Source organism: Acidobacteriota bacterium (genome assembly GCA_018001935.1).
Classification (GTDB): Bacteria; Acidobacteriota; JAAYUB01; order JAAYUB01; family JAAYUB01; genus JAGNHB01.
This window is the reverse complement of record JAGNHB010000002.1, coordinates 115,344-173,014: the sequence shown is the minus strand read 5'-3', so window position 1 is coordinate 173,014 and position 57,671 is coordinate 115,344. Positions and strand designations below refer to the sequence as shown.

At 68.4% G+C, this 57,671-nt stretch carries 46 protein-coding genes (2 of these 46 cut by a window edge); 16 read left to right on the top strand and 30 right to left on the bottom strand.

The features are described from left to right. Positions 1 to 1,443, top strand: partial view of a CHAT domain-containing protein gene (locus KA419_01670; GenBank protein MBP7864631.1) — the 3' portion only. It extends 2,421 nt beyond the left edge of the window; the window shows 1,443 of its 3,864 coding nt (coding positions 2,422–3,864); its start codon lies beyond the left edge, outside the window; its stop codon occupies positions 1,441 to 1,443. Positions 1,444 to 1,470: 27 nt separating this feature from the next. Here KA419_01670 and KA419_01665 read toward each other — a convergent pair whose 3' ends face one another. The 3 genes from KA419_01665 to KA419_01655 form a co-directional block, all read right to left on the bottom strand. Beyond that, a complete protein-coding gene (locus KA419_01665; protein MBP7864630.1) occupies positions 1,471 to 3,177 on the bottom strand; it encodes a serine hydrolase in 1,707 nt (568 codons plus the stop codon). Between the two features lie 130 nt (positions 3,178 to 3,307). Continuing rightward, positions 3,308 to 4,183: an alpha/beta hydrolase gene (locus KA419_01660; GenBank protein ID MBP7864629.1), complete on the bottom strand. Its 876-nt coding sequence runs from the start codon at positions 4,181 to 4,183 to the stop codon at positions 3,308 to 3,310. A 13-nt stretch (positions 4,184 to 4,196) separates the two neighbouring features. Further along, complete coding sequence (locus KA419_01655; protein MBP7864628.1) at positions 4,197 to 5,129, bottom strand: creatininase family protein; 933 nt, start codon at positions 5,127 to 5,129, stop codon at positions 4,197 to 4,199. An 82-nt stretch (positions 5,130 to 5,211) separates the two neighbouring features. On the opposite strand from KA419_01655, the gene KA419_01650 reads away from it, so the two are divergent. Continuing rightward, positions 5,212 to 5,820 (top strand): flavodoxin family protein, encoded by a 609-nt coding sequence (locus KA419_01650; protein ID MBP7864627.1) that lies wholly within the window; start codon positions 5,212 to 5,214, stop codon positions 5,818 to 5,820. 75 nt (positions 5,821 to 5,895) lie between these two features. Here KA419_01650 and KA419_01645 read toward each other — a convergent pair whose 3' ends face one another. The 5 genes from KA419_01645 to KA419_01625 all read right to left on the bottom strand — a co-directional run bounded on the left by KA419_01645 (position 5,896) and on the right by KA419_01625 (position 12,144). Then, positions 5,896 to 7,071 (bottom strand): glycosyltransferase, encoded by a 1,176-nt coding sequence (locus KA419_01645; GenBank protein ID MBP7864626.1) that lies wholly within the window; start codon positions 7,069 to 7,071, stop codon positions 5,896 to 5,898. Between the two features lie 52 nt (positions 7,072 to 7,123). Further along, positions 7,124 to 7,867, bottom strand: coding sequence for a tetratricopeptide repeat protein (locus KA419_01640; GenBank protein ID MBP7864625.1), 744 nt, complete (start codon positions 7,865 to 7,867; stop codon positions 7,124 to 7,126). 391 nt (positions 7,868 to 8,258) lie between these two features. Then, entirely contained in the window at positions 8,259 to 9,404 is a 1,146-nt protein-coding gene (locus tag KA419_01635; GenBank protein ID MBP7864624.1) for a linear amide C-N hydrolase, read from the bottom strand. A gap of 600 nt (positions 9,405 to 10,004) precedes the next feature. Continuing rightward, positions 10,005 to 11,120 carry a LytTR family transcriptional regulator gene (locus KA419_01630; protein MBP7864623.1) on the bottom strand — a complete coding sequence of 372 codons (1,116 nt, stop codon included), beginning with the start codon at positions 11,118 to 11,120 and terminating at the stop codon, positions 10,005 to 10,007. Between the two features lie 106 nt (positions 11,121 to 11,226). Next, a complete protein-coding gene (locus KA419_01625; GenBank protein ID MBP7864622.1) occupies positions 11,227 to 12,144 on the bottom strand; it encodes a hypothetical protein in 918 nt (305 codons plus the stop codon). A gap of 125 nt (positions 12,145 to 12,269) precedes the next feature. Between KA419_01625 and KA419_01620 the strand changes: the two genes are divergently transcribed. After that, positions 12,270 to 12,452 (top strand): hypothetical protein, encoded by a 183-nt coding sequence (locus KA419_01620; GenBank protein MBP7864621.1) that lies wholly within the window; start codon positions 12,270 to 12,272, stop codon positions 12,450 to 12,452. Positions 12,453 to 12,496: 44 nt separating this feature from the next. Further along, a complete protein-coding gene (locus KA419_01615; GenBank protein MBP7864620.1) occupies positions 12,497 to 12,778 on the top strand; it encodes a hypothetical protein in 282 nt (93 codons plus the stop codon). A 267-nt stretch (positions 12,779 to 13,045) separates the two neighbouring features. Here KA419_01615 and KA419_01610 read toward each other — a convergent pair whose 3' ends face one another. Genes KA419_01610 through KA419_01600 form a run of 3 tightly spaced genes read right to left on the bottom strand, consistent with a single transcriptional unit; the run spans position 13,046 to position 15,511 of the window. Next, positions 13,046 to 14,086 (bottom strand): dienelactone hydrolase family protein, encoded by a 1,041-nt coding sequence (locus tag KA419_01610; GenBank protein ID MBP7864619.1) that lies wholly within the window; start codon positions 14,084 to 14,086, stop codon positions 13,046 to 13,048. Beyond that, positions 14,083 to 15,021, bottom strand: a complete 939-nt coding sequence (locus tag KA419_01605; GenBank protein ID MBP7864618.1) for a paraslipin — start codon at positions 15,019 to 15,021, stop codon at positions 14,083 to 14,085. Before KA419_01605 ends, KA419_01610 begins: the two co-directional genes overlap by 4 nt. Positions 15,022 to 15,076: 55 nt before the next feature. Then, positions 15,077 to 15,511, bottom strand: coding sequence for an NfeD family protein (locus tag KA419_01600; GenBank protein ID MBP7864617.1), 435 nt, complete (start codon positions 15,509 to 15,511; stop codon positions 15,077 to 15,079). A gap of 352 nt (positions 15,512 to 15,863) precedes the next feature. Here KA419_01600 and KA419_01595 point away from each other — a divergent pair, with 352 nt between their 5' ends. Further along, the gene (locus KA419_01595; GenBank protein MBP7864616.1) at positions 15,864 to 18,182 is read left to right on the top strand and encodes a formylglycine-generating enzyme family protein; all 2,319 of its coding nucleotides are present in this window, start codon (positions 15,864 to 15,866) and stop codon (positions 18,180 to 18,182) included. Between the two features lie 283 nt (positions 18,183 to 18,465). Here KA419_01595 and KA419_01590 read toward each other — a convergent pair whose 3' ends face one another. From KA419_01590 to KA419_01575, 4 genes are all read right to left on the bottom strand, one after another. After that, positions 18,466 to 19,128: a transposase gene (locus KA419_01590; protein MBP7864615.1), complete on the bottom strand. Its 663-nt coding sequence runs from the start codon at positions 19,126 to 19,128 to the stop codon at positions 18,466 to 18,468. Positions 19,129 to 19,292: 164 nt separating this feature from the next. Then, positions 19,293 to 21,083, bottom strand: a complete 1,791-nt coding sequence (locus KA419_01585; protein MBP7864614.1) for an aldehyde ferredoxin oxidoreductase family protein — start codon at positions 21,081 to 21,083, stop codon at positions 19,293 to 19,295. A 10-nt stretch (positions 21,084 to 21,093) separates the two neighbouring features. Then, positions 21,094 to 22,116 carry a homoserine dehydrogenase gene (locus KA419_01580; GenBank protein ID MBP7864613.1) on the bottom strand — a complete coding sequence of 341 codons (1,023 nt, stop codon included), beginning with the start codon at positions 22,114 to 22,116 and terminating at the stop codon, positions 21,094 to 21,096. Positions 22,117 to 22,331: 215 nt separating this feature from the next. Continuing rightward, positions 22,332 to 23,759, bottom strand: a complete 1,428-nt coding sequence (locus tag KA419_01575) for an O-acetylhomoserine aminocarboxypropyltransferase/cysteine synthase (protein MBP7864612.1) — start codon at positions 23,757 to 23,759, stop codon at positions 22,332 to 22,334. A 477-nt stretch (positions 23,760 to 24,236) separates the two neighbouring features. Here KA419_01575 and KA419_01570 point away from each other — a divergent pair, with 477 nt between their 5' ends. Together KA419_01570 and KA419_01565 are read left to right on the top strand one after the other, a co-directional pair. Further along, entirely contained in the window at positions 24,237 to 24,560 is a 324-nt protein-coding gene (locus KA419_01570; protein MBP7864611.1) for a PilZ domain-containing protein, read from the top strand. Beyond that, positions 24,557 to 25,924: an FAD-binding oxidoreductase gene (locus KA419_01565; protein ID MBP7864610.1), complete on the top strand. Its 1,368-nt coding sequence runs from the start codon at positions 24,557 to 24,559 to the stop codon at positions 25,922 to 25,924. The genes KA419_01570 and KA419_01565 overlap by 4 nt, the downstream gene beginning before the upstream one ends. 4 nt (positions 25,925 to 25,928) lie before the next feature. Here KA419_01565 and KA419_01560 read toward each other — a convergent pair whose 3' ends face one another. Both KA419_01560 and KA419_01555 read right to left on the bottom strand, forming a co-directional pair. Then, positions 25,929 to 29,039, bottom strand: a complete 3,111-nt coding sequence (locus KA419_01560) for an O-antigen ligase family protein (GenBank protein MBP7864609.1) — start codon at positions 29,037 to 29,039, stop codon at positions 25,929 to 25,931. Positions 29,040 to 29,095: 56 nt separating this feature from the next. Then, positions 29,096 to 29,662, bottom strand: coding sequence for a YbhB/YbcL family Raf kinase inhibitor-like protein (locus KA419_01555; GenBank protein ID MBP7864608.1), 567 nt, complete (start codon positions 29,660 to 29,662; stop codon positions 29,096 to 29,098). A gap of 140 nt (positions 29,663 to 29,802) precedes the next feature. On the opposite strand from KA419_01555, the gene KA419_01550 reads away from it, so the two are divergent. Continuing rightward, the gene (locus KA419_01550) at positions 29,803 to 31,047 is read left to right on the top strand and encodes an aminotransferase class I/II-fold pyridoxal phosphate-dependent enzyme (protein MBP7864607.1); all 1,245 of its coding nucleotides are present in this window, start codon (positions 29,803 to 29,805) and stop codon (positions 31,045 to 31,047) included. 220 nt (positions 31,048 to 31,267) lie between these two features. On the opposite strand, the gene KA419_01545 is transcribed toward KA419_01550, so the two are convergent. The 9 genes from KA419_01545 to KA419_01505 all read right to left on the bottom strand — a co-directional run bounded on the left by KA419_01545 (position 31,268) and on the right by KA419_01505 (position 42,805). Continuing rightward, positions 31,268 to 32,587 (bottom strand): (Fe-S)-binding protein, encoded by a 1,320-nt coding sequence (locus KA419_01545; GenBank protein MBP7864606.1) that lies wholly within the window; start codon positions 32,585 to 32,587, stop codon positions 31,268 to 31,270. Then, positions 32,584 to 33,240 carry a hypothetical protein gene (locus KA419_01540; protein MBP7864605.1) on the bottom strand — a complete coding sequence of 219 codons (657 nt, stop codon included), beginning with the start codon at positions 33,238 to 33,240 and terminating at the stop codon, positions 32,584 to 32,586. Before KA419_01540 ends, KA419_01545 begins: the two co-directional genes overlap by 4 nt. A gap of 6 nt (positions 33,241 to 33,246) precedes the next feature. After that, positions 33,247 to 33,567 (bottom strand): TusE/DsrC/DsvC family sulfur relay protein, encoded by a 321-nt coding sequence (locus KA419_01535; GenBank protein MBP7864604.1) that lies wholly within the window; start codon positions 33,565 to 33,567, stop codon positions 33,247 to 33,249. Between the two features lie 478 nt (positions 33,568 to 34,045). Then, positions 34,046 to 34,336, bottom strand: a complete 291-nt coding sequence (locus KA419_01530) for an STAS domain-containing protein (GenBank protein MBP7864603.1) — start codon at positions 34,334 to 34,336, stop codon at positions 34,046 to 34,048. Positions 34,337 to 34,348: 12 nt separating this feature from the next. Next, positions 34,349 to 35,770: an aldehyde dehydrogenase family protein gene (locus KA419_01525; GenBank protein MBP7864602.1), complete on the bottom strand. Its 1,422-nt coding sequence runs from the start codon at positions 35,768 to 35,770 to the stop codon at positions 34,349 to 34,351. 602 nt (positions 35,771 to 36,372) lie between these two features. Beyond that, positions 36,373 to 36,864 (bottom strand): phosphatidylglycerophosphatase A, encoded by a 492-nt coding sequence (locus KA419_01520; protein ID MBP7864601.1) that lies wholly within the window; start codon positions 36,862 to 36,864, stop codon positions 36,373 to 36,375. 59 nt (positions 36,865 to 36,923) lie between these two features. Further along, a complete protein-coding gene (locus KA419_01515) occupies positions 36,924 to 37,508 on the bottom strand; it encodes a LemA family protein (GenBank protein ID MBP7864600.1) in 585 nt (194 codons plus the stop codon). 214 nt (positions 37,509 to 37,722) lie between these two features. After that, positions 37,723 to 40,566, bottom strand: coding sequence for an isoleucine--tRNA ligase (gene ileS / locus KA419_01510; GenBank protein MBP7864599.1), 2,844 nt, complete (start codon positions 40,564 to 40,566; stop codon positions 37,723 to 37,725). A gap of 133 nt (positions 40,567 to 40,699) precedes the next feature. Further along, positions 40,700 to 42,805 carry an RDD family protein gene (locus KA419_01505; protein MBP7864598.1) on the bottom strand — a complete coding sequence of 702 codons (2,106 nt, stop codon included), beginning with the start codon at positions 42,803 to 42,805 and terminating at the stop codon, positions 40,700 to 40,702. Between the two features lie 191 nt (positions 42,806 to 42,996). Between KA419_01505 and rpsL the strand changes: the two genes are divergently transcribed. From rpsL to KA419_01465, 8 genes are all read left to right on the top strand, one after another. Next, positions 42,997 to 43,395, top strand: a complete 399-nt coding sequence (gene rpsL, locus KA419_01500; protein MBP7864597.1) for a 30S ribosomal protein S12 — start codon at positions 42,997 to 42,999, stop codon at positions 43,393 to 43,395. 18 nt (positions 43,396 to 43,413) lie between these two features. Then, a complete protein-coding gene (rpsG, locus tag KA419_01495; protein MBP7864596.1) occupies positions 43,414 to 43,884 on the top strand; it encodes a 30S ribosomal protein S7 in 471 nt (156 codons plus the stop codon). Between the two features lie 132 nt (positions 43,885 to 44,016). After that, the gene (gene fusA / locus KA419_01490) at positions 44,017 to 46,095 is read left to right on the top strand and encodes an elongation factor G (protein ID MBP7864595.1); all 2,079 of its coding nucleotides are present in this window, start codon (positions 44,017 to 44,019) and stop codon (positions 46,093 to 46,095) included. Between the two features lie 75 nt (positions 46,096 to 46,170). Continuing rightward, entirely contained in the window at positions 46,171 to 46,728 is a 558-nt protein-coding gene (locus tag KA419_01485; protein MBP7864594.1) for a YbaN family protein, read from the top strand. Between the two features lie 65 nt (positions 46,729 to 46,793). Further along, entirely contained in the window at positions 46,794 to 47,549 is a 756-nt protein-coding gene (gene fabG / locus KA419_01480) for a 3-oxoacyl-ACP reductase FabG (GenBank protein ID MBP7864593.1), read from the top strand. Next, a complete protein-coding gene (locus KA419_01475; GenBank protein MBP7864592.1) occupies positions 47,546 to 48,034 on the top strand; it encodes a beta-hydroxyacyl-ACP dehydratase in 489 nt (162 codons plus the stop codon). The genes fabG and KA419_01475 overlap by 4 nt, the downstream gene beginning before the upstream one ends. Next, the gene (locus KA419_01470; protein ID MBP7864591.1) at positions 48,031 to 49,317 is read left to right on the top strand and encodes a hypothetical protein; all 1,287 of its coding nucleotides are present in this window, start codon (positions 48,031 to 48,033) and stop codon (positions 49,315 to 49,317) included. Before KA419_01475 ends, KA419_01470 begins: the two co-directional genes overlap by 4 nt. Beyond that, on the top strand, positions 49,314 to 50,264 hold the full coding sequence (locus KA419_01465; protein MBP7864590.1) for a lysophospholipid acyltransferase family protein: 951 nt from the start codon (positions 49,314 to 49,316) through the stop codon (positions 50,262 to 50,264). Before KA419_01470 ends, KA419_01465 begins: the two co-directional genes overlap by 4 nt. Positions 50,265 to 50,272: 8 nt before the next feature. Here the strand turns inward: KA419_01465 and KA419_01460 are convergent, their stop codons facing one another. From KA419_01460 to KA419_01445, 4 genes are all read right to left on the bottom strand, one after another. After that, on the bottom strand, positions 50,273 to 50,554 hold the full coding sequence (locus tag KA419_01460; protein ID MBP7864589.1) for a hypothetical protein: 282 nt from the start codon (positions 50,552 to 50,554) through the stop codon (positions 50,273 to 50,275). Between the two features lie 106 nt (positions 50,555 to 50,660). Beyond that, positions 50,661 to 51,896: a hypothetical protein gene (locus KA419_01455; protein MBP7864588.1), complete on the bottom strand. Its 1,236-nt coding sequence runs from the start codon at positions 51,894 to 51,896 to the stop codon at positions 50,661 to 50,663. 310 nt (positions 51,897 to 52,206) lie between these two features. Then, complete coding sequence (locus tag KA419_01450) at positions 52,207 to 57,354, bottom strand: response regulator (protein MBP7864587.1); 5,148 nt, start codon at positions 57,352 to 57,354, stop codon at positions 52,207 to 52,209. Positions 57,355 to 57,409: 55 nt separating this feature from the next. Next, a protein-coding gene (locus KA419_01445) for a response regulator (protein MBP7864586.1) crosses the window boundary here: on the bottom strand, positions 57,410 to 57,671 show its end. It continues 380 nt past the right edge of the window; only the last 262 of its 642 coding nucleotides appear in the window; its start codon lies beyond the right edge, outside the window — the gene reads right to left on this strand; it ends in the stop codon at positions 57,410 to 57,412.

Sequence of the window (57,671 nt, the reverse complement as noted above, 5' to 3'; positions counted from 1 at the left end):
ATCCGGCTGAACCGGAAGGGGGAGGCCTTCCACACCCTGGAGCGGGCCCGCGCCCACGTGCTGCTGAAGATGCTGGCCGAGCGCGACATCGACTTCTCCCGGGAAGTTCCCGCGGAGACCCTCGGGGTGCACCGGCGCCTCGCGGCCGAGCAGGAGCGGGTTCGGGAAGAACTGGCCGGTCTCGATCCCGAACGGGAAGCGGACCGGGTGGAGGCGCTCCGAAAACGTCTGGATGACCTTCAGATGCGGAAACTGGAAGCCGAGGAGGCCATCCGCTCCGCCTCCCCCCGCCTGGCCTCTCTCCGCTACCCCCGGCCGCTGACCCTCCCCGAAGTGGAAGCCGCCCTCGAGCCGGGGACCCTTCTCCTGTCCTACAGCACCGGGGAGAAGAACACCTGGCTCTTCGCCCTTCTCGGCAGGGACTTGCGGGTTTACCCGGTCCCAGCCGGTGATGAGAACCTCCGGCGGCGGGTGGAGATGTTCCGGCGGCTGGTGACGAGTCGGGTGGACCCGGCCCGGTTGAAACGCCTCTCGACGGAACTCTTCAAGCTCCTCGTCGGCCCGGCCTCCCGCCCGCTTCACGCGTCGCAACGCCTGCTGATCTGCCCCGACGGCCCCCTGCACGCCCTGCCCTTCGCCGCCCTGACGACCCCCGGAGGCCGCTTCCTGGTGGAGGAACGCCCCCTTTCCACGGCGCTTTCGTGCACGGTCTACGATGAGTTGAAACGCACCGGCCCGCGGTCGGCCCACGTGTCCGTGACCGCCTTCGGGGACCCTGACTGCGGCGGCGGGGACGAGAGTTCCCCCCGGGCGAGGCTCGCCTTCCGCGAGATGCCCGGCGAGGGGCTGGGAGCGCTGCCGGCCAGCCGGGACGAGGTGACGGCCATCGGGGGTCTCTACCCCGGGAGCGCCCGGGTCTTCACGGGGGATGCCGCCACCGAGGAGAACGCCTTGTCGGCGAGCCCGGGTTCCCGGTACGTCCACTTCGCCTGTCACGGAGTCGTTGACCCCGGCTTCCCCCTGAACTCCTGCCTGGTGCTCAGCCCGCCGGCCCCGGGGGCGACCGCGGCCTCGGACGGGCTGCTGCATGCCTGGGAGATTTTCGAAGGCCTGAAGCTGGACGCGGACCTGGTGGTCCTCTCCGCCTGCCGGACGGCCCTCGGCCAGGAACGGGGGGGAGAGGGCCTCGTGGGTCTCACCCGGGCCTTCTTCCACGCCGGCGCCCCGGCCGTCGTCTCCTCGCTCTGGGGTGTTTCGGACGACTCCACGGCCCTCCTGATGAAGCGCTTCTACACCGGCCTGAAAGAGGGCCTCCGCAAGGACGAGGCCCTGCGGCGTGCCCAGGTGGCGCTTCTCCGGGGAAAGGAAACGCAGCCCGGCCGGGAATCCGCCGCCCACCCCTTCTCCTGGGCCGCCTTCGTGCTCAACGGCGACCCGCGGTGAGCGTTCGCCCACCCGCCGGGTGAACCCCTACCGGATTCGCTTCCCCGGAAGGTGCGCCCCGGCCTGGTGGAGGGTCAGCCCCGTAGCCTTGCCGCCCTCGCCCAGGGTGAACTCCACCTGGGCGTCGACCACCTTGAGGAAGAAGCGGGTCTCGGATTCGGGGAAGACCTCGAACTTGGGCTGCCCCGTGGCCTGGATCATCAGGCGCCCGTCCTCGGCGGTGAAGACCAGGGAAAAACCGGGCTGGAGTTCGTATTCGCCGACGTAACGCTCCAGCAGCTTCGGCTCCAGCGTGATTTCCTTGCGGGCGGCCGGCAGGGGCTTGTCCGTTTTCCGGTAGGTCTCGGCCATGCCGACCCGGGTCTCGAGGCGTACGCCATCGACTTTCCCCTGGTCGTCCTTGTGGAACAGGAGACGGGTGGGCGAGTCCGGGAAGCGGAACTCGGTGGGGGACAGGGCCGTCAGGGTGTATTTTTGGCTCCCCTTGCGCTGGGAGCAGAGTTTGTCCCCCTCCCGGGTGATGTAGCGCGTCTGCCCCGTGGGACCCTCGTACACCCCGACGAGCGCGTCCAGGTCCTTTTCGGGGACGGTGACGGCCTGGATGGCCTCCGGGGGGAGGTTCAGGGCCGCCTCGGCGACGCGCACCGCCCGGGACTCGGGATCGCGGCCCGGGCCCACGCCGTTGGTCAGGACCGCGACGTAGATCCCGTCGTCGGGAAGGCTCAGACCGTAGGACGAAAAGCCCATGATCCCCCCGCCGTGCTCGACGGTGCGGTGGCCCCGGAGGCTGCCGATCATCCAGCCGTACCCGTAGCCCGTGGACTCGCCCCCGGTGGTCTTGAAGGGTGTGATCGCCCTGCCCAGGGACTCCGCCTTGAGCACCTTCCCCGCGAAGACGGCCTCGTTCCAGAGGGCCAGGTCGTCCACGGTGGAGATGAGGGCGCCGGCGGCGTGGGGCTGGGTCATGCTGAGGTAAGGGGCGTTGATGAAACCGTCCTTGCCCTGGTGATACCCGGGGATGCGGTGCGGGATCACCCGCTCGGTGCTGTCGTAGGATGTGCGGTTCATGCCCAGCGGTTTGAAGATCTTCGCCTCGACGAAATCGCCGAAGGTCTGACCCGAGACCTTCTCGACGACGGCCCCCAGCATGACGTACCCGGTATTGCAGTAGTTCCAGCGCTCGCCCGGGGCGAACTCGAGGGGCTTGTCCTTCGTGAGGTCGAGGATCTCCTCGATGCTCATGTCCTGCCGCCAGAGCTTGGGCCACCCCTCCGCCTCGGTGTAGCTGGGCAAGCCGGAGGTGTGCGTCAGCAGGTGCTCGAGCGTGATCTTCTTCCCGCCGGTCTTCACCCCGGGAAGGTATTTCGTGACCTCGTCCTGGAGGGAGAGCTTCCCCTCTTCCGCCAGCAGCAGGATCGCCGCCGCGGTGAACTGCTTGGTCATGGACCCGATGCGGAAGATCATGTCGGGCTCCACCGCCACGCCCAGTTCGAGGTTGGCCATGCCGTAGCCCTTGCGAAAGAGGGTTTTGCCGTCGCGGACGACAATGACGGCGGCCCCCGGCTCGCCGGGCTTGAACATCTCGCCCATGACGGCGTCGATTTCCCGCGCGAGTTCAACGTCGAGCCCGGCGGTGGCCGGCGGGGCGGTGCCGGCGGACAGGGTCCAGAGCGCCCCGGCCACCAGGGCCAGGGTCAAGGCGCCCCGCAGGGAAACGGTTTTCGAAATCTTCATTCACTCCTCCTGTAAGTGGTGGCGCAAGCTTCAGCTTGCGCGGGAAAATCCCGGATGTGGAACAACTTCAGCCTGAACTCCGGATGCAGCCGAGCCGAACCCCGCACCCACCTTCCGCGCCCCTCCCGGCTCAGGGTTTCGTCAGCGCCTTGACGGCGTCGGCAACCAGTCGGTTGAACTCACCGGGCCTCTCCAGCATCGGGTAATGGCCCGTGTGCGGCATGATCACGGCCTCGAAGTCGGGCTTGACCTTCCGGTTGGCGGCCGTGTCCGTGGGGAAGAGGTCGCCGTTGATGACCCGCAGGGGCACGGTCAGTCGCCGGACCGCCGCCCCCATGTCGTAGCCGGCCATCCCCAGGAACAGGGCGTGAAGGGCGTCGGGCGAGGTTTTCGCCATCCTTCGCTCGGTCTCGGCCACGAGCGCGGGGTCGGCGTCGGGGGGGAACAGCATGCGGGTCATGGCCTTGACGCTTCCCGCGAAGTCCTTCTGGAAGGCCGACGCCCGCGCCTGGACCTCCTCGGCCGTGATCCGCTCGTCGACGCGGTGGAAGGTGTCGACCCCGACGACCCCGGTCACCACCCCGGGGAGGAGGAGGGCGGCCTCCACGGCGGCCGGCCCGCCCATCGAGTTGCCGAAGAGGATGGCCTTCTTCACCTTCTCCGCCCGGATCACCGCGCGCACGTCGCCGCCGAAGGCGGGGAGGCTCCAGTGCTTCCGGTCGGTCCCCGATTCGCCGTGGCCCGCCAGGTCCAGGGCGATCACCCGGTGCCGGGCCCCGAAGGCCTGCAATTGGGCGTCCCAGAAGCTGCGGTCGGCCAGCCCGCCGTGGATGAAGACCAGCGCCGGTTCGCCCTTCCCGCAGACGGAGTAGACCAGGGTGACGCCGTCGTCCGCCTTGCAGGTTTTCCGCTCGACCTTGACGGGGGCGGCCCCCCCGCCCGCGGCCGGGGCCGGGAGGGCCAGGAGCATGGACAGGGCCAGGGTTGGGATGAGAGGGGTGTTCATGATGCCGTCCTCCTCAGGGTTTGACTTTCCGCCACGCCTCGATGAAGCGGACCACGCCGTCGACCCGGTAGTCCACGGCGAGGCGACCGATCTCCTCGCTGGAGAGCTTCAGGTCCTCGCCGGTCACCACGCCGTTGTTGGAGAGTTCCCGGGTGGAACTGAGCTTCCCCGACCGGAGCGGTTGGTACAGGAGCGCGTTCAGCAGCGCCTCCTTCGCGAAACCGTCAGCCTTCTCCCGGATTTTCCGGGCGAGGGGCGGGTAAGTGAGCTTCGGGTTCTCCGCCTTGTCCATCCGGACCAGGCCCGGCGCCAGCAACAGCATCATGGAGGTCTCCTCGACGCCGGCGTGGGAGTCGTCCTTGAGGGCCGCGATCTTCGGGTCCGGAGCGGGAAACTCGACGTGCAGGAGGTCGATGGCCAGGGCCTCGGTGTCCCGGTTGATCTGGAAGGCCACGTTGGACACGGAGGTGTAGTTCCCGCCGTGCCCGGAGTAATAGATGATCCGCCGGAAACCGTGGGCGATGAGACACTGGGTGGTTTCGTAAAGCACCGCCTCGAAGGTGGCCGGCGACAGGCTGAGGGTCCCCGGGAAGGCCATGTGGTGCTCCGAGACCCCGGCGAGGACCGCCGGGGCCACCAGCACCCTGGCCTTCTGGCCGATCCTCAGGCAGATCTCCGTGGCCTGGACGATGTCCGAGCAGAGGGGCAGGTGCTTCCCGTGCTGCTCCATGGAACCGACGGGGACGATGACCATGTCGCAGTCCTCGAGGTAATCTTCCACCTCGTCCCAGGACATGTGGGGCATGTAGAAGGGGCGTCGGGCGCCGGTGGCGGTCTCGCCGGTGGTGGTGTCCGCCGCCGCCACGGGCAGTGCGACGGCAACGGCCAGGGCGAGAGCGGTGGACAGGATAACCCTGAGCCGGGGACGCGATTTTGCACGAACCATGAAGAACCTCCTGAAAATCCGGTCTTGCCTCGAAGCGCGGTAAAAGTTATTGTACGATGGAATACCGTTTGGAGTTATACCCATGAGAGTTTTAGCCGTCAACGGAAGCCCCCGGAAAGAAGGCAACACCTTTCTTCTGCTGAAGAAGGTCCTGGAACCCCTTGCGTCGGCGGGGTGGGAAACGGAGTTGGTCCAGTTCGCGGACTACCGGCTGGAAGGGTGCACTGGCTGCATGGGCTGCTTCGCCACGGGGGACGGGCGCTGTGTCGGCCGCCCCGACGACGACTTCGCCGCCCTGTTCGAGCGCATCCTCTCGGCCGACGCCCTGGTCCTGGGCTCACCTTGCTACTTTGCCAGCATTACCGCCGAACTGAAGGCCCTGATCGACCGGGCCGGCCTCGTGGCGATGGCGGGCGGGGGCCTGCTGCGGGGCAAGATCGGGGCCGCGGTGGTGGCGCAGCGCCGCGGCGGGGCCACCCACGCCTTCGACACCATCAACCACCTGTTCCAGATTTCCCAGATGATCGTGCCGGGGTCCACCTATTGGAATTTCGGCGTCGGCCTGGAAGCGGGAGACGTGTGCTCGGACGACGAGGGGAACGCCAACATGGCCCACCTGGGCGCCGTGATCGCCTGGCTGGGAAAGGCCATCGGGCCGCACCGTGACGCTTACCCGACGGCCGCACCCTGACCGCCGTCTTTTCCCGGCGGAATTCTCCGATCCTCCGTCTCCGGCTGGATCGGCATCGTCCTGGCCGTCTTCGTCTCAGATGATCAGTCGCTGTCCGCGCCGCAGCTCGCCAAGCGGGTAGAACGTCCCCCGCCAGTCGATGCCGCCCCGGAGAGTGCACCGGACCCCGGAGCGCAGCATCGCCACCGCCAGGACCGCGGTGCCGGCCGGGGAAAGCAGGGCGGGAAGGAGCGGCAGCCGGTGACGGGCTTTCAGGACCAGGGCGACGGCGATCAGCGACAGCGCCGCCGCCGCCCCGGCCGTCCAGAGGAAGGGGACGCCCCGGATCACCAGGGACGCCCCGGGAGCCAGGAGGAGCGCCGCAATTCCCGGGAGGCTGGCGAACAGCCGGAACAGGCTGTACCGGGCCCCGGCGAAGAGGTTTTTCTCCAGGCCCCGGACCAGGGCCCCCACGGTCGGGTACCACCGGACGTTCACCTCCCGGAAGGCCACGGCGAAACCGCCGCGGGCGCCGGCCCGGTGCAACATCAGACCGAGCCCCACGTCGTCCACCACCTCCATCCGGAGCCACTCGAAGCCCCCGGTCCGTTCCAGTGCCGCGCGCCGGACCAGGTTGAAGGCCCCCGCCCCGGCAAAGGCCCGGGAACGGGGCCGCCCGATGGAGGCCGGCCGGGTGAGGAGGAGAAACCCGCCCAGGAAGGCGCTCAGGACGACGTTCATCCAAAACGAGGCCTCCCGGAAGCCCGGCATCAGGACCAGGTGGTCCAGACCCCGGGACTCGACGTCGGACACGGCCTTTCGCAGCGTTCCCGGGGCGAAGTGCACGTCGGCGTCGGTGTAGAGGACCCACTCGCCGGAAGACGCGCGGGTCCCGGCGTCGAGGGCGTGGACCTTCCCCAGCCACCCCGCGGGAAGCTCCCGGACGTGGATCGCGCGCACGCGCCCGTCCTCCAGGGAAAGCGCGTCGACGAGGTCCCCGGTGCCGTCGGTGGAACGGTCGTCCACCACAACGATCTCGAGGTCGGGGTAGTCCTGCGCCAGCAGGGTCCGGATGGCGCCCGGGAGCGTCGCGGCCTCGTCGCGGGCGGCGATCACCACGGAGAGCCGCGGCCAACGCCCGGGCGGCGGTGGCGCTGCCGCCTCGAAGCGGCGGACCCGGAGAAGAGTCCGGAGGATGTGGAGGTGCGAGACCACCCAGAGCAGGCAGAAGAAAACGACGAGGATCGTTCCCGTCCATGCCGTGGCCGTCATGTCGCCCCTCCGTGCGGGAACAACCCCGTCGGCCGGAACCGGCGGAGGCCGGTCAGTGGGTTTTCAGCCGTTCGTCCTCGGGGTTGATCTTTTCGAGTTTCGCCCGGATGAGCTGGTACTGCTCGTCCTTCTCCCGGCCGTTGAGCTTGAGCAGGTCCAGGTGAAGCCACAGTTCCCGAACCGGGGCCACCTCGTCCTCCGGGTCCTCGGTATCTTTCCCCTTGAAGGAGAGTCCCTTTTCCAGGGCGGCCAGGGCCTCGGGGTACTTCTTCATGTCCCTGCGGACCTCCGCCAGCATGACGTAGGCGTCGTAGTGGGTCTCGCGGGTCTCGATGGCCTTGAGGAGGGCCTTCTCGGCGTCGTCGAGCCGGCCCGCCTTCCAGAGGGCCTCCCCCTTGTGCCGCCAGGGGCAGGACCACTGGGGGAAGGCGTCGTTCAACTGGGTGTAGAACCGGATCGCCTTGTCGTACTCCTTGAGCGCGAGCAGGAGGTTGGCGAACTGGAACTTCTGGGCGCGGCTCAGCGTGTCGGCCTGCTTCTCGAGGGTCTCCAGGGAGCTCTCGACCTGCATCAGGCCCAGGTTGGCCAGCATGAGCAAGGCGACGGGGTCCCCCGGCTTCTTCTCGAGAAGGCCGGTGAAATGGGCCACGGCCTTTTGGTAAGACGCCGGGTCCTTCTTCAGCAGGTACTCCTGCAGCGGGTTCGCGGCCGCCGGGGCTTTCTCCTCCGCCGCTGCGGTCCCTGACGTGCACAGGGAGAGGATGAAAAGGAGCAGGAACGGTATGGTTTTTCGCACGGGCAGTGCCTCCACCGGGGGAATCCGCGTCGTCCACGGGCGGGAACGGCGGTGCCCAGAAGATACCGGGAACGGGTCTTCTTGTCAAACGCTCTTCGTCCGTGAACGGCTTTTCCCGCCGGGACCCGTCCCCTGCCCCTGTCCCAACCCGGATAAGCCGGAAGAGGAACCACGAAATACGCGCAGTACACGAACAGGTTTCCGGAAACGAGGCATGCTGTTCACGCGGGCCATGATTCAGCAGTCGGACCTAAACCCCTTCAGTCTAAATCGCTAACTACCTCTCCAGAAACAAATTCGCAACATGCCTGGAAAGAAAGGGTTGCGAAACGAGGTTTCTGGTCGACTGGACGGCGACCCCGCCGCCCCCGCTACAAACAATTCACTTCTATTAGTGAAGATCAGTGTTATTAGTGGTTTTCCCCGGTTTCTCGGCGGAGGCGCAGGTGAGGGTCTGCGGGTAGGCCCCGAGGATGAAGGGGACGAAGTCCGGCAGGTCGCCGCAGTACCCCGCCTTCTTCATGGCGGCCATCGTTGCCCGCGTGTGCGCGGCGTTGACGGCGGCGTCGTAGTCGGTGAAGCCGCGGGCCGGCCCGCCGTCGGGCGGCGGGTCCAGGGCGAGCACCTTCGCCGGGGTGGTGCAGTCGAAGCCGAAGTCGGCCAGGCGAACCCGCTGTCGCGCCGGGGCCTGCCGCGTGACGAAGTGGATCTCCCCGCGGGCGGGCTCGTAGACGATGCTCCACTGGGTGGGGCTCTCTTCCCCGTCGTAACGGGATCGCCGCAGCAGGTCGAAGGCCCGGTCGAGGCCGCCCGCGCCGGCGCGGCCGGAAAGCTCGCGGAGCGCGCCGGCCATCCGGGCGAAGCGCACGTCGTTCTCCTGGACGGCGGCGGGAATCTCCCGCTCGCCCCCGAAGCCGCGGAACCCCTTCAGGGCCTCCAGGGAATCCCCGTAGACCGCATTGGCCAGGGCCCGGACCGGCAGGCCCGCCGGTCCGCGGGTGACGGTCTTCCCGCCGACGAACTCCACCACCGCCGCGGCGCCGCTGCGGTCGCAGACCAGGAAGTGGAGGCGCGTGGCGCTGGGGAGGATCCGAACCTTCCGGTCGGCGTCCAAAACGTCGGCCACCGTGGCGCAGGTGTCGAGGCAGTACTGGATCCACTGCAGCTCGGTCAGGGCCGCCCGGCCGTCGGGGGCCGGGTACTGCGTGGCGTTGAGCCAGAGGCACTCCACCACGAGGCCCTTCTCGTTCATGCCGCCCATGGGGAACTCCCGCCCCACCTGGTTGAAGGTCACGCTGCCGTAGTGGGACACCCACTTCGCCGGGACCTCGGGCGGGGGCACCAGGGCGGTCTTTTCCAGCGACCGGGGGTTGACCGTCACGAAACCGGTGCCGGTGAAGAAGTCGAAGTTGCGGCCGAAAAGAACGGGACCGCCGCCGTCCGTCACGAAGGCGGAACAGGCCTGCGCGGGCGCCGGGACCAGCAGTGTCGCGGCCACGAGGATCACGATGGACATCAGGATACGGTTGCTGAACATGGAAGACCTCCGTCGTCGATTCGGCGGGATTGCCCGCCGAACCGATCCTACGAAACGCCAAGGCCCGTTCCAAGGGCCCCGTGACGAACGTCAAGGCCTTTGTGACGACCGGCAAGACCGGGAATCCCGCGGGGGGTGAACCCGCCAAGGCAAGGGGCGAAGAGGGACAAAAGGCGAAAAGCCGTCCGGCATCGCAACGTTGGAAGCGGAGGAGGAACCCCGAACCACGTGAACGAAGAATTCAGAATTCAGAATTCAGAATTCAGAATAAGGGACACTTTCGTGCCCTTTGGCCGCATCCCTGGCGACCCGTTTTTCTTTGCGAGCTTGGCGCCTTTGCGAGAGACCGGATACGTCGATTCCGGAACCGGATCAGCACCAGTGGGGCATTTTAGCCCCGGGGCATGCCGGACGACGCGGCCGGGATTCCCTCCTCCGTCCCCGCATCGGGTTTCCCCGCTCTGAAAGCGGTGGGAGCCCACCGATGATCTAAAATCTTGCTCATTTTGCCAAAGATCTTACTTCGCAGGGACTACAGCCTACAGCCTATCCCCGACTGCGAGCCGGATGGCAACAGGCTTGGTGAGAACGTTGAGCGGGTCAGAGGAGGGGCAGAACTCGACGGCGGAATTCCTCCACGTAGCGGCGGGAGACCGGGACCGGTTCGTCCCGGCCCTCGAGTCTCAGGCGAAGCCCCTGGGCGTTGCCGGTGACGCCGCGGATCCGGGCCGTGTTCACGAGGTGGGCGCGGTGGCAGCGGAACAGGCGGGGGTGGTAAGCCGCCAACTGGGCCTCGAGCCCGGCGAGGGTGCTTCGAACGAGGACGACGGGTTCTTTTTCCCGCTGGAGCCGGACCTCGACATAGTTCTCGTCCGCCGAGAGGCCGACCAGTTCGGACGACCGGAACCGGAGGCGCTTCCTCCCGTCCTCCACCACCAGGGTGATCACCTCCGGCAGCGGCGCGGGAGCGGCCGGGGAGGCCTGAGCCGGCACGGGTCCGGCCGGGGCCGGCAGGGCCGTCCCCGCCGCTTCGTCGGTCGGGACGACATCCGCCTTCTCCGGGGCTTCTGTCGCTTCGTCCCCCCGCCCGCCCGTCGCCGAGAGGGGGCGTGTCCCCCCGTCGCCCGCCGGCGCTTCGTCACCCGGTTCCTGGGGCGCTGCGACGTCCGAAGGCCTGGCCGCGTCACCGTCCCGGGGGCCGGCGACGCCGAGCCGGGCGTTGGCGGCCTCGCCGATGCGGGTGTTGCGGCGCAGGAGGCGATTCTGGTTCGCCAGGGTGATCGTCGCGATGATGAAGACCCCGATGAGCACGGTCCCCGCCATCACCCGGGAGAGGTCGAGGTGGGTCAGCGGAAACCCGTACGCGACGAAGACCTGGCGGGTGAACGCGAAACTGGCCAGGCCGATGAGGAGCATCACCCCGCCGGCGAAGAGGATGAAGCGACCGGCGGTCCAGTCCTCCTCCCGGCACCACCGCGGGAAGAGGCGGGGGACGACCAGCCCCGTGACCCCGATGGCCCCGGCGGTGACGAGGCCGTAGCCGGCGTAGAGGACCGTCCGGATCTCCTCGGCCAGCTCGCCGAGGCCGAAGGGCTGGGCGACCACCATGAAGAGCACGACGAAGAGCCCCGAACCGAGCCCGTGCCGCAGTGACGAGGCCGCAGTGAAGTTCGAGGGGTAGGGTTCCCGGAAGCGGGACAGCAAATGGGGCGTCATCTTTCTGCTCATGCTTGGCGGGCCGAAGTCGATGCCGCGTCTGACTTCCGCCGTTCTTCTCTGGTTTGTTCCGCGCCGGCTGAAGCTGGCGCCACGGCGGACAGCGTCAGGGGGTCTTGCCCGCGCAGAGGTACCACATCGAGAACTGCTGGAGGGCGACCCGGGGTTCACGCCGGAAGACGACCAGCGAGTTCCCCTGGGAGTCCACGCTTTCCTCCACCGGCGGGCCGAGGACCGCGGTGACCTTCTCCCGGTAATCCGATCCCAGCGAGGCCCGCCACCCCACCACGACCCCGTTCTCGACGAAGGGGTTCACCACCGTGTAAAGCTGCCGGTCGATCCCCCAGTCGATCCGTAGGTCCTTGCGGAACGGGTCCCAGGTCCCGAACACGCTCACGGCGTAGGCCTGAAGCTCCGTCTCGGGAAGGCCGATGATCGGCTTCGCCGCGATGGGAGTCTCGCCGGTGGCTTCCCTGAGGAACACCTCGAGCGGGAGGTAACGGACGAAGCTGACGATGTGTTTCCCCTTGTAGTCCCCGGCGGCCTTTTCTTTCGGCACATAACGGTAGTGCGCCCGCAGGCGGGCCTCGGGGTTCATCCAGGTCCACCCGTACTCCTCGCTGCCGTAAGGGGCCTTGCCCCAGGCGGCTTCGAGGATGGGCAGGATGCTCTCTTCCTGCGACCTCCGGTCCAGGCAGATGGCGAAACTGCGCAGGGTCGGCTCCGCCTTGGGATCGGGCTTCTCCACGTCCAGGACCACCGTGGTGTTCGGGTCGAAGCCGGGGACGGTCACCGTGTAGCCGCGGCTGTGACGCTTGCCCTTCAGCTCCGGGAACTTTTCGAGGAGTGTCTTCTCGGGGGTGAGGATGTCGATCCCCTTGAAGTGCTCCGGGAAACCGGGTTTGGAGCCGAGAAGCTCCTTCAGCCCCTTGGGTTTCCCGGTGTCGGCGCCCGGTTTTCCGCACCCGGCCGCCAGCAGCAGGACCGCCGCGAGAGTGAGCATCCCGACCAATTTCCTTCGCATTTCCGTCCTCCTTTTCCCGATGGACGCCCGGCTCCGCCGGCGTTCGCCCCGAACCTGGAACCTTGCGGGGAAGGTAATGTTTCAACCGGGAAAAATCAAGGGGAAAGGTGGTCGTCGCCACACTGATGATTCTGTTTATGGGCATGGTCATCCTGCTGCTTGCCATCCCATCGCACCTGAGTTCCCCCTCCCTCTCCTCGTTCACGGACCCCGCGGTCCGTCGCGTCCGCGTAGGGTCCTATGACACCGCGATCCTCAAGCCCCGGACCGCCGGGGACCTCCAGGCCTGGTTGGCGGCGAACGGCTGATGTCGAGCCTCGACTCGACTGCCCGACGATCGGCCGCGGTTGCCATGCTGCGCAACATCGCCTCCGCCGAGGTGGCTTACAGTGCCTCACCCGCGGCGAAGGGCGCCTACGGTTCGCTTCAGGACCTCGCCCGCGCGGGGAAGCTCGACCATCGTTTCCACGAGCCCAACCCGGAGATCGACGGGTTCACCTTTCAGGCCACCGTCACCCGCGAGTTCTTCACCATCCGGGCGACCGGCCCGGTCGCTTCCCCGGAATGGAACTTCTACATCCGGGAGGACGCCATCGTCCGGCTATCGGACGAGACACCCCTTTCGAGCCGATAATAAGCCCTTCGCTTCAGAACATCCCGCGACAAATCCGCAGTCGGGTCATATCACCGGTCGACCGGGTGAAAGCACGGTTTCGTCCGGTTGAAGCTCCACGGCGGAGGGGGGTGTGCCTGGATTTTTCCCTTCTGAAGGGCATCTGCACCTGCTTTCTGCAACGCGACGAAGCGCTCTGGCTCCATCCCCGGATCTCGCTGCAGCCCAACGGTGTACCGACGCCGCGGGTGCGGTGCGGGATCCTGGACAACACCATCGACATCGGGATCAGCGCCCGGGGACTCGCTGCCGCGCTTCGGAGTTCGCGGACTCGCTGCCGGAGCCTGGGCCGATCTGAAAGCGGGAGAAACGAGGGTCTGAAGGCAGGGCGGCGGTCAGGGCTTTCCAGGCCTCGTTCCTGCCCTTCAGGCAGGCATCCAGCCAGGCGCGGAGGCATTCGGCCGTGAGGGCCTGCTGGGTCTGCGCCGTGATGGCGGGCCCCTTTTCCACCAGGGCGGCGGCCCAGTGCGGGAGGGCGAAAGCCCCGTGGTTGGCGCCGGCAATTTCCAGCAGGGCCTTGTCGGGCGACGCGGCGGCGGCGTAGTGGGCGTCGGGGCCGATGGCGGGCGAGAGGACCCGGTCGTCCTGCCCGGCCACCACCAGCACGGGCCACGGGAGCGACCGTGCCGCCTCCAGGGAGGACGGGCGCGTTCGGGCCGGGGCCATCACCGCCACGGTACCCGGGCCCCTCCCGGCCTTCTCCGCCTCCGCCGCCGCGAGGAAGGCGCACCCACCGCCCATGGAGTGCCCGGAGAAGGCAAGGCCCTCCCCCGCCAGGCCGGCCAGGGGCGAACCCCCGTCCGCCGACTCCGCCCGGAGGCGTTCCGCCAGGAAGACCATGTCCAAGGCCAGGGCCCGGTGGCTGGGGAAGGGGAGGAAGCCGGTCTCGGTGTCGGGGAGGGCCACCACGTAGCCCGCCGCGGCGAGCCTCTCGGCCACGGGCCTCAGCGACGCCGCGCCCAGGGTGAAGCCGTGGGCGCAGATCACCCGCGGCCAGGGACCGCCCGGCGCGGGGCGGTCGTCCCCCGCCGCGCGGCAGGGGTGAAGGAGGAGGAAGGGCACCGCGTGCTTGTCCCGGTCCGGGTCGTGCCAGAGGAGAGAGCGGCACGCCACCGGCAGGTCGGTCAGCGGCGGGGTGGCCCGGGATTGGCCGGGCCCGGGGACGGCGGGGCTTGGCCGGGCGAAACCGGGCCCCCCGGCGACCATCAGCGGGAGCAAGCCCAGGGCGGTGAAGAGGGCCCGCCGGCCGCGGGAAACGGGGCCGGTCATCCCTGGCTCGGCGGGGCGCCGCCCGTCCCGATCCTGGAGCGGATGATCTGCATCGCCGCGGCGATCTGGCCGCCCAGGTCCCCCAGGTTCGCGGGGAGGATCAGCGTGTTGCCGGCCTGGGCCAGGTTGGCGAAGGCCTGGACGTACTGCTCGGCCACCTTGAGGTTCACGGCCTCGTGGCCTCCGGGCTCCTGGAGGGCGGCGGCGATCTTCCGCAGGGCCTCGGCGTTGGCCTCGGCGATGGTGAGGGTGGCGGTGGCGTCGCCCTGGGCCTTGTTGATGGCCGCCTGCTTCTCACCCTCGGACTTGGCGATCGCCGCCTCGCGCGCGCCCACGGCCAGGTTGATCTGCTCCTGGCGGCGGCCCTCCGAGGCCGCGATGAGGGCGCGCTTCTCGCGCTCGGCGGTGATCTGCGCCTGCATGGCGTGGAGGATCACCACCGGCGGCGTGAGGTCCTTGATCTCGTAGCGCAGGACCTTGACCCCCCAGTTCGTCGCGGCCTCGTCGAGGGCGTTGACGACGCTGTGGTTGATAAAGTCGCGCTCCTCGAAGGTCCGGTCGAGTTCCAGGCGTCCGATCACGCTTCGCAGCGTGGTCTGGGCGAGCTGGGTGATGGCGACGACGAAGTTGCTCGACCCGTAGGACGCTTTCATGGGGTCCGTCACTTGGAAGTAGAGCACGCCGTCCACGGTGAGCTGGGTGTTGTCCTTGGTGATGCAGACCTGGCTGGGAACGTCGAGGGGGATCTCCTTGAGGGAGTGCCGGTAGGCGACCCGGTCCACGAAGGGGATGATGACGCTCAGGCCCGGCGGCAGGGTCTGGTGATACTTGCCCAGGCGTTCCACCACCCAGGCGTGCTGCTGGGGAACGATCCGGATGCTCTTGATGATGAACAGGGCGGCGACGACCACGACGACGATCGATACGATTTCCATTCCCTCTCTCCTTGTCGGTTCGGACAGCCGGCCCCGCGACCCGCAGCGCGACGGCTCAGCGGGGCGGGCCGACGATCAGCCGGCTCCCCCTCACGTCCACGATCACGTACTCGCCCGCCGGGGGAGGAGCGTCACCCCGGGCGGAGGGTTCGAGTTCCACGTCCCACTCCGCGCCCCGGTACCGTGCCCGGGTCGCGTAGGCGCCGCTCCACGCCTCGACCCGGACCGTCTGCCCGATGTCCAGGCAGGCCATGGGTTCCCCCCCGGCCCCCAGCCGGCCCTTTTTCCGGGCGTGCCGGAGAATGAGCGCACCGGCCCCGGAGACGGCGGCCGCCCCCAGGAGCTGGAACCACACCGGCTGTCCCCACCGGGCCAGAAGAGCCCCGGCCAAGGGGCCGGCGGCCATCACCAGCAGGTAGAACGTGCCGCTCGCCAGTTCGAGGGCGACCAGCACGGCTGCTGCCACCAACCAAACGACCCAGGGCTCCATCGCCACCTCCCGCGCCGGTTGAAGGGCCTGCCGGCTTCCCCGTGAAACTTCATGGCCTGGTGCAAAGTACCAGAGGGGTCATGGGCCCAGAGTAGGGAAAAATCCGGGGGGAGTCAAGGGGAATCCCGGCGTTCCAGCCGCTCACCCGGCACCCCCGCCCGGCGGCGACGAGGCTGCCCGGCCCCAGGCGACCGGGCCCGCGTTCGCCGCACCGGTCGCTCTTTTCGCCGCACGGGGGGGGATTTTTCCGGCCGCGTCCGTCCAACCCGGTGCGGCGGTGGACCCGGCCGGCGAGCTTCGCCCGTCCCCGCCGCGAAACCGCGCCCCGCGGGGGCAAACACGAGGAGGGTTCATGAAAAGGATTCTGACCGCACTTCTGCTGTCCGCTTGCGTCTTTTGCGTCGCCGCGCCGGCGGGCACCGACGTCTGGTGTCCCCACGTCACCGCCGCCGGCGGCTGGAAGACCAGCATCTCCATTTATAATCCGGGGTACTCCGGGGCCATGTTCTTCTGCAGCAAGTACGACAACAGCGGCGGGATGATCGGGACCGGCACGATCGGCCTGGTGGGCGCCCGGTCCTGGACAACGCTGTCCGGCGCCGTCCTGAACTACGAGGGGACCTTTCACCTCAGCTCGGCGGACAATCTCCTGGTCAAGGCCGTCTACCAGAGCGGCGACTCCCCCAGCGTCTGCGAGTTCTTCCTCGGGGGTGAACCGCAGACCACCTGGGTGATCCCCAACACCGTCCTGAGCTGGATGGACTACACGGGGGTGGCCCTCGTCAACGCCCAGGCGGGGAACACGACCGTCACGTTCTCCGCCTGGAAGAACGGCGTCAAGGTGGCGCCGGACCTCAGCCTCAACCCGGCCGGCAAGGTCAAGATCGTCCGGGTGTCCGGCCTGCTCTTCCCGGGCCTGGGCTACGCCGACCTGGACACGATCGTCGTCACGGCGACCAACCCCATCCCCGCTCCCATCAGCATCACCGGGAACACGGCCGGCGACCGGCACCTCTTTTTCTCCGGCCGTCCGCAGGCGCTCAGCTCCGGGCCCGTGGAGCCCGAGTCCTTCCGTATGGCGGCGAACCGGCGGCCGCGGGCCTGGGAGGGGGGGACGCCGACCCGCGGGCCGGCCCCGGTGGGCTTTGACGGGATCGAAGCGGCCCCGGAGGCCACCACCTTCTGGTGTTCCCACGTGACGGCCGCCGGCGGCTGGAAGACGAGCCTGGCCCTCTACAACGGCGGTTCCGCTTCCGTGACGTACAACTACAGCCGGTACGACCTGAACGGGAACGCGGTGGGCCTGCCCCTCAACGGCTCGGTCCCGGCCCGCTCCTGGATGACCATCCCCAGCACCTCCCTGAACTACGAGGGGTCTCTCTCGCTCTCCGCGACGGGCCTGCTGGTCAAGGCCGTCTACCGGTTCGGCGACTCTCCCAGCGTGTGCGAATTCTTCCTCTCCGGGAACACCGCCCAGGACTGGGTGCTGCCCAATGCCGTGCGGCCCTGGATGAACTACACGGGGGTGGCGCTGGTCAATTCCACGTCCAACGGGATGACGGCGACCCTTGAGGCCTGGAAGGCGGGAAAGATGGTGGCCTACCCCGTCCGGGTCGAGGTGGCGCCCCACGCCAAGTACGTCAACCTGTCCAGCGGGATCTGGCCGGGGGTGGGCTACGACGGCATCGACACCGTCGTCGTCCGCTCCAACCGGGCCATCGCCTGCCCCATCGACATCACCGGCAACACCGCCGGGGACCGCCACCTCTTCTTCGCGGCCCAGTCCGAGCCCGTCAACGGGACGGCCGGGGACCTGGTGGCGAACGACGCCCTTGTCGGGAAGTTGCGCTTCTGCCCGACGGGGCTGCTCATGCAGGGGTCGGCGAGCGGTGAGCCCTGCACGGTGAACAACGACAACCCCGCATTTGCTCACCTCCTGACGCGGAAGATCGCCGCCATGGAGACGGAGGTGACCCGTGGGATGTGGGCGGCCCTCCGGGCGGTCCAGCCGACCCTCCCCGCCGACCCGAGCCACGACTGGGGCGGCGACGAAACCGGTTGCCCGGTCCAGTGCGCGACGTGGATGCACGCGGTGCTGTTCGCCAACCGCTTGTCCGTGCAACAGGGTTTCCAGCCCTGCTACTACACGGACCCCCAGTTCCAGACCCCCGTGACGGCGTCCAACTACAACACGGGCCCGTACTACTGCGATTTCGACGCCATGGGGTACCGCCTGCCCACCGAGGGGGAGTGGGAGCATTTCGCCCGGGCGGGCACCTCCACCTCCTTCTGGATCGCCGAGCCGGCCTACGGTTTCCCCGACTGCACCGCCGCCGGCGTGCCGGGGTACTATCCCGCCCTCGAAAGCGCGGGCTGGTTCGAAACCAATGCCGGGGAACGCACCCACCCCACGGGACAGAAGGCGGCCAACGGTTGGGGAATCCGGGACGTCATCGGGAACGTCTCCGAATGGTGCTGGGATTGGCTCGCCGATTACCCCGCCACCGGCCAGGTGGATTACCGGGGGCCGAACTCCGGTACAAAACGGATCCTGAGGAGCGGGGGGTTCGACCAGCGGGCCATGCACTGCCGCTCGGCGTCCCGGGCCTCCGCGACGCCCGCGTCCGGCCTGATGAGGGTGGGATTCCGCCTCGTTCGCACCCTGCCATAGTACGCGCCGCCTGCCGGGCGGCGCAGGGGTAACGCCGGAATGGCATAGAAGTGGCGCCTTCTGGCAGAAGGCACCTACAGTACGCGCCGCCTGCCGGGCGGCGCAGGGGTGATGCTTCAAGTGGCGCCTTCCAGCAGAAGGCGCCTACCGTACGCGCCGCCTGCCGGGCGGCGCAGGGGTGATGCTTCAAGTGGCGCCTTCCGGCAGAAGGCGCCTACCGTACGCGCCGCCTGCCGGGCGGCGCACGAGTAACGCAGAAGTGGCGCCTCCCGGCAGGAGGCGCCTACGTTGAGCGGCTGAAGGCGCCCTCTTTCGGGGGGTCGTTCCACCCGCCGTAGGGCCACCTTCTGTAGTCCTCCACCAGACCCGCCTTTACCGGGTTGTCGCGGATGTAGGCGATCGTCCGGCGGTCTTCCTCCTCGGACCGTGACCAGTGATCAAACCACTCCCGCTGCCAGAATCGTTCCACTTTCTCCGGCATTACTTTCTCCGCCTGGTGCGCGGTCCATCGCTTGAATTCCGACACGGTCCGGTCCATCTCCCCGGGCCTGGTCCCTTCGCTCATCCGGATGAAGAGGTGCAGATGGTTGGGCATGACGCACCATTCCAAAGGGATCCATATCCCGTTGCGAACTCTGTGATGGATGGCTTCCGTCACGACGTCCGCCACGGCAGGAATGCCGAGGTGTCGAACTCCCTCTCCGGTGTGGAGTTGCCTTTCCAGAAGCACGAAGATCCGCCGGCGGACATTTCGGACTTCTTCGGGTTTCAGCTTCCGCAGTGCCTGGGACATGTCGCGCAGTTGAATGGCCAAGGCGGTCGGAATGGCGCCGTGAAGGCTGATGGTGACAAAATAGGCGCCGTTTTCGACTTCCCAGTGAGGCAGTCGCCGTCGGGTGAAGAAGATGTCCTTTCCGCGGCCGATGGGAGGGAGCGGATCAGGCATGGGGAGCACCTCGGCAAAAGATGTTTTCCCGTACGCGCCGCCTGCCGGGCGGCGCAGGGGTAACGCCGGATTGGCGCCTTCCGGCAGAAGGCGCCTACGGTACGCGCCGCCTGCCGGGCGGCGCAGGCGTGATGCTTCAGGTGGCGCCTTCCGGCAGAAGGCGCCTACTTTGCGAAGCCTAAGCCGAGTTCCTCGAGCTTCCCGGCGGTCGGGACGCCCCGGGCGTCCCATCCCCGGCTGGCGTAGTACAGGTCCAGCCACTCCCCGAACTTTTCCTCGGTCATGAGCTGCCCCTCGAAGATCCCGGCGAGGTGCTTCTCCTCGAAGAACCGTCGCGGGAGGGTGTCCCCCGTCCGGTCCCGCCCGTTCCGCACGTTGTACATCCGGTTCAGGTTGGAGAGCTTCTCCCCCGTCTTCTGGAGCTGGGCGTCCGTCATGGGCATCCCCGTGAGCTTCTCGAAGAGGGGGGCCAGGCGGTCCAGGTCGTACATCAGGAAATCGCAGACGATCAGGGAGTTGCGGGTGTTGACCCCGTCCTGGTTCACCTTGACCCAGTCGGGGGTGTTTTCGAAGGTGAGGAGTCCCTTCATCTCGGCGGTGGCGGACCAGCACCGGGTGTGGCTGGCGAAGTCGGCGGTGGCCAGGGCGAGACCCATGGAGGCGCACCCCTTGATGTTCACGCCCGACAGCTCCATCCCGGCCGTCTGGATGGCGAAGTACTCGCTCCCTTTCCCGAGCTGCCGGGCGGCGAGACGGGAACCTTCCGCCAGGACGTCGCCTACGCCCTCCCGCCGGGCGATCATCCCCAGGACCGCCTGCTGGGCCTCCGCGTTTCCGAAATCCAGCGGAATGCCGCCGGTGTCGGTGCTGGTCAGGACGCCCTTTTCAAAGGCCTCCATGGCGAAGGACATCACGACGCCGGCGGAGATGGTGTCCAGCCCGAGGTCGTCGCAGAGCCGGTTGGCCTCGGCCACGGCCTCGGCGCTCCCGATGCCGCAGCCGGAGCCCAGGAACGCCGTGGTCTCGTACTCCGGGCCCTCCACCCTCTTGCCTTCCCAGACGGCCTCCTTGGAGCAGAGGATCCCGCAACCCTGGCAGCCCACACTCTTCCACCCCAGCTTCTCCCGCATTTTCTCGGAGGTGATCCCTTCGTAGCCCTCGAACTGGACGTCCCGGAAGTTCCGCGTCGGCAGGAAGCGGCCGTCCTCCTGGCCCATGCGGATCCACATGTTGGTCCCCAGTTCGAAGCGTCGCTTGCGGTTGGGGTGCTCCATCACATCCTTGGTGAGCGCCTTGTTCAGCTCGATGAAACCGTCGCGGTCGTGGTAGTCGATCTTCTCGTTTCCCTCCGCCACGATCGCCTTGAGGTTCTTCGCCCCCATGACCGCGCCAGCGCCGCCCCGCCCGTACTGACGGTACAGCTCTGTGCCGATGCAGGCGAAGCGGACCCGGTTTTCCCCCGCCGGCCCGATGGACGCGACCCGGGAGTCCGGGTACTTCTCCCGCAGCTGCGCCTCGGTGTCGAAAATGCCCTTCCCCCACAGCCCGGAGGCGTCCTCGAAGCTCACCCCCGACGGGGTGATGTGGAGGTAAAGGGGCCGGTCTGCGGCGCCGGTGATGAAGAGGTAGTCGAGTCCCGCCCGCTTGAGCTGGGGGCCGAAGTGCCCCCCCGCGTGGGAGTCGAGGAAGGTCCCCGTCAGGGGGGACTTGGTGGCCAGGGCCGACCGCGCCGCCGTCTGGAGCGGGGTCCCGGTGAAGGGGCCCGTCAGGAAGATGAGCGGGTTTTCCGGGGCGAAGGGGTCGTGGTTGATCAGACCCAGGTCCCACATGAGCTTGAGGCCGGCCCCTTTCCCGCCGAGATAGCCTTCCCACAGCTCCGGTGACGGCGTGCCGAACCGGAAAGTGCGCCGGGTCAGGTCGACCTCGAGGAAACGGTTCTTGTAGCCCTTGTACATGGCCCCTCCTTCAACGCCATCGGGCGATGTGGATGAGGTCCGTCAGCATGGAGAAGCCCGTCTCCGTCCGGCCGGCGCCGGCGCCGACGATGGTCACGTCCCCCATGGCCCTCGAGCGGATGGTGATGGCGTTGGTGGCGTTCATCACGCTGGCCAGCGGGTGGCTCAGGGGGATCTCCTGGGGCGACACCGAGGCCTTCACCTCGCCGTCCTCCGTCCAGACCCGCCCGATGAGCTTGAACCGCTTCCCTTCCTCCTTTGCCTTCGCGATGGCCTCCGCCGTGATCCCGGTGATCCCCTCGCAGGGGTAGTCGAAGGGCTTCTTGTCGGCGCCGAAGACCACGTTGGCCAGGATGGTGACCTTGGCCAGGGCGTCCCAGCCCAGGACGTCGGCGTCGGGGACGGCCTCGGCGTACCCCAGTTCCTGGGCCTTCTTCAGGGCGTCTTCGTAAGAGAGCCCCTCCTCCATCCGGGTGAGGATGTAGTTTGTGGTGCCGTTGAGGATGCCGCGGATCTCCTCGATCCCGCTCCCCGCCAGGCACTCGCGGATCAGGTTCAGGGAGGGCGTCCCGCTCATCACGGTCCCCTCGAAGAGGAACTGGACGTCCCGATCGACGGCCAGCGCCTGGAGTTCCGGGTAGTGGAGCGCCAGGGGGCCCTTGTTGGTGGTCACCACGTCCATCCCCCGCTGCATGGCCGCGCGGATGTGGGAGGTGGCGGGCTCGGCGGTCTTGATGTCCGTGTAGGAAGCCTCCAGGAGCACGTCCGCGCTGACCTCGCCGATGAGGGAGAGGGCGTCGCCGCTCCAGGCCTCCGGCCAGTCCTTGAGGTCGCCCCCGCCTTTCACGGTCTCCAGCGCCTTGGCGAGGTCGATGCCGTCCCGGTGGTACACCGAGCCCTTGAGCAGGTCCGCGATGCCGACGCATCGCCACGCGAGGCCGAAATCCCTCTCCAGTTCCTCCCGTTTTTCCAGGAGCAGTTCGGCCAGGCCCTGGCCGACGGTTCCGAACCCGACAAACAGCAGTCTTTTCATGTATCCTCCTCAATACCTGATTTTTTCCCGTGCGGTCAATCCGGCCACCTGCGTAGGATGGCCCCCGGATCACGTCTTCCGAAAACCGGGCATATCCCGGTGTCGGCCTCACGCAAAACCGCATTGTCACCAGGACTCGAAACGAAACCCAAAAGGGCGATACGCTTTTTTCTTTGCGAGGCTCCGCGTCTTGGCGTCTTTGCGAGAGGCCTTCTTCATTTCCTCCCGGCGGCGTTGAGCGCCTGGTCGAGATCGGCGATGATGTCGTCGGGGTGTTCCGCACCCACGCACAACCGGATCAGGTTGCCGGGGATGTGGGCCAGCTTTCGGCCCTCCTCCCCCTGCTGCTGGTGCGTGGAGATGGCCGGGATGGTGGCGACGCTCTTGATGCGCCCCAGGTCCGTGGCCCGCCAGATCCGTTTCAAACCGTCGAAGACCTTCCAGGTCTCCTCCTGCCCGCCCTTGACGCAGAAGGACATCAGGTGGCCGTACCGGTTCACCGGCTTGCCGTACTCCTCGTCGTGCTCCGCGTCCACGAGCCACATGTAGCGGCTCGCCAGTTCGTGGAGCGGGTGGTTTTTCAGGCCCAGGTACTGCACGCTCTCCACCGCGGGGTGCTTCTCGAGCCACTCGGCGACCTTGAGGGTGTTCCGGCTCAGGAAATCCATCCGTTTCCGCAGTGTCCGCAGGTCGTTGAGCGTGAGGACGGCCTGGAGGGGGTGGAGATTCGGGCCGTAGTCCCGGTTGGGGAGGTACTTGGTGTAAAGGGCGAAGTCCGCTTTCAGTTGATCGTTGGGAATGTTGCTGACGAGGCCCTTGCGGGCGATCATGGCGCCGGAGATGCCGAACCCGCTGCAGGCGATGCTCTTGGTGGTGGACTGCACCACGATGTCCGCCCCGTGGCAGATGGGCCGGATCAGGGCCGGCGTGGCCACGGTGCTGTCCACGATCAGCGGGATGTTGTGGCTGTGGGCCAGGTCGGCCACCGCCTGGATGTCGAAGAACCCCAGGGCCGGGTTGCTGGGCAGTTCGCCGTAGAGGAAGCGGGTGTTTTCGTCGATCTTGCTGGCCCACTCGTCCAGGTTGGTGGGGTCGACCACCCAGCGGCACTCGACGTCGCGTTCCTCCATCAGGCGGACGTTGAACTGCTGGAACGTCCCCCCGTAGCACTGGGCGGTGGCGAGGAAGTTCCGGGGCTCGTTGACGTGGTGCTTGGTGTGCACCACGAAGGGCTGCACCGCCGTCATGATGGCAGCCATCCCCGAGGAGGTGGAGCAGGCCGAGGTCTCGCCCTCGAAGCCGTACCCCTCCAGGAGGGCCAGGGTCCACTCGTAGTAGTAGGTGGACGGGTTGGCGATGCGGGAGTAGCACCAGGTGGGGATCAGGTAGGCCAGGGCGGCCGCCATCTCGGCGGAGTCACGGTAGGCCTGGGAGGTGCTCATGAACACGGGCTCGATGATGGCGCCCTGGTAGTCCTCGATGGCCTCTTCCACCGAGTAGACGCCGTGGACGGCGATGGTGTCGAAGCGCCACTTCTTGACCACGTCCTGGATGTAACGCCGGCGCTTCTCGAGGTAGGCATTGTTGGTGTCGATGTAGTGCTGCATTTTCTCGGTCACGATCACGTCGCTCTGCTTGTTCATCTTTCCTCCGGTTCCCTCGGGTTGTGGCCCGGCCCGGCCCGTCGGGGGCGTTCACGTCCGGCGAAAGCGCCCGGGGGCGGACCGATGCGAAGGGTGCGACTCTGGGGGGGGCGGGGTTACCGCGGTCGGGGCCGGGGTGGGGAACTGCCGGAGCACACGAAGGCCCGGTGGCCGTCCGGCGGCCGTTTCACCGCGGGGGAGAAATGGGGACCTCTCATCCAGGGCAGACGGGGACCCGGGGCTTCCGTCCCGGACGAACCGAGCGGTACGTGGATGGCCGGGTCCTGCATAGTCTTCCAAGGCTTCGACAAACTGCACCTTCATTATATCCGGCCCCGGCGGGAATGCAAACGAATTTCCCGGGACGGGTCCCAAAAGCATTGCCCGGTATCGTTCCGGACGCTATAATATCCTTTTCACGCAAGCCTTGCCTTCGGAGGGGCGGCGGGGCGCAGGCGGGATTGGCGGGGGATCGGCATGGACTTCGACAACAGCCAGCGGAAGGAAGACCGGCGGCGCGCCGTGAGGGTGCCGCTCAAGGTCGCCCTGGAAATCGAGGGGGTGGACTTCGCGGGCAACCCGTTCAAGGAGACGGCCACGACCGTGGACGTCAGCCTCACCGGAGCCTGTATCTGCACCACCGCCCGGGTGGCCCCCGGCGCCATCCTCAAGGTCAGCGGCGTCAAGTTCCGTTTCAGCGCCATCGTTTCCGTCCGCGGCGTCTGGATGGACGAGTCGGACGGCATCCAGAAGATGGGCGTGATGTTCCTCGAACGCGACGACAACTGGGTCGTCAAGTGAACGCCCCCCTCTCCGACCCGGACATCCTCGAAGCCTACAATTCCGACGCCCTGGGCTACCGGGGGTCGCCCGAGGGGCTCTACCGCCCCGCGGACGAGGCGGAGGTCGCCGAGATCCTCAGAGACGGCGCCGCGTCCGGCCGGAAGGTGACGCCGACCGCCCTGCGATCCTCCACCACGGGCGGGTGCGTCTGCCACGAGGGCTTCCTGCTCTCCACGGAAAAGCTGTCGGGGGTGGTGGACATCCGCCCCGGCCCGTTGACCGCCGTCGCCCGGCCCGGGGTGAATCTCGGCGAATTCAAGCGGACGCTCGAGGAGAACGGTTTGTTCTTTCCCCCCGACCCCACCAGCGAGAACGACTGCACCCTGGGCGGGGCCGTGGCCACCAACGCTTCCGGGGCGAGGACCCTCAAGTACGGCGCGACGCGGAAATGGGTCCGGCGGATCCGGGCGGTCCTGGCGGACGGGCGGGCCCTGGAACTTCGCGCGGCGTCCGTGGACAAGAACGCCGCGGGGTACTTCGGTTTCCAGGACCCGCTGCAGCTCTTCATCGGCTCCGAGGGGACGCTGGGCGTCATCACGGAGGTGGAGGTGCAGTGTCTTCCCCCCCCCGCGGATTACCTCGCCGTCTTCGCTTTTTTCCCGGGCGAGGCGGACACCCTGCGCGCCGTGACCGCCATCCGCGACGCCCGTTGGCCGGTCCGCTGCCTGGAGTACTTCGACCTTGCCTGTCTGAACCTGCTGCGCCGTGAAAAGGCCGCCGCACTGCCCGCCCACCCGGGCGGCATGCTGTTCTTCGAGGAGGAGGTCGCCGAAGGCGGGGCCGAGACGGCCCTCGAGGCCTGGCTGGAGAGGCTCGAGGGCCTCGGGGCCGTCGTCGACGACACCGTCGTGGGCGACACCCGCGCGCGGAAGCAGCAGATGCGGGACTTTCGCCACGCCATCCCGTCCGGTCTCAACGAGCAGGGGATTCGCTACCGGGACCGGGGCGGGCGGAAGCTCTCGACCGACTGGGCGGTGGATTACCGCCTGCTCCCGGACGTCGTCCCGGCCGTGCGGGGCATGTGCGCCGCGGAGGGCCTGGGCGAGGTCTTCTGCTTCGGCCACCTCGGGAACGGGCACCCCCACTTCAACCTTCTCGCCCCCGACGAAACCGCCCTCCGTGCGGCCCGAAGGGCCGTCCACGCCATGTGCCGGCACGTGTGCGGCCTGGGGGGAACGATCAGTGCCGAGCATGGCATCGGGAAAACCAAGAAGGAATTCCTGGCCTACATGTATCCCCCCGTCGTCCTGGAATGGATGCGCGCCTTCAAGCGGGCGGCGGACCCGCGGGGCGTTCTCGCGCCGGGAAACCTGTTCGACTGACCCCTCACATCACGGGCACCGCGGTCTTGCGAAGGTTCTCGCGCTCCGCGGCGGGGGCGTAGCGTCGGAAGGTGGAGTGTTTCGGCCGCCGGGGATGCCCGTCCCGGTCGAAAGTCTCCCGGCGGGCCAGGCGTCGCTCGAGGCGGAGCAGTTCCCCGGTGATCCACTCCCGTTCGTCGGCGGCAGCGCTCTTGAGGGCCAGCGTGTTCTGGGCGGTGAAGCCGGCCTTGTCCCCCAGCTCCACGCAGAGACGGGCCATGTTCAGCCTCGCCTCGGCGGGCGTCTCGATCTCCCAGGGGTTGCCGTACTGGAAACCGAGGAGATAGTGGTTGAGCGCCCGGCGGAAGACGGCGTACCGCTCCCCGCCGACGCAATGCTCGCTGCCGATGGCATAGAAACACTCTCCCAGCAGGAGGTGGGTGCTCCCGAAGAGGGGGTCGAGCTGCAGGGAGCCCTGGAGGATGACCATCGCGCGCTCGGGTTGCTGGAGGACCCGGATGTAGAGTTTTGCCCGGTTGTTGCGGTAGATGGGGTTGTAGGGGGCCAGGCGGACCGACTCCAGGTAGTACCGGTCCGCCTTGTCGGCGTAGACCTGCACCGCACCCGGCCAGACCGCCTCCGCGGCCCGCCACTGGTAGAGATCGGCCAGGGTCAGGGTGTAGGTCGCCCGCCAGGGGCAGTGGAAGAGCGCGAGGCCGAGGTAGTGCTCCGCCTCGATGGCCAGTTTGTCCGCCAGGGTCGGGGACGTGGCGGCCATGGCCTTGCGTTGGTAATACCGGCCGAGGTTGGCCGCGTAGACCGGCTCCTCGCGGGCGAGGAGGTGCGCCCGCATCCCCGCGGCGACGGAGAGGTCCCAGGACTGCCGACCGGCGGCGAATTCCGCCTCCTGGGCGAACCGGTCCGCGGTGGTCCCCTGGAAGCCGGCGAACCAGGCCGCAATGACCGCCACCGCGATCAACCCGCCCGCCAGGGACCCGGGGATCGCGTCCGTGACGTGGCCGGCGGGGGGCGCCGAGCTTCGGGACCTGAGCCGGATGGCCACCAGGACGACGATCACGGCGAAACCGGCGATGACGACCCCCAGGACGTTCCCAACGGCCCCAGCCCGCGCCACGCGGGCTGCCGGAGGATCCAGGGGGAGCCGCGTGCTGGCGGACTGCAGCCAGGCCACCCACATCCCGAAAAAGGCCAACGGCACGGTGAACACGGCCAGCATCGCGAATTGACGACGCAGGGTGCGGCGCCACCCCCCGGCGCCGCGGCCGGTGGCGGCCACGGCCAGGGCCGACCAGAGCAGGGTCACGGCCAGGATGATGCCGGCAGGGCCGGACAGGATGCGGATGAACTGGCGGAAAAGGCCGGTCGGCGGGTAGGGGATGGACGACAGGCTGAAGAACAGGGAGAAGGCCGTCACGGAACCCGTGAGGGCGATCCAGACGGTGTCGGGCGGCGTTTCCTCCTCCGGGGGGTGTGCGCCGTGTTCCGGCCCGGTGTGGCGAAAACACGCCGGGGCTGCGACGAGGAGACCGGAGAAGACCCAGAACCACAAGGTGGTGGTCACCGTGGAAAACCCGAACTGGGTCTCGACGAAAAAGCCGATCACCCCCCCGAAGAGGAAGACGACGGTCAGGTCCTGCTCGACCGGGGGGTGGGGCGGCGGGTGGAGGCGCCGGGCGAAGAGGAACAGGTAAAGCAGGATCCCCGCGACCAGGCCGCCGGACGTTCCCAGCATCCCGTATTCCGGCCCCCGGAGCAGGCTCAGGAGGAGGCCGCCGCCGATCCCGGCCCCGATGGTGTAGAGCAGGAACCTCCGACGGTGCCGCCGGGTCGGGCTCAGGCCCAGCTGGTGCACCCCGAAGGAGAAAAGGGCGAGGAACAGGCCGAGTTGCGCCAGGAGGCCGACCCACCCCCGACAGGCCAGCGCCTCCCACGACTCGTTGTGGCAGCGGTCGATCATGGCCGCCCGGGACTCCAGCCGGCCCAGTTCCGGGGAGTAGTACCGGTCGAAGACCAGCTGGACCGTTTCGGGGCCGTAACCCAGCAGCGGCCGCAGCCGGGTGAAGCGGTCGGGGTTCCCCTCGGCGTCGCTCAGGGTGCTCCAGTTCACCGCCATCCGGGCCAGCCCCCTCCAGATGAGCAACCGGACGCGGCTGTTCCCCTCCTCGGCATCCAGGAGACGGAAGAGGTGGGAAACGTGGTGGGGGACCTGGACCTTGTCCAGGGCCCGCTGCCCCACCATCATCATGCCCGCCGCCAGGGCGGGGACGCCGACGAGCACCACCGCCGCGCGGACTTTCCCGCGCTGGAGGAGGAGGAGGATCCCGATCACCAGCAGGGCGGCGAACAGGGCCAGGAAGGGGCCCCGGCTGCCGCTCAGCAGGAGGGCGGTCAACTGGAGCAGCGCGGCGATGCCGAAGAGGGACACCCTGGCGACCCTCCCGCCGCCCTGCCAGCCGTGGGACATCACGTCCCGGGCCGCCAGCCAGAGCTGCCGCAGCGTGACCATGAACGTCAGGAGGATGAAACTTCCCAGGAAGATGGGGTTTCCAAGGGTGGAGCCCACTCTCCCGTTGAAGTAGTTGGACCACTTGACCGCGTCGAACCCCGCGCGCTGGCAGATGGCGTACACGGCCACGGGGACGGAAACCGCCACCATCGCGAGGAGGACCCGTTCCATCTGGGGCCGGGTGGTCACGAAGACCCGGATGAGTACGAAGAAGCACATCCCCGACAGCACCGTGAGGAGTCCCCCGCCGCGGTCGTAGGGGCCGAAGAAGCTCGTGGAAGGGGAGAGCGAGAAGAGGGTGGACAGGGTCAGGGAAAACAGGTAGAACCCGATCGCCCCGAGGATGCCCCGGGTGGCGGCCTGGTCGAGGGAGTCGCCCTTGCGCGCGGGGTCGTGGGGGTGGGGGGACGTCCACCTCGCCCAGAGGTAACCCGCGAGGCAGGCGGCCGCCACGAAGGCGAACCCGCGGAGCAGCGCGGACCGGTCGGGATCGAAACAGCGCTTGGAGTAAGGGTTGAAGAAGACCGGGACCAGGCAGACGGTGCTCAGGAGAACGGCTTCCGCCAGGGCGCGCAGGCTCCGGGTGCTCGCGGCGGGGAGGAGCTTCATGGGGCACCGGGGGGGAGGCCGCCGACGAAGAGCCGGGGGATGGCCACCGCGGCCCCCTATTTCGAGAAGGTGCCCGTCAGGAGGGCCCGGCCCTTCTCATGCCCCTGCAGGTGCTTGTCGACGTCGCTCCGCAGGGCTTTCCCGGGATCGAGGGGAAGTTTGGGCGTGTCCAGGGCGATCAGGGTGAACATGTAGCGGTGGGTCCCCGAGGGCGGGGAGGGCCCGTCCCAGCCGATGAGGCCGAAGTCGTTGAGCCCCTGGGCGCCGCCGCACATCATCAGGCCGGTCTTCGGTTGGCCCTCCTCCAGCCTGCCGATCGCGGGGGGGATGTCCCAGGCCAGCCAGTGCGTGAAGTTGCCGCCCGGGGCGTCGGGGTCGTGGCAGATGAGCACCAGCGACTGCGTCCCCTCGGGGACCTTGCTCCAGGCCAGGGGCGGGGTCTTGTTCCCCCCCTCGAGGGAGTAGAGGGCCGGCATGGGGCTGTCGTCGGCGAATGCCGGGCTGGTGAGGGAGAAACCCGACCCGGACGGAGCGCCCCCCTGGCTCCCCGCCCGATCCTTCGTGCAGGAAACGGCGCACAGGAGGATCGCGAAAGACGACAGAGCCACAGCGAAACGCTTCATGAAAGCACCTCCGGACAGGTTGAACCGATTGTATCCCGCGGTGCGGGGAGTGTCAAGGAATTCGAAATTTCCCACGACAAACGGCATTTCTTCAGGTAAAATCGCCCCTCCAGTCCGCTGAAAATCACCAGGAGGATCCCATGACTGACAAGCCTCGCAAGCGATGGAACCCGCAGACCGTGATCTTCGAGAAGGGCTACAACCCCCAGTGGTCGGAAGGGGCGGCCATCCCGCCGGTCTTCCGGACCTCCACCTTCGTGTTCAAGTCCGCCGAGGAAGGCAAGCGGGCTTTCGCCATCGCCTACGGGATGGAACAGCCCCGGAAGGGGGAGACCCCCTCCCTCATCTACACCCGGGTGAACAACCCCAACTCCGAGATGGTGGAGGACAAGATTTCGGCATGGGACAACACCGAGGCCGCCGCCCTGTTCTCCTCGGGCATGGGGGCCATCTCCGGCACCTGCCTGGCCCTGCTGCGCCCCGGCGACACCATCGCCTTCTCGGACCCCCTCTACGGCGGCACCGAGTACCTCTTCCGAAAGATGCTCCCCAACTATAACATCCGGGCCGTGCCGTTCCCCGCCGGCAGCCGCCGGGAGGTCATCGAGGACCTCGTGAAAAAAGACCCGACGGTGAAGATGATCTACATCGAGTCGCCGGCGAACCCCACCATCGTGCTGACCGACATCGGCGCCGCCCGCAAGGTGGCTCTCAAGTACAGCACTCCGGAGCGAAAAATCGTGCTGGCGGTGGACAACACGTTCATGGGGCCCATCTTCTGCTGTCCGGCCGCCTTCGGCGCCGACCTGTGCATCTACTCCGCCACCAAGTTCATCGGCGGTCACTCCGACCTGGTGGCCGGCCTGGTGCTGGGGTCGAAGGAATTGATCGGCCAGGTCAAAGCGGTCCGCACCATCCTGGGGTCCAACTCCGACCCCGACACCGCCTGGCTGATCCTCCGCAGCCTGGGCACCCTCCAGCTCCGCATGGAAAAGCAGCAGGAAAACGCCGTGGAAGTGGCCCGTTACCTGAAGGATCACAAACGGGTGCAACGGGTGGCCTACCCCGGTTTCCCCGAGATGGGCGACTACCAGGTGGAGCTGTTCCGGAGCCAGTGCACCGGCACCGGGTCCCTCATCTCCTTCTGGATCGAGGGGGGCGAGCCCGAGGCCTTCGCCATCCTGAACCGGCTGAAGCTCATGAAGCTGGCGGTGAGCCTCGGCGGCATCGAGACCCTCATCGAGCACCCCTATTCCATGACCCACGCCGACATGTCCGACGAGGAGAAGGTCCACGCGGGGATCACCCCCAACATGATCCGCCTCTCGGTGGGCCTCGAAGCCCCCGAGGACCTCATCGCCGACCTCGAGCAAGCCATGCGGTGAGCTTCGTAACCCTCGCTGACAACACAGGCGTCCCGGCGGTGTCCGCGTTTTCTTGGCGGGCTTGGCGCCTTGGCGAGAGCCATTCCGGATGGTCATCCCGCAAGGCCGCCAAGGCCGCAAAGCCGGACGAACAGGCTCGCGGCAGCCGATCTTCACGCAGCCGAAGCGAAAAGTCAGGGGCATTGAACTGAAGCCCGCACCACGGCCGCGGCGAAGAGGGTTACACCAGCGCGTCGGCGACGATCTCGCCGAGGGACTTGACGGTGACGCCGAGCTTGTATTCCTTGTTCAGGTCCATGAGCTGGTCGATGCAGTTGTGACAGGGGGCCGCCACGATCTTCGCGCCGGTCCGGGCGATCTGGTCGGCCTTGACCTTCCCGGCCTTCAGGCGGCGTTTCGCGAAGCGGCTCATGGCGAGCTGGCCGCCGCCCCCGCCGCAGCAGAAGTTCTGGTCTCGGTTGGGGGTCATCTCCACGAAGTCGGCCACGGCGCGGCGCAGGACCTCGCGCTGAGGCTCCGTCACGCCGCCGTGGCGCACCAGGTTGCACGGGTCGTGGAGGGTGACGCGCTGGGGGACGCGCGAGGGGTCCACCCGGATTTTCCCGTCGCGGAGGTAGTCCCACAACAGCTCGACGAAGCTGATCACTTCGAAGCCGTATCTCTCCCGCAGCCACTCGGGGGCTTCCCAGCGGTTGGCGGCGAAGCCGTGCCCGCACTCGCCCAGGACCAGGACCTTCGCCCCCAGCCGCCGCATGGTGTCCGCCAGGTGCCCCGAGATCGTCCCGGCGGCCACGTCGTCGCCGCTGAACAGCCCGTAGTTCGTGACGTCGTAGTAGTCCCGGGAGAGGGTCCAGTTCTCCCCGGCCGCGTGGAAGATCCGGGCGGCCGCCAGGAGGGAGAGGGGGAAGAACTTGGGCTCCCGGGGGTTGACCGTGTAGAGCACCCGCGCCCCTTCCGCGTCGAAGGGGATCCGGGCCCCGGGGTCGCCGCTCTCGCCCCGCAGTTCCTCCTCGAGCCACTCCACGGTCTCGATCCACTCCTCGCGGGTGATCCCCATGTTGTTGCCCACGTTCACCGCCAGGTCCACCGTGGACTGCAGGTCGGAGGGGACGAGCCCCCTGGCCGCCAGGGCGCCCCGGGCCGCCCGGACAATGGCGGGGATCTGGATGCCCACCGAGCAGTTGAGGGAGCAGCGCCCGCAGAGGGTGCACCGCCCGAAGAGGGAGTCCACCCACTCGGCCACGAGGCCCGGGTCCAGCGTCTTCGCGCCGGTCAGCGCGGGGAACAGCCTGCCGGCGAGGGTGAAGTGGCGGCGGAAGACCCGCCCCGCCAGGTCGAGTTTCCACCCGGGGACGGCCTCGATCTCGTCGTGGGTCAGGGCGTAGTGGCAGCTCTCGGCGCAGAGCCCGCAGTGGACGCAGGCGTTGAGGCCGGCCGCCTTCCCGGCGTCCAGCTTGTCGAAGAAGGCCTGAAGGATGACCTTCACGTCCTCCCGGGTGAGTTCCGGGGCAGGGGGCGTGACCGAAGGGGATTCGCTCATGGGTTCACCTGCGGGCCGGGGGCGGGGGACGGCTTCGGCGGGTAGACCCCGCGGCGCCCGAAGAACGCGCCCAGGGTCAGCCGCGAAACGAAGAAGTAGGCACAATGTCGGATCTTGCCCAAGGGAGCGTACAGGAACAGAACAATGGCGGCGATCCCCGCCGGGGTGCCCCAGGCCGGGTCGACGGAGGCCAGGAGGCAGCCGGCCAGGAAGAGGTCCACCAGGAAGTTGGACAGGAAGTCGTCAGGCACGCTCAAACGCCGTGTCCCCGGGGTGACCACCCGCTTGACCAGGAGCCCCAGGCCGGCGGCCAGCGCGGCCAGGACGACCCACCCGGCGGCCCGGGCGGCGACGGCGGGCACGGGGACGCGGAAGAGGCCGAGGAAAAGGCCCAGCAGGGCCAGGAAGATGCCGCCGTGGTAGAGCACCCCGGCCAGGTAGACGAGGGCGTGGTCCCGCGCGCTCTCCTTGTGCCTGGGCAGCATCCCGGCGGTGAAGAAGAAGCGCACGCCCTCCCCCGCCTTCCCGGCGGCCCGGGCAAAGGGCTCACGCCGTCCGAACGCCGCCGTCCGGCGCAGGGAAAGACCCAGCCCCGCCGCCCCGACGAGGGCGGACACCAGGACGCCGATCTCGAGGAAGGACCAGGCGGGCACGGACCGTCACACGCAGCCGTCGGGCTTGGGGAGGCCGGCGACCTTGCAGGCCCCCTTGGCGGGACCCGACGGGAAGAGTTCGTAGATGCGGCGCAGGGGCAGCCCCGTGGTCTTGCAGATCAGCCGCACCATGGGGGCCAGCTGCTTCTCGAGGTAGTGGGACCGGATCAGCCGCACGACGGCCCAGTGCTCGTCGGTGAGGGTCTCGAGCCCTTCCTGGTTTCGGGCCAGCGCCAGCGCCACCCCGTCGTCCCACTCCTCGGGGCGGACCAGGAAACCGTCCTCGTTCAGTTCCAGCGTCTTTCCGTCGCAGTTGAGTTCAGGCATGTCGACCTCGCCTCACGAAATGCCGCGACTATACCCCACCCCATGCCGGCCGCGCAACCCCCGAAGTGGTGACACAAGCGGAAGTTTGACGCGGTCGAAAAAAGTACCATTACCCTCCGGGTGATGGCTCAAACAAAGGTCTTACAGACACTTTTCCGCTCGTTTTCCGACTGTTTGCGGGTGCATCAGGCTTGGCGTCTTCGCGTCTTGGCGTGAGGCGGAACCGTAACATGGCCAGCCAATTGCGGCATGAGTCCGGGCCTCGGTCCCGAGCCGGGTCCTCGCCGTCCTTCGGGCCCTTTGGGTCCCTTTGGTCCTTTCGTCCACTCCCGCCCCCCGGTGGCGGCGAGGGCGACAAAACCAAAGCGGCAGTTCGAAGCCTCGCTGCAGTCCAAGGGCAGCTCGAAGACGCGCTGCCGCTTTCCGGGAATGGGGGCACGCTCCCGTGCGCCGGGGGCGGGGGTTGACAAAGGGAGCTTCAGCTTTTCACCAGCTTGTCCAGGCCGGCGATCAGGAGGACCTTCTGCACGTCGGGACTGGGGTTGACGATGGCGAAGCCGGTCCCGGAACGTTCCTTCGCCGTCTGGATGCACAGCCGGAGGAAACTCGACGAGACGTAGAAGACCGCGGCCAGGTCGAACGCCACTGCCCCGGGGGCCCGCCGGACGCGATTTGCCAGGCCGGTCTCGAAGGACTGGCAGGCCAGGGTGTCCAGCTTGCCGCTGAAAACGCACCGGAGGCCGGCGCCGGATTCCTCGTATTCCACCATGGTTCCTCCTCGTCACTCGTTCTTCCGCCAGACGCGCTCCACCTCGGACGCGTCCACCGAATCGTCCAGGAAACGCTCCCGGTCAAAGGCGAACAGCCGCCGGTTGGGCCGGCGCCGGGCGATGCGCTGGATGTTCAGCAGGTGGCCGGCGGAGACGTCGCCGGTGGCGACGCATTTCCCGCCGATCCCGCACATGAGGGCCAGCGAGGGGTCCAGGCTGTTGTAAACGCAGCCCGTCCCGCCCTGGGCGGCCGGGGTGTTGACCAGGATCCGCCCCGCGTTCATGAGGGCCGCGAAGCGCCGGATGCAGGACTCGTCGTTGGAGAAGATCACGGCCGTGCGGGCCGCATCCCCCCGGCCGCCCAGGCCGATGCACAGGTTGAGGGCTTGCTCGAAGTCCTCGGCCTCGAAGCAGGCCAGGATCGGCGCCGGGATCGCGCCGGCGAGCGGGTGCTCCCGGTCGGTCACGGACAGCGGGGCGACCAGGAGCCGGACGTCCCCCGCGGCGGCGATCCCGGCGCGGGCGGCGAGGGTTTTGGCGGGGCGCCCCACGGCGTCGTCGCGCACGCCCCCCCGTTCCCGGTCGAACACCACGGCCTCGAGCCGGGCGATCTCGTCCGGGGAGAGGAAGCGGGCGCCCCGGGCGGCCAGCTCCCCGCGCAGCCGGTCGGCCACCTCCGGCATCGCAACGAGGGCCTGCTCGCTGCAGAAGCCGGCCCCGTGGTCGAAGGTCCGGGACAGGAGGACCTGGTCCGCCGTGAAGGGGATGTCGGCGGTCCGCTCCACCAGGACCGGCACGCCGCCCGTTGCCGTGCCCGCGCCGGGGGGGCCGCAGAGAGCCTGATCGCCGGGGGGCCGGACGTCCCCCCCGGACAGGACCCGGGCCACGGCGGGGTGGCCCGCGAGCGCACGCAGCGCGTCGGGCGTATCCGGGAGCACCCACTGGATGCAGTGTTCGGGGGCGTCCTTCGCCAGGGCGGCCTCGTAGCACAGGCGGGCCGTCTCGAAGCTGCTGCGGACGGCGTCCCGGTGGGCGCAGACGACGACGGGGTTCCGGGTCTTCAGCGCCAGGAGGATGCTGAAGAGCGTGGACGCGGTCGGGCCGGCCGGGGGGATGACGGCCAGGACGGGCCCGACAGGCTGGGCGATTTCCGTGATGCCCGCCGCGTCGTCCTCGCCGAGGACGCCGACGGTTTTCATGGGGCCGATGCGCTCCCAGAGGAGGTGCGTGGCCAGCACATTCTCCATCACCTGGTCTTCCCACTTCCCGATGCCGGTCTCCTCCACGGCCATTTTCGCGAGCCGGACCCGGTGGTTGAAGCCCACGCGACAGACCGTCCGGGCGATCCGGTCGGTGTGTTCCTGGTCGAGCTGGCCGAAGACGGCGGCGGCGCACCGCGCGTTGCCCATCACGGCCTGGACGTCGATCCCCATGGTTCCTCCTCGTCGATCTATGTCCGGACACCCCGATGCGTCGGGATCGGTATCGGTCTCGCAATCGGTTTTGCCGTCGCCCTCGAGCCCGGTCCCTGCCGGGGCCGTCCTGAAAGCTCACCTCGTGACGGCGTTTCGGCAAGCCTTTCCAGGTTGAGGTCGATCCATTATCTCACGAGAAGCGCCGCGGGGCAAGGCGACGGTGCAAGGCGCCCCCCCCCCATGAACCTCAAACCGCCCCGCGCGCCGCCAGGAACGCTCTGGGGAGTGCGGCGCGGAGGTCTCACGGAGCGCCGGTGGGAATGTCCTGGGGAGTGCGGCGCGGAGGTCTGACGGAGTGCCGGTGGGAATGTCCTGGGGAGTGCGGCGCGGAGGTCTGACGGAGCGCCGCTTTTTAACAAACCTCAGGAGCAAGGCGCGCAGGCCGCCGGAGCGCCGGCTTTCCGGTTGATCGGGCCGGGGAGAGGGGGGGGGAGCGATGGCGATGGCGATGGCGATACCGATAGCGATACCGATAGCGATGCCGATAGCGATACCGATAGCGATACCGATACCGATACCGATACCGATACCGATGTTGGTGGTGATGACGAGGACAGGGGTCAGGACAGGAAAGGGAGGGCGCCGGGGACGAGACAGAGGGCCTGTACGACCAGGTTGGCGTAGAGGCCGGCCACCAGGTCGTCCGCCATGATCCCGACCCCGCCCGGGAGGCGCTCCGCCTGGGCGGCCGGGCAGGGTTTCCAGATGTCGAAGGCGCGGAACAGCAGGAAGGAGAGCGAGGCGGTTTTCCAGGAAATCACCGGCAGGAGAAGCAGGGCGAGCCACTGGCCTGCCGCTTCGTCGATCACGACCAGGGAGGGGTCCTCCTTCCCTTCCGACCGGGCCACGGTCCCCGCGGCCAGGACGCCCGCCGCGGCGAGGCCGGCGACGGCGGCCCCGAACAGCAGGGGGTTCGCCGTGAAGAAGGGCCGGAGCGGGAGGTAGAGGAGGAGGGCCCCCAGGGACCCGGCGGTCCCGGGGGCCACCGGGCAGTACCCGCAGCCGAAGAACGTGGCGGTGGCATAAGCGGCCGCCCTGGAAACGCGACGCATGGTCGGATACCCTAGTTCACCGCGGTCTCGCGGCCGCGCCGCGGAACCGGTCGAAGACGCTACTGGAACTTGACGGCGGGAGCCTTCTCGGCGCCCTTGTCCGCCTCGAACATCTCGCGGACGGGGAACTTCCCGCTCATGAACATGCTCACGAAGAAGCCACGGACGTAGGTGTTGTACTCCTTCACCGAGGCGTTGTAGTCGTTGCGGGCCTGTTTGATGCGGTTCTCCGTGCCCGCCAGTTCGTCCTGGAGGTTCAGGAAGTTCTGGTTGGCCTTGAGTTCGGGGTAACGCTCCACTGTGACCATGAGCCGGCTCAGGGCGCTGCTCAGCTCGCCCTGGGCCGCCTGGAAGGCCTGCATGGACTTGGCGTCGTTGAGGTCCACCTTCACCTGGGTGGCCGAGGCCCGGGCCTGGATGACCGCCTCGAGGGTGCTCTTCTCGAAGTTCGCCGCCCCCTGGACCGTCGAGACGAGGTTGGGGATCAGGTCGGACCGGCGCTGGTAGGCGGACTGGACGTTGCCGAACTTCTCCTTGGCGCCTTCGTCCAGCTTGACCAGCGTGTTGTACATGCTGACGTAGGAAAAGAACAGAATGAGCACGATGCCTCCCAGCACCGCCAGGACGATCCAGAGAGCTTTCATGTCGCGTTCCTCCTAATTTGAGAATTCAGAAGTCAGAATCCAGAATTCAGAATCCGGAATCCAGTGGGGGAACCCCCCTTGGTCATGGTTTCAAAAACCGGTTGCGTCAGGCAGTCCGTCAGATGAAGCCGCACTCGACCTACGGGACCCTTTTCTAAACAATACCCTCAATCCGAAAATCTCTTCCTTCCCATCCGCATTCCGGATTCTTCTCTCACGCTTTCCCGGCCAGTTCTCTCACCACCGCGATGCAGCGTTCGCAGACGGTGGGGAAGTCCGTGAATTCCCCGACCCGGGGCGAGCGGTTCCAGCACCGCTCGCACTTCGCCCCCGCGGCGGGTTCGACCCGGATCTCCGGGCTGCCGTCCGGCACGTCCGCACTTTCCAGGACGGCCTCCGACACGATCAGGACGTAGCGCAGGTCGGCGGCGAGGGGGGCCAGGAAGGCCGCGTCCCCGGGGGACACCCGGAGGACCACCCGGGCCTCGAGGGAGTTCCCGATCACTCCGGCCTGCCGCAAGGGCTCGGTGGCTTTGCTGACCTGCTCCCGGAGCAGCCACAGCTTTTCCCAGCGCACGAGCAGGGCCTCGTCCGACCACCCCGCGACCTCCGGGGCGCCCGGGAAGTCCGCCAGGTGAACCGACTCGGGGAGGTTGGCGAACTCGCGCATCTTCTGCCAGACCTCCTCGGTGGTGAAGGGCAGCAGGGGGGCCAGCAGGCGAACCATGGTGTGCAGGATGCCCCACAGGGCCGTCTGGGCGCTGCGGCGTTCGGGCGAGCCCGCCGCCGAGGTGTAGAGCCGGTCCTTGAGGATGTCGAAGTACACGGCGGACAGATCGACGGCGCACAAGTTGTAGAGCTGGTGGGAGACCACGTGGAACTCGTAGCGGTCGTAAGCGGCCTCGCACTGGGCTGCGACTTGTGCCAGCCGGGCCAGGGCCCACCGGTCGATCTCACACATCCGGTCCGAGGGGACGACGTGGCGGTCCGGGTCGAAGTTGAACGGGTCCGCGGAAGTTTCGGCCCCCTCTTCCCCGGTCTCGCGGTAGAGGTTGGCCAGCAGGTAGCGCAAGGTGTTCCGGATCTTTCGGTAGGCTTCCTTGAGGCGCTCGAGGATCTCGTCGGAGATGCGCACGTCCTCCTGGTAGTCGCAGGAGCCCACCCAGAGGCGAAGCACCTCGGCCCCCGCGGTTTTGATGACTTCGGCGGGAGCGGTGACGTTGCCGCGGCTCTTGGACATGGCCAGGCCGTCCTTGTCCAGGGTCCAGCCGTGGGAGAGGACCTCCCGGTAGGGCGAGGAACCCCGGCAACCCAGGGAGACCAGGAGGGAGGAGTGGAACCACCCGCGGAACTGGTCGCCGCCCTCCAGGTACATGTCGGACGGCCAGGGGTGCCCCGCGCGGTCGAGGCTGACAGCCTGGTAGCTCACCCCGGAGTCGAACCAGACGTCGAGGATGTCGAATTCCTTCTCGAACTCGTGCCGCCCGCACTTCGGGCAGGTGGTGCCCTCGGGGAGGAGTTCGCCCGCCTTGCGGCGGTACCAGGCGTCGGCGCCCTCCTTCTCGAAGATGTCGGCCACGTGCCGGACGAGGTTGCGGTTCATGAGGACGGCCCCGCAGGCCCGGCAGTAGAAGACGGTGATGGGCGACCCCCAGTACCGCTGCCGGGAGATGCACCAGTCGGGGCGGTTGGCGATCATGTTGAAGATCCGCTCCTCGCCCCAGGCGGGGTACCACTTGACCTTGCGGATCTCCTCCAGCGCCTTCTTCCGGAGGTCGGCGTTCTCCATGGAGATGAACCACTGGGGGGTCGACCGGAAGATCACCGGGTTGTGGCACCGCCAGCAGTGGGGGTAGGAGTGGTCGATGGCGGACCCGTGCAGCAGCACGCCGGACGCCTCCATCAACTGCACGATGTCCGCGTTGGCCTCGAAGACGGTCCGCCCCGCGAAGGGGCCGCCCTCCTCGGTGAAACGCCCTTCGTGGTCCACGGGGCAGAGGGTGGAGAGCCCGTACTTCTGGCCGGTGACGTAGTCCTCCTGGCCGTGGCCGGGCGCGGTGTGGACGCACCCGGTGCCCTGGTCCAGGGTGACGTAGTCCGCCAGGACGATGAGGGATTCCCGGTCGAGGAAGGGGTGGTTGCAGGACTGCCCTTCCAGGACCTCGCCCTTGAAACGGGCGATCACCGTCGCCCCCTCGAGGCCGCAGGCGGAGAGAAAGGCGTTGGCCAGGCCCTCGGCCGCGATGTGGACCTGGCCGCCGGTTTCGAGGGCTACGTAGTCGTAATCCGGGTGGAAGGCGATGGCCAGGTTGGCGGGCAGCGTCCAGGGGGTGGTGGTCCAGATGACCACGCCCACGGCCTTCCCGGCCAGCTCCGGGACGACCCGGGAGAAGTCGGTCCGGGCCGGGAAGCGGACGTACACCGAGGGGGAGGTGTGGTTTTCGTACTCCACCTCGGCTTCCGCCAGGGCCGTCTGGCAGGAGAGGCACCAGAGGACGGGCTTGGACCCCTTGTACACGCTGCCCATCCCGACGAAGTCGCCGAAGACCCGGGCGATGGTGGCCTCGTAGGCGTACGCCATGGTCTGGTAAGGGTTCTCCCAATCGCCGAAAACGCCCAGGCGCTTGAACTGCTCCCGCTGGATGGCGACGAAGCGCTTCGCGTATTCCCGGCACTGGCCGCGGAATTCCACGACGTCCATCTTCTTGCGGTCGAACCCGAGCTCCGCCTCCACCTTCTTCTCGATGGGGAGGCCGTGACAGTCCCAGCCGGGGACGTAGGGGGAGTAGTAACCCTTCATGGACTTGTACTTGACGATGAAGTCCTTCAGGATCTTGTTCAGGGCGTGGCCGATGTGGATATTGCCGTTGGCGTAGGGCGGCCCGTCGTGAAGGATGTAGGCCGGCCGGTCGAGGTTCTTCTGCAGGATGCGGTGGTACAGGTCCATCCCCTCCCAGAACGCGAGCATTCTCGGTTCGTTCTGCGCGAGGTTCGCCTGCATCTTGAACCGGGTCCGGGGCAGGTTGACGGAATCCTTGACGTTGAATGGGGTGCTCATGCGCATGCTCCTTGGCGCTCCCAAAATGACGGGGTGGCACTATACCGGATTTTCCGGGAAAAGTAAACGAAGGCGTTTACGCTTGCGGGTTCCCCGCGCCCGGAGGCGGGGAAACCCGCGAGCGTAAACGGGGTCACTCCACGTTGACGACGAAGCAGCGGAGCGCCTTGTCGTAGAACGTCTGCCCGTAGCGGCCCCACACCCCCAGGAGGAAACCGAAGCCCAGGGTGCCGACGCGCAGCAGGGTCCGGAAGAGGGCCGGCAAAATGCCGATCCGGTGCCCCTTCATGTTGACGACCATGATCTGCGAGAGTTTCTTCCCGGGTGTTGCGCCGAACTTGCCTTCCGACACGGCCAGAAGGAGGATCGGAAGGATGGCCCCGAGGCAGCAGTGGCCGACCGTCCCCCAGTCCGCGACGGCCAGGGTGGCGCCCAGGTATCCCAGGCCTTCCAGGGCCGCCAGGATGGGGAGGTCGATGCAGAAAGCCTTCATCCGGTCCGTGGGCGAGGCGGGGGTGTAGAGCCCGTCGGCGTCCTTGTCCAGCGGGACGCTGTGTTTCTTCTTCTTCACGGCCTCCTGGAAGTAGGGGACCGTGTTCACCGGCATCCAGCGGGCGTCCCCCTTGCGGACCTGGTCCGACTCGATCACCGAGCCGCCCAGGATCCACTCCTCGATGGTGACGATGTTCAGGTCCGTGTAGACGTCGCTGCCGATCTTCACCGACCAGACCGGTTCCTCCCAGTACGGGGCTTTGGTTTCCTCCTTGGCCTTGCCCTTCTCGGGGCCGCCGCCCTCTTCCGCGGCCGGGGCGGGGGCGGCCTCCGGTCCGTGCGCCTTCGGGCGGGGGTCCTCTTTCAGGCGGATCTCGAATTGCCCCTCCTCCGACGGCTGGTAGTCGTCGAAGGACAGGGAGTCCACCTGTTCGGCGAAACAGCTGGGGCAGACCTTTTCGGACCCGACGTCCGCGCCGCAGACGTGGCACACCTTGGTGCCCGAGACGCCCTGGGTCAGTTCCCGGAGGATCCCGTCGTCCTCCACGCCCGCGTCCTCCGACAGTTTGGCCGGGGCGTTCTCGTCGGGGGCGGCGGCGGCGGAGGGCTCGACCGGCAGGATCTCCTTGAAGAAGTCCTCGTCCAGGTCGATGCCGGCGGGCGGGACGTACGGCCCCCTGGCCGGTCCCGCGGCGGCCCGGGCGGGCGGCGGGGCGGCCTCGGCCGCGGCCGGGGCGGAGATCCCGAGTTCGTCGGCGATGCCGGCATAGTCGATCTCGCCCGCCTTCACGTTCGCGGGGGTCCCGGCATCGACGGGCTCGGGCGAGGAAATCCCGAGTTCGTCCGCGAGACCGGCGTAGTCGATGTCCGCGACGCTCTCCTTCGGGGCCTGCGGCGGCGGGGCGGGTTTCGCCGGCGCGGGGACGGGCTCGGACACGATGCCCAGGATGCTGTCGATGTCCAGGTCGATGGAGGCCACCTGCCCCGTTTCCGAGAGGGAGCGGGGGGACTTCACCGGCCCCGTGGACGAGCGCAGCTCGCCGGTCGTGGAGTCCCGGGTGCGGATCTCGCCGGTGAGGGAGAGCAATACGTCGCCGGTCTTCCCGGACCGCTCCGCCTCCTCCTCGAGGTAGCGCTTGAGGTTGAGGTCCAGCCCTGCGGGCGTCTCCACCTGGAGGAGGTTGGAACAGGCGGGGCAGCGGGCCTTGGTGGGCTTGTCGGGCAGCTTGGTGATGTTGATCCAGAGGAACTTCTTGCACGTGTTGCACCGGAAGGGGAGCTTGTCCTTCACCAGGGAGATGAGGGAGCGCACGTGGGCGTCCACCATGGTCTGGTTCTCCAGGGTGAGGATGGGTTTCCCCGTCAGGAAGTGGAACATCTCCTCGCCCATGGAAAAAACCCGGCCGGCCTTGATGATCTCCAGGGCGGTGTGCCGAACGTTCTGGTCCACGTTCTTGCTGGGGAAGCGGAACTCGTTGGGCGAGAGGGAGGAGAAGGGCATCCGGATCAGCTTGGGGAAGCCGACCACCCCGAGGTCCAGGAAACGCTCGCCCGTCACGGGGTCGCCCTTGATGTGGGCCTCGATGAAGATCATGTTGACGTAGGGGATGTCGATGCGCTTGTCGACCCGCAGCTCGTTCGGACGGGGGCTGACCCACCGGCAGTGGTGGATCTGAAGCGAGAAGCCGGGGGGGATGGTCCGGGTCTTGATCAGGTACACTTTTGTATTGAGTAACTCTGGATCCATGGTGGTCTCCGCGCCAGAATATGGGTTGCACTATAGCACGAGGCCGGAAGGACGGCAAAGGGATTTTGACAAAGTGGGGCGAGGGGCAATTACCCCCTTGACAAGAACCGGTCATTCTGGTAACGTTCGCAGGCTCCGGCGTCGATTGCCATCGGCGGGACCGGGCCCAAATACGCGAAAGGAGTCAGAACGTGCCCACAATCAATCAATTGGTAAGGCATAGCCGGGAAAAGGTGAAAACGAAGACCAAGGCGCCCGCCCTTCAGGACTGCCCGCAGCGGCGGGGCGTGTGCACGCGCGTGTACACCACCACGCCCAAGAAGCCCAACTCGGCCTTGCGCAAGGTGGCCCGCGTGCGCCTCACCAACGGTATCGAGATCACCACCTACATTCCCGGCGAGGGGCACTCTCTGCAGGAGCACAACATCGTCCTGGTCCGCGGAGGCCGCGTGAAGGACCTCCCCGGCGTCCGCTACCACATCATCCGCGGAACGCTCGACTGCGGCGGCGTCGAGAAACGCAACCAGTCCCGTTCCAAGTACGGCACCAAGCGGCCCAAGAAAGGCGCGGCTGCCGCAGCCAAGAAATAACCGAGGGAGAGAAGGATCATGCCGAGAAGAAGAGAAGTTCCCAAGCGCGCCGTGCAGCCCGACCCGGTCTACAACAGCGAGGTCGTGACGAAGTTCATCAACTGCATGATGACCCGCGGCAAGAAGACCACGGCCGAAGGCATTTTCTACGACGCCATGGAGATCATCGCCAAGAAGATGAAAGACGAGCCCCTCAAGGTGTTCAAGCGCGCCCTCCAGAACGCCAAGCCCCTGATGGAGGTCAAGTCCCGGCGCGTGGGCGGCTCCAACTACCAGGTCCCGGTGGAAGTCCGGTCGGAGCGGCAGCAGTCGCTGGCCATCCGCTGGCTGATCGGCTACTCCCGCGGCCGCGGCGAGAAGACCATGGCCGAACGGCTGGCCGCCGAATTCATGGACGCTTTCAACGAGCGCGGCGCCACCATCAAGAAGCGTGAGGACACCCACAAGATGGCCGAGGCCAACAAGGCCTTCGCCCATTTTCGCTGGTAGTATCCCCCCCAAGCTTGTCGACGATGCGAATGCAGTCCGCGGGCGGACTGCATTCTTTTTGTCCGGAGCCGCCCCTCCCGGCCACGGGTGGGGACCGCTAGCCGGATTGCCCCCCGCGATCAGGAGTGACAGATGGCACGAACGACCTCCCTGGAAAAGACCCGCAACATCGGGATCATGGCCCACATCGACGCGGGCAAGACCACGACCACTGAGCGGATCCTCTTCTACACCGGGATCACCCACCGCATCGGCGAAGTGGACGCCGGCACCGCCACCATGGACTGGATGGTGCAGGAACAGGAGCGCGGCATCACCATCACCTCGGCCGCCACGACCTGCTTCTGGCGTGACCACCGGGTCAACGTCATCGACACCCCCGGCCACGTCGACTTCACCGCGGAGGTGGAGCGTTCCCTGCGGGTCCTGGACGGCGCCGTCGCTGTCTTCTGCGCCGTCGGGGGGGTCCAGCCCCAGTCGGAGACGGTCTGGCGCCAGGCGGACCGCTACGGGGTCCCCCGGATCGCCTTCGTCAACAAGATGGACCGCACCGGCGCCGATTTCGTCAACTGCATGGCCATGATGAAAGCCCGGCTCGACGCCCGGCCCCTCGCCATCCAGCTCCCCATCGGCCGGGAGGACACCTTCCGCGGCGTGATCGACCTCGTCCGGATGAAGGCCGCCTTCTACGAGGGGGACAGCCTGGGCGCCCGCTACGACGTCCGCGACATCCCCGAGGAGCTGCGCGAGGAGGCCGAGACCTACCGGGAGCGCCTCCTGGAGACCGCCGTGGAGATGGACGAGGCCGTCATGGAGCGGTACCTCGAGGGCGGCGAGATCGGCGAGGCCGAGTTGACGGAGTGCATTCGGAAGGGGACCCTGGCGATGAAGTTCGTCCCGGTCACCTGCGGCGCCTCGTTCAAGAACAAGGGGGTCCAGTTCCTGCTGGACGCCGTGGTGGACTACCTCCCCTCCCCCCTGGACATCCCGCCCGTGTCGGGCACCGACGACCGGGGCGCGACCACGGCGCGGCGGCCGTCCGACGACGAGCCCTTCTCCGCCCTCGTCTTCAAGATCATGACGGACCCCTACGTGGGCTCCCTGGCCTTCTTCCGCGTCTACAGCGGCCGGGTGGCCTCGGGGACGTCGGTGTACAACCCGGCCCGGCGCGCCAACGAGCGCATCGGCCGCCTCCTGAAGATGCACGCCAACAAGCGCGAGGAGATCGAGGAGGTCTGGGCGGGGGACATCGCCGCCGCCGTGGGCCTCAAGAACGTGCGGACGGGCGACACCGTCTGCGACCGGCAGGCGCCCGTGATCCTGGAGTCCATCGATTTCCCCGCCCCGGTCATCGCCGTGGCCATCGAGCCCCGGACCCAGGCCGACATGGACCGGATGGGCTCCGCCCTCAACAAGCTCTCCGCCGAGGACCCCACCTTCAAGGTGAAGGTGGACGAGGAGACCGGGCAGACCATCATCGCGGGCATGGGTGAACTTCACCTCGAGATCATCGTGGATCGCCTCCAGCGCGAGTTCTCCGTGGACGCCCGCGTCGGGCGCCCCCAGGTGGCCCTCCGGGAGACCCTCACCCGCTCCGTGGACGCCGAGGGGCGTTTCGTCCGGCAGACGGGCGGGCACGGCCAGTACGGGCACGTGAAGCTTCGCCTGGAGCCCCTGGAACCCGGGTCCGGCTTCGTTTTCGAGAACCGGGTCGTGGGCGGGGCCATCCCCCGGGAGTACATCCCGGCCGTGGAGAAGGGCATCCGGGACGCCATGGAGACGGGCATCCTGGCCGGGTACGAGATGGTGGACCTGAAGGTCTCCCTCCTCGACGGCACCTACCACGAGGTGGACTCCTCGGAAATGGCGTTCAAGATCGCCGGATCCATGGGGTTCAAGGAGGGCGCCCGCCGCGCGGGGCCCATCCTGCTCGAGCCCATCATGAAGGTGGAGGTGGTGACGCCCGACGAGTACATGGGCGACGTCATGGGGAACCTGAACGCCCGCCGGGGCCGGATCGCCAACCTCGAGCACCGCGGCAGCACCCAGGTCATCACGGCGAGGGTGCCCCTCGGCGAGATGTTCGGGTACGCCACCGACCTGCGCTCGCTGACCCAGGGCCGCGCCACCTACACCATGCACTTCGCCTGCTACGAGCCCGTGCCGCAGCACCTGGCCAAGGACCTCGTCGAGGGCAACCGGTCGTCCTGAGGATGGACGCCCGAAACCACGGATGAGCACGGATAAACACGGATCAGACCGCGGACAAAACGAAATACACGGAAATTGAACCACGAACCACACGAACCACACGAACCGGGCCTCTCGCCGGGGGATTGTGCCGGGCGGGAACGGGGAGAATGCGACCCAACGGCTGGAGGTTTTTCACCCCCATCGAAGGCACGGGCTGATCGCCGACCCCATCCTGTTCATTCCTGTTCGATTCTGGCCCGCGCGCTCCTTTGGGCCGCCGGCTGGCTCTGCGTCGTCCTGGGGGCCCTGGGGGTCTTCCTGCCCCTCCTCCCCACCACCCCGTTCCTCCTCCTGGCCGCCGCCTGTTTCCTGCGCACCGCACCCCGGAGCCATCGTTGGCTCCTCGAGAGCCGGCACCTGGGGAAGTTCATACGGAACTACCGGGATTACCACGGCATCTCCCGGGGCGCCCGGCTTTTTCTCCTGGCCGCGCTCTGGCTTTCCCTGGGCGCCACCGTCGCCCTCGCCACCCTGCCGGGGTGGGCCCGGGCCCTTCTTGCCGGCGTCGGGGTCGCCGTGACGGTCCACCTCGTCAAACTCCGCACCATCTCCCGGAGAAAAACAGGTGGCCCGGGGGGGATTCCGGGTTAAAATATCCGACCGGTCGGCCGGCCTTCGACGGCGGCGAACCGGGCAGTGACCGGGGGAGAGTGCCTATGCGGATCGACTTGACGGGAAAGACCGCGCTGGTCACGGGGGCTTCCCGCGGCATCGGGAAGGCCTGCGCGCTGGCCCTGGCAGAAGCGGGGGCCCACGTGATGGTCAACTATCGCAAATCGGCCGATCAGGCCGCGGCGGTTCGGGACGAGATCGTCCGGAAGGGCGGTTTCGCCGAGGTGTTCGAGGCGGACGTCTCCGAACCGGAACCCGTCGACGACCTCTTCCAGCGGCTGTCGGACTGGCGGGGCCGCCTGGACATCCTGGTCTACAACGCCGGGATCATCCGGGACAGCCTGCTCGGCGCCATGGGGATCGTGGACTGGGACCGCGTGCTCTCGGTCAACCTGCGGGGCGCCTTCCTCTGCGCGCGCGCCGCCGCGGCCTACATGGTGCCGCGGCACGCCGGGAAGATCGTCAACGTGGCGTCCGTCACCGCGGTGCAGTGCGTGCGGGGGCAGGCCAACTACGCCGCGTCCAAGGGCGGCCTGGTCTCCTTCACCCGCGCCTGCGCGGTGGAGTTGGCCCCCAAGGGGATCCAGGTCAACGCCGTGCTCCCCGGGATGATCGTCACCGACATGAGCGCCCGGGCCCGGCAGCGGGCCGGCGACGAGATCCTCAAGCGGATCCCCCTGGGGCGCTTCGGCGAGCCGGAGGACGTGGCCCGCACCGTGGTCTTCCTCGCCTCCCCCCTGGCCGACTACATCACCGGCCAGGCCCTGGGGATCGACGGGGGAATGAGTGTGGGGGGATAGCCTATAGCCTACAGCCTTCCTTGGAGGTTGCCGTGAGATTCCTTCTGGTCGACCGGATTGTCGAGTGCGTGCCCGGGCAGCACATCGTCGGGGTGAAAAACGTGGCCATGAGCGAGGACGTCCTGGAGTTCCACTTCCCGGGCAACCCCGTCATGCCGGGGATGCTCCTCACCGAGGCCCTGGTCCAGCTCGCGGGCTGGCTCGAGGCCGCCGGGTCGGACTTTCACCACTGGTTCCTCCTGGACACGCTCCACCGGAGCGGGTTCTACGGCTTCGCCCTCCCGGGTGACCGGGTGGACCTGCGGGTGGAAGTCCGCGGCGAGGCCGGGCATCGTCGGGTCTACCGCGGCGCCTGCACCGTCGACGGCCGAAAGAAGGTGGAGACGGAGTTCGAGGGTGTCCTCACGCCCCTGGACAAACTGGAGGACCCCGAGGTGCAGCGGCGCTTCTACGAGCGCCTGGTCCGGCAGGAGGTCCGGGCATGAGCCGGGTCGCCGTCACCGGGACCGGTCTCGTCACGGCCCTGGGGCCCGACGTCGCGGGGAACGCGGCGGGAGTGGTGGCGGGCCGGACCGGCCTCGCCGCGGATCTCCCCGGGGTGCTTCCCCCCTGGGCCGGCTGCGTGGGGCGCGTCCCCGGGGTCGGCATCCCGGAGGACCTTCCACCCAGGCAGCGGGCCCAGGCGAAGTTTCTCAACCGGGGGGGCACCCTGGCCTACCTGGGCGCGCGCGAGGCCATGGCGGGAGCGCCGGACGCCGCCGCCGTCCCGCCGCACCGGCGGTCCCTCTACGCCGCCACCGGCGACCACTCCTCCGCCGGGTGCGAATTCCTTCACGAGGCCTGCCGGGAAGCCTCCGGGGGGCGCTTCGACCGTCTCGACCCGGCGGCGCTCAACCAGGCCCTGCTGGAGAAGGTCAACCCCTTCTTTCTCCTCGAGTCCATCCACAACAACCCCTTCAGCTTCCTGACGGCCGCCTTTGCGTGCATGGGCCCCGGCACCAGCCTGGCCGCCCACTCTCCCGCCGGCGGGAACGCCCTGGAGTTGGCATTCCGCACCGTCCGGGCCGGGCGGGCGGACCTGGCGCTGGTGTCCGCCAGCGGGAGCTGGATTGACCCCGTCACCCTCTACGAACTGGACCGCCTGGGCCTGCTCTCCGCCGCCCGGGAGGGAAGCCGTTCCTTCCGCCCCTTCGACGCCCGGCGGGACGGCTTCCTCGCCGGGGAGGGCGCCGCCGGCCTCCTCCTGGAGCCGGAACCGGCGGCCCGGGCCCGCGGGGCCGAAATCCTGGCCCTCATGGAAGGCGTCGGGAACGCGGTGGACGGCTCCGAGAACCTGGCGCCGTCCGCGCGTGGGCTGCGGGAAGCCGTCGCCCAGGCCCTGGACGACGCCGGCTGCACGGCGGCCGACCTGGGCCTGGTGGTGGCCCACGGCAGCGGGACCGTCCGGGGGGACGCCGCCGAGCTGGAAGCCCTCCTCGAACTGCTCGGGGAACGGGCCCCGGCCGTGCCGGTCGCCGCCTTCAAGCCCTTCACCGGCCACATGGGGGCGGCGTCCGACGTCGCCGAGGTCATCCTGGGGATTCACTGCCTCCGGGACCGGCACGCCCCCGGGATCCCCGGTTTCCGCCGCGCGCCCCGGGGGTTCGAGGCCCTCGCCCTCTCCGCCGCCCCCCGGCCCGTTTCGCTTCCCCGCTTGCTCTCCGTCGGCTGCGGGCTCGGCGGGCAGGTCTCCGCCGTCGTCGTCGCCCTGCCGGGGGCGGGGTCGTGAGCCGGCCCCTCAACCGGTCGGGAAGACCGCGGCGAAGCCGCATCCGCCAGGTGGCGGAGTTCGTCCCCGCCTGGCTGCTCTTCCACGTGATCCGCTGGTTTCCCCTGGGGCTGTCCTTCGCGTTTTCCCGCCTGGCAGGCAACGTCCTGTACGCCATCCTGGGGCGTCGCCGCCGGATCACCGTGGGCAACGTCCGCCAGGCGCTCGGCGACGACATCGGCGGCAAGACCCCCGAGCGTGTCGCCCGGGAGAGCTTCCACGCCCTGGCCTACCTGGTCCCCGAGATCGTCCGCATCCGCCGGCGCCTGGCCCGCCCCGACGCCATGGCGTGGGTCCGGCGGGAGCACCCCCACATGGTCCCCGCTTACGAGAAGGGTCGGGCAATCCACGACCGGTACCGCGGCTGCATCTTCGTGACGCCCCACTTCGGGAACTGGGAGGCGCTCCCCTTCGCCGCCGGGCTGGTGGGGATCCCCCTGGTGGTGGTGGTCCGACCGCTGGACAACGAGATGCTGGAACGCTTCCTCTACGCCTCCCGCCGGGACACCGGCCAGTGGTTCATCCCCCGCCGGAACTCCCTCATGCCCCTCCAGAACCTCCTGGCCCAGGGGAAGTCGGTGGGGATCCTGCCCGACCAGAGCACGCCGAAGGGGGTCCCCGTCCCCTTCCTGGGGCGGACGGCCTGGACCTCCCCGGTCCCGGCCATCCTGGCAGTCTTCCAGAAACGCCCCATCGTGGTGACCGCCTGCAGCCGGACGGGCCCCATGCGCTTCGACGCGCACGTCAGCGACCCGATCCTCCCGCTGGACGATTACGAGAGCGAGAAGGGCGAGATCGTCCGCCTCACCGCCGCCATGAACCGGGCCATGGAGGACGTCATCCGCGCCCACCCCGAGCAGTACTTCTGGATGCACAACCGCTGGAAAAGCTACGACACCCGCTTCTGAGGCGGTTCTCAAATCGCGCCGGTCAGCCCGCCTTCCCACAGCCTCACCAGAAATTCCCGGACCGGCAGAAGAAGGATTCCGTGTTCGTGAGAGAGAAGGGTCTCGAGCATGACGCCGTAGTCCGGCGTTCCGGGAACGATCTCCCGGCGCCCCTGGAGGTGGCGGACCACGCCGCAGTCGAAGAGGTAGAACTTGGACGTCGACAGCGCCTTCCGCTTGACGGACAAGCGCCAGGCGGGCAACTCGTACCCCGTGAGCGTGTCCTTGAGGATCGCGAAGTACTCCGCCACCGTGGATGCGGGGAATGTTCATGATTTATGCCACCTCTGTCGTCGTTTATCATGACAAATGACGACAGAGTGGTCAATTCAGTTCTTGCACGCCGCGTTCCCGGAGCTACTTCAGCGGGGAGATGAGCAGCCGGTAGGAGCGGCCCTCCTTGCCGGCCAGCCGGATCTTCAGCGCGTGCTCCGGGTCCTCGAAGGTGTCCCGCTTTCCGAGGTCGAACGCGGCGCCCTTGAGTTGCGGGGTCTTGGGGTCGGCGTCCACGAGGCGGACCGGGGCCTTGCCGTGGCGGCACTCGGCGACGGTGTCGTCGGCGTAGAGGACCAGGACCCCGCTGCCCGGCAGGTGGCGGTCGAAGCCGATGGGCTGGCGGTTTTCCACGAGGTAGGACGTGGTCGCCGACAGGGGGATGCGGACAGCCAGGGTCTCCGAGCTTCCGTCCTCCAGGGGGCCCAGCAGGACCTCGGCGGTCTCCCCGGGCCGGACCTGCCGGACTTTCGCCGGGTCGAGCCACCCCAGTCGCAGTCGGGTCCAGGAACAGATCCCGGGCGGCGGGGTCTGCCGCTCGATGTAATGGCAGGACAGGGGGTCCCAGAAACCCAGGTTGACGAGGGCCGCCTCGAAGACTTCGCGCTGGGGCCCGGGCTTGGCCTGGAGGTCGTGGTCGTACAGGCAGGGGACACCCCGCTTCCCGTTCTTCACGCCCCCCAGGATGTGGGCGACGTCGTGGAAGAAGGTCCCCAGGTGGGCCTGGAAGCAGAAGATGGCCACCCCGCCCCGGACTTCCTGCCCCCCGGGGGTCTTCAGGGACGCGTCCGCCGTCCAGCCCAGCATCCCCGGCCAGCCGCAGAGCCCGATCATGCCGTAGTCGGCCAGGGTGGCCCCCAGGAGGACCACCGTGAAATCGTAGGGTTTGAAGTCCGTCCGTTTCTCCACGGCGGCGAGGGCGTCGTCGATGAGCTTGCGGACCCGCGACCTATCCACCTCGAGGTTCCGGGAGGAGATCCGGTACGACGCCACCGGTTCGGGCAGGCGGACCCAGGTCTCGGTCACGTCCGCCTGGATCCCGGCTTTCTGGTAGGACATCTCCTGGACGTAACCGTTGAGTCCCCGGTTGAAACGCTGGACCACGACGTCACGCTCGAAGCGGTTGGGGACGTCGGGGAACTCCGCCAGGATCACGAGCCCCCGGTAGACGCGGTCCACGGAGCTGCTCAGGGGGGGCGGCACCCGGTTCGCCCGCCGCGGCCGGTCGTCCTGCGCCACCGGGGCCGCGGCGGCCGCGAGCACCGCCAGCAGGAAACCGAGGACCCGAAACACGCTGCGCCGTCTCTCTCCATTCTTCATCGCTTTCCTCCTCTGCTCTCCGCGCAATCAGAGCCGCGCAATCAGAGCCGCGCGCGTAAGCAAGCGGCCAAACTCTTCCCTTTTCCGCGCGCGTAAGCAAGCGGCCAAATTCTTCCCTTTTCCGCGCGCGTAAGCAAGCGGCCAAATCTTCCCTATCTCCGCGCGCGTAAGCAAGCGGCCAAATTCTCCCTATTTCCGCGCGCCCAAGCAAGCGGCCAATTCTCCCCCCCCTCCGCCCGCCATCAAGCGGCCAGCTCCCCGCGGCCCTCCCCGCGGCCCTCCCCGCGGCCCCGGCAGCGCCAGCCCCGTCTCAGGGCGACGGCTCCTCCTCCGGGATTCCGAGTTGCTCCGCAATCGCGGCCAGGGTCTTTTTCGCCTCGGCGAAGGCGAAGGCCCGGATCTGGTCCCCGAGGCGCCGCCCTTCCGCGGACAGCCCGGCGGCGTCCAGGTCCGGGAACACCGCTTCCAGGCACGCTTCGGCCCGGGGGTTTCGCCGCCGGACCCGCCGGGCCAGCTCCGCCAGGTTCGCGCGGAGCCGGGCTGTGGGGGACGGGGAGGTCGCGCGGGGCGGCGGGGCGGGGGTGGCGGCCGCTTCCAGGCACGACAGCGCCGCCTCGGCTTCCCGCAGGGTCCGGAGCAGGTGCTCGACGGACTCGGCCGGCGTTCCCTCCCCCTCGCCGCGGAGCGCCTTCTCCACGTCCCGGCAGGCGCCGAGGATGTCGACGGCGGAGAGGTTGCCCGCCGCGCCCTTGAGGCCGTGCACCGCTTCCGCGAGCTTTTCCCGGTCCCCGGTTTCGCGGTGCGTGCGGATCTCCTCGCACCGGGCGGTGCACACGCCCCGGAAATCCGCCAGGAAACGGGCGTACCGGGCTCGGTTGCCGCCGATCCGGCGGGTCCCCTCCGCGAGGTCGAACCCGGGCAGGCGGTCGGGCAGGGAAGGCCCGCCGGGCGCGGGCTCCGGGGGACGGACGGGCTCCCCCGTGGCGGCCCGGGAATGGGCGGGGGCCGGCGATCCCCCCGGGCCGTCGCTGGCCCGGTATTCCCGACCCCAGCGCCCCAGGGTTGCGAACAGGGTTTCCGGGATGATGGGCTTGGTCACGTAATCCGACATGCCCCGCGCCAGGCACTCCTCCCGGTACCCCTGGACGGCGTGGGCGGTCATGGCGATGATGGGCAGGCGGCGGTACCGGGGGTTCTCCCGGATCAGCCGGGTTGCCTCGTAACCGTCCATCTCCGGCATCTGGATGTCCATCAGGACCAGGTCGTAGTCCTGCTTCTCGAGCGCCTGCAGGGCCTCCCGCCCGTTCGACGCCAGGTCGGAGACGATCCCGCCCCCGGCGAGGGTCTCCCACAGCACCTGCTGGTTGACGGGGTTGTCCTCCACGATCAGGGCGCGGAGCCCGGAGAGGTCCGGGGCGGGTGCGGCCCGCTCCTCGACGTCCGGGTCGCAGACCGCGAAGCCGACGGTGAAGCTGAACACACTCCCCCGGCCCGGCTCGCTCGCGACCTCGATCCGCCCGCCCATCAACTCCACCAGGCGCTGGCTGATCATCAACCCCAGGCCCGTGCCCCCGTAGACCCGGGAAATGTAGGACCCCCCCTGAGAGAAGGGCTGGAACAGCCGCCCGACTTCCTCCGCGGACATCCCGACCCCCGAATCCTTGACCGTGAACCGCACCGCGACCCGCTCCCCCTCCCGGGAGGCCGGTTCGGTGGCGACCTCGACCTCCCCGGCCCGGGTGAATTTCACGGCGTTGCCGATCAGGTTGATGAGCACCTGCCGGAGGCGGAGCGGGTCTCCGCGCAGGCACGCCGGGATCTCCGGCGCGTGGGAGACCCGGAGGGTGAGGCCCTTCTCGTCCGCTTTCTGGGAGAACATCCCCTCCAGGTTGTCCAGGATCCGGGAGAGGCGGAAGGGGACCGCCTCCAGTTCCAGCTTCCCGGCCTCGATCTTGGAAAAGTCCAGGACCTCGTTGATGACCCCCAGGAGGGCCTCCGAGGACACGGCGATCTTGTCGGCGTAGTCCTGCTGCCGCCCGGTGAGGTCCGTCTGCTGCATCAGCCACGTGAAGCCGATGATGGCGTTGAGGGGGGTCCGGATCTCGTGGCTCATGTTGGCCAGGAAATCGCTCTTGGCGCGCGTGGCCTTCTCCGCGGCTTCCTTGGCGACTCGCATCGCTTCGGCCCGCTTCTTCCCGGTGACGTCCTCCAGCATCCCCTCCACGTAGAGGGCCCGCTGTTCGGCGTCGCGAATGACGTGGGCATTCACGGACAATTCGGCCGGGGAGCCGTCCCGCAGGCTGGCGGCGAACTCGAACCCCCGGACCGACCCCTCCTCCAGGACCTGCCGGAAGAGCGCCTCGGACTGTCCCGGGTCCTTGAAGTGGCCGGGGAAGGAGACCCCCCCGCCCTCGAGCACCTCCCGGAGGCCCGCGTAGCCGAGGATGGACGCGAAGGCCCGGTTCGCGGTGACGATGCGGCCGGAGGGCGTGGCCCGGAAGATCCCCTCCGCGGCGTTTTCCACGATGCCCCGGTACTGCGCCTCGGCCTTCCGGAGTTCCGCTTCGGCCTGCCGGCGCTCGGCGGTTTCGAGGACGAGGGAAACGTAGTCCGCCAGGGAGGCCGCGAAGGACTGCTCGTCGTGGGTCCACGCCCGGGGTGAACCGGCGTGCTCGCAGCAGAGGATCCCCTTCATCCGGCCGCCGGACTGGATGGGGACGGCCAGGAGCGCCCGGGTCCGGTCGGACCACGGCGGCCCGCCGTTCGCGGGCCCTGGCGGCGGGGTCTTCCGGCAGTCCTCCACCGCGAAGGAGCGCCTGCCTTCCAGCAGGGAGAGGAGGTCCCGAAGCGCGTCCGGCGCGAGCACGGCCTCCCGGCGATCGGTCCCCTCCTCGCGGTCGTGGAGGATCAGCCGGCGAAAACGGGTCGCCCCGGCGTCGCAGACCCAGACCCCGGTCCGCTGGAGCCGCAGGGCCCGGCACGACCCCCCGGCCAGCTCCTCGAGGAGCCCCTCCACGTTGCCCCGCCGCAGGGCTTCGGACCGGGCCAGGTCGAGGAGGGTCTGGTTGAGCCGCTGGCGCTTTTCCCTCCGCAGGTTCACCGCCCGGCTTCGGACCCAGAAGAGGCCGTACCCGGCGAGGACGAGGGAGAGGGCGAGCAGGGCGTAGAACCAGACCGTCTGGTAGAAGTGGGGCTTGAGCCGGAAGGAGAAGGACTTGCCGCCGGTGTTCCAGACCCCGTCGTTGTTGCAGGCCCTCACGTGAAACGTGTACTCCCCCGGCGGGATGTTGGTGTAGCGGGCCGACCGCTCGGCGCCTCCCTCCACCCAGGTGCGGTCGAAGGGCTCCAGCCAGTACTGGAAGCGGACCTGGCGCGGTTGCATGGGGCTGATCGCCGTGAAGGCGACGTCCACCCTGCCGGCCCCCGCTTCCGCCGTGGCGGGGCGGTCCACGGCGAAGGGCCGGTTGTCGATGAGGGCGCTCTCGATGATGACCGGCGGGGGTACCGGGTTCCGGGGGATGTGGTAGGGGTCGAAGACCACCACGCCGTTGCGGGAGGCGAGCCAGACTTTGCCGTTGTCCATCAGCCACCCGGCAGGCTGCGCCGGGCCGGTGGTCTCCAGTTCGTACCCCTGTTCGCGGCCGAAGAGGACGCACTCCACCCGGGACTTCCGCCGGTCGGCGAAATCGTCGAGTTCCGCCTTCCGGACGCGGAAAATGCCCTTGTTGGAGTTCATCCAGAAGAAGCCGCGCTGGTCCTCCACGATCTGGAAGGCCTTGTCGCTGGCCAGCCCGTCGCCGCTGGTGATGGAAACGAAACGCCCCGCCCGGAACCGGATGACGCCGCCGTTGGTGCCGAGCCACAGGGTGCCGTCGCGTTCCGGACGCAGGGTGAAGATCGGCGTCGGGGTCAGGCCCTGCCGCTCCCCCCACACCGTGACGCGGCCGTCCCGGATCTGGTTCAGCCTGCCGCCGTAGGTCCCCGCCCAGACGGAGCCGTCGGCGGATTGGGCCAGGCAGTAGACCGCGTTGTCGGAGAGCCCGTTCCGCGTGTCGTACACCGCGGCCACCCGGTCCTCCTTCACCATCAGGACCCCCCCGCCGTCGATGCCGACCCACAGATGCCCGGCCGCGTCCGCCAGGACCGCCCGGACCAGCTTCCGGGGAAGGGCCAGCCGGTCCGTGTAACAGGTCACGGTGTCGCCCCTCAGGGCGTACAGGCCGGTGGTGTACGTTCCCAGCCACAGGGTCCCGTCCGGGCTTTCGGCCATGGAGAGGACCGAATCGGAGACGTCCTTTTCCGACAGGCGGACCGTCCGGATGCGACCGTCCTTCCACTCCAGCAGGCCCCCGCCCACCGTGCCCACCCAGATCCGGCCGGAGCGGTCCTGGAAGAGGGACCGCACGGCGTCCACCGGCAACCCGTTCCGGCGGTTGTAGAGTGCGAACTTGTCGTCCTTGAACTGGTAGAGCCCGCCCCAGGTCCCTACCCACAGGGACCCTTCCAGGTCCTCGTTGATGGAGTAGACGGCGCACTCGCTGGGCCGGTTGAGGAGGTACCGGGAGGTGAAGGCCCCGTTCCGGAAACGGGACAGGCCGCCGTTCTCCGTGCCGACCCACAGGGAGCCCCGCTGGTCCTCGAAGAGGCAGTTGATGGAGTTGTCGGGTAACCCGTCGGCCGTGGTGAAGACGCGGAGGGCCCCCTGGTGGAGACGGGCCAGGCCTTTGGGCGTGCCGATCCACACGCCGGTCCGACGGCTCTCGCAGACCGCCTGCACCTGGTTGGACGGGAGCCCGCTCTCCACCGTGTAGCGGGCGCACGTCCCGTCCCGGAGCCGGAAGAGGCCGTCCCGCGCGGTCCCGACCCAGGTGCCGCCCGCGGCCCCGGCCGCCAGACAGGTGATCACCCGCCGGTCCAGGCCGCCCTCCCGGACGGGGTGAAAGCGGTCCCCCGAGAGGGCGCTCAACCCGTGGTCGGTTCCGGCCAGGATGAAGCCGTCGGCGTCCTGGGCCAGGGTGCTGATGAAGTCGGACGGGAGCCCGTCCCGGCGGGTGTAGCACCGGAAGGCGCCGCCCCGGGCGTAGGCCAACCCGTCCGTCGAACAGATCCACATCCGGCCCTGCGAGTCCAGGAAGAGGTTGCGGATGCTGTTGTTGCGGATCTCGGGCGTGTTGGACTTCTCGAAGACGGTGAACCGGAACCCGTCGAAGCGGACCAGCCCCTCGTAGGTGGCCAGCCACAGGTAACCGTCGTCGGTCTGAACGACCGCCCGGACGGTCTGCTGGGGGAGGCCGCTCTCCGTGGTCCAGATGCTGACCCCGTACTCGTGGATCCGCCGGTCGGGGTTGAGGGCCGGCGCGCTCGCCACGAGGGCGGCCAGGGCGAGGGCGAGGGCGATCCCGCGCCGGGCGGCGCCCCGCGCGCGTTGTTCACCGGAAACCTGGCGTTTCGGGCCCATGCTCCCTCCCCGGGGCGGTCGGACGTCTCGGACCGGCGGTTCCCCGCGGCGGGGGTCAGCCGGGGGAGGCGGGCTGGATCCCGTGCCGGGCGGCGAACGCCGGGTAGAGCGCCGCCACGCAGTCGGGGCAGATCCCGTGGGTGAACCGGGCGTCGGAGTGGTTCTCGATGTAGGTTTCCACGGCGTCCCAAAACCCCTTGTCGTCCCGGATCTTCTTGCAGTGGGCGCAGATGGGGACCAGCCCCGAGAGCTGCTTGACCTGGGCGAGGGCCTCCTGGAGTCCCGCGATCAGCCGGCGGACCTGGAGATGGGTGCGG

Coding starts and splice junctions, on each gene's coding strand:
- KA419_01665 (MBP7864630.1), bottom strand. CDS start 3,177: ATGAAGATTTCGAAAACCGTTTCCCTGCGGGGCGCCTTGACCCTGGCC.
- KA419_01660 (MBP7864629.1), bottom strand. CDS start 4,183: ATGAACACCCCTCTCATCCCAACCCTGGCCCTGTCCATGCTCCTGGCC.
- KA419_01655 (MBP7864628.1), bottom strand. CDS start 5,129: ATGGTTCGTGCAAAATCGCGTCCCCGGCTCAGGGTTATCCTGTCCACC.
- KA419_01650 (MBP7864627.1), top strand. CDS start 5,212: ATGAGAGTTTTAGCCGTCAACGGAAGCCCCCGGAAAGAAGGCAACACC.
- KA419_01645 (MBP7864626.1), bottom strand. CDS start 7,071: ATGACGGCCACGGCATGGACGGGAACGATCCTCGTCGTTTTCTTCTGC.
- KA419_01635 (MBP7864624.1), bottom strand. CDS start 9,404: ATGTTCAGCAACCGTATCCTGATGTCCATCGTGATCCTCGTGGCCGCG.
- KA419_01630 (MBP7864623.1), bottom strand. CDS start 11,120: ATGACGCCCCATTTGCTGTCCCGCTTCCGGGAACCCTACCCCTCGAAC.
- KA419_01625 (MBP7864622.1), bottom strand. CDS start 12,144: ATGCGAAGGAAATTGGTCGGGATGCTCACTCTCGCGGCGGTCCTGCTG.
- KA419_01620 (MBP7864621.1), top strand. CDS start 12,270: ATGATTCTGTTTATGGGCATGGTCATCCTGCTGCTTGCCATCCCATCG.
- KA419_01615 (MBP7864620.1), top strand. CDS start 12,497: ATGCTGCGCAACATCGCCTCCGCCGAGGTGGCTTACAGTGCCTCACCC.
- KA419_01610 (MBP7864619.1), bottom strand. CDS start 14,086: ATGACCGGCCCCGTTTCCCGCGGCCGGCGGGCCCTCTTCACCGCCCTG.
- KA419_01605 (MBP7864618.1), bottom strand. CDS start 15,021: ATGGAAATCGTATCGATCGTCGTCGTGGTCGTCGCCGCCCTGTTCATC.
- KA419_01600 (MBP7864617.1), bottom strand. CDS start 15,511: ATGGAGCCCTGGGTCGTTTGGTTGGTGGCAGCAGCCGTGCTGGTCGCC.
- KA419_01595 (MBP7864616.1), top strand. CDS start 15,864: ATGAAAAGGATTCTGACCGCACTTCTGCTGTCCGCTTGCGTCTTTTGC.
- KA419_01590 (MBP7864615.1), bottom strand. CDS start 19,128: ATGCCTGATCCGCTCCCTCCCATCGGCCGCGGAAAGGACATCTTCTTC.
- KA419_01585 (MBP7864614.1), bottom strand. CDS start 21,083: ATGTACAAGGGCTACAAGAACCGTTTCCTCGAGGTCGACCTGACCCGG.
- KA419_01580 (MBP7864613.1), bottom strand. CDS start 22,116: ATGAAAAGACTGCTGTTTGTCGGGTTCGGAACCGTCGGCCAGGGCCTG.
- KA419_01575 (MBP7864612.1), bottom strand. CDS start 23,759: ATGAACAAGCAGAGCGACGTGATCGTGACCGAGAAAATGCAGCACTAC.
- KA419_01570 (MBP7864611.1), top strand. CDS start 24,237: ATGGACTTCGACAACAGCCAGCGGAAGGAAGACCGGCGGCGCGCCGTG.
- KA419_01560 (MBP7864609.1), bottom strand. CDS start 29,039: ATGAAGCTCCTCCCCGCCGCGAGCACCCGGAGCCTGCGCGCCCTGGCG.
- KA419_01555 (MBP7864608.1), bottom strand. CDS start 29,662: ATGAAGCGTTTCGCTGTGGCTCTGTCGTCTTTCGCGATCCTCCTGTGC.
- KA419_01550 (MBP7864607.1), top strand. CDS start 29,803: ATGACTGACAAGCCTCGCAAGCGATGGAACCCGCAGACCGTGATCTTC.
- KA419_01545 (MBP7864606.1), bottom strand. CDS start 32,587: ATGAGCGAATCCCCTTCGGTCACGCCCCCTGCCCCGGAACTCACCCGG.
- KA419_01535 (MBP7864604.1), bottom strand. CDS start 33,567: ATGCCTGAACTCAACTGCGACGGAAAGACGCTGGAACTGAACGAGGAC.
- KA419_01530 (MBP7864603.1), bottom strand. CDS start 34,336: ATGGTGGAATACGAGGAATCCGGCGCCGGCCTCCGGTGCGTTTTCAGC.
- KA419_01525 (MBP7864602.1), bottom strand. CDS start 35,770: ATGGGGATCGACGTCCAGGCCGTGATGGGCAACGCGCGGTGCGCCGCC.
- KA419_01520 (MBP7864601.1), bottom strand. CDS start 36,864: ATGCGTCGCGTTTCCAGGGCGGCCGCTTATGCCACCGCCACGTTCTTC.
- KA419_01515 (MBP7864600.1), bottom strand. CDS start 37,508: ATGAAAGCTCTCTGGATCGTCCTGGCGGTGCTGGGAGGCATCGTGCTC.
- ileS (MBP7864599.1), bottom strand. CDS start 40,566: ATGAGCACCCCATTCAACGTCAAGGATTCCGTCAACCTGCCCCGGACC.
- KA419_01505 (MBP7864598.1), bottom strand. CDS start 42,805: ATGGATCCAGAGTTACTCAATACAAAAGTGTACCTGATCAAGACCCGG.
- rpsG (MBP7864596.1), top strand. CDS start 43,414: ATGCCGAGAAGAAGAGAAGTTCCCAAGCGCGCCGTGCAGCCCGACCCG.
- fusA (MBP7864595.1), top strand. CDS start 44,017: ATGGCACGAACGACCTCCCTGGAAAAGACCCGCAACATCGGGATCATG.
- fabG (MBP7864593.1), top strand. CDS start 46,794: ATGCGGATCGACTTGACGGGAAAGACCGCGCTGGTCACGGGGGCTTCC.
- KA419_01470 (MBP7864591.1), top strand. CDS start 48,031: ATGAGCCGGGTCGCCGTCACCGGGACCGGTCTCGTCACGGCCCTGGGG.
- KA419_01455 (MBP7864588.1), bottom strand. CDS start 51,896: ATGAAGAATGGAGAGAGACGGCGCAGCGTGTTTCGGGTCCTCGGTTTC.
- KA419_01450 (MBP7864587.1), bottom strand. CDS start 57,354: ATGGGCCCGAAACGCCAGGTTTCCGGTGAACAACGCGCGCGGGGCGCC.